At 54.2% G+C, this 43,247-nt stretch carries 30 protein-coding genes, 2 pseudogenes and 1 riboswitch; of the genes and pseudogenes, 20 read left to right on the top strand and 12 right to left on the bottom strand.

Annotated features, from left to right (window positions below; translation table 11 throughout):
- Positions 1–363 precede the first annotated feature (363 nt).
- From L2W58_RS11505 to L2W58_RS11485, 5 genes are read left to right on the top strand one after another with little or no spacing between them, the layout of a single operon-like run.
- Positions 364–636: a GDP-mannose 4,6-dehydratase gene (locus tag L2W58_RS11505; protein ID WP_274705054.1), complete on the top strand. Its 273-nt coding sequence runs from the start codon at positions 364–366 to the stop codon at positions 634–636.
- 40 nt (positions 637–676) lie between these two features.
- Positions 677–1,825, top strand: coding sequence for a glycosyltransferase (locus L2W58_RS11500; RefSeq protein ID WP_236103544.1), 1,149 nt, complete (start codon positions 677–679; stop codon positions 1,823–1,825).
- A gap of 4 nt (positions 1,826–1,829) precedes the next feature.
- On the top strand, positions 1,830–2,444 hold the full coding sequence (gene hisH, locus L2W58_RS11495) for an imidazole glycerol phosphate synthase subunit HisH (RefSeq protein WP_236103542.1): 615 nt from the start codon (positions 1,830–1,832) through the stop codon (positions 2,442–2,444).
- Entirely contained in the window at positions 2,437–3,204 is a 768-nt protein-coding gene (locus tag L2W58_RS11490; RefSeq protein WP_236103540.1) for an AglZ/HisF2 family acetamidino modification protein, read from the top strand. Before hisH ends, L2W58_RS11490 begins: the two co-directional genes overlap by 8 nt.
- Position 3,205: 1 nt before the next feature.
- On the top strand, positions 3,206–4,333 hold the full coding sequence (locus tag L2W58_RS11485; protein WP_338033089.1) for an N-acetyl sugar amidotransferase: 1,128 nt from the start codon (positions 3,206–3,208) through the stop codon (positions 4,331–4,333).
- Between the two features lie 58 nt (positions 4,334–4,391).
- On the opposite strand, the pseudogene L2W58_RS11480 reads toward L2W58_RS11485, so the two are convergent.
- Both L2W58_RS11480 and L2W58_RS11475 read right to left on the bottom strand, forming a co-directional pair.
- A pseudogene (locus L2W58_RS11480) lies at positions 4,392–5,257 on the bottom strand (IS3 family transposase).
- A gap of 207 nt (positions 5,258–5,464) precedes the next feature.
- Complete coding sequence (locus L2W58_RS11475) at positions 5,465–7,639, bottom strand: glycosyltransferase (RefSeq protein WP_236103536.1); 2,175 nt, start codon at positions 7,637–7,639, stop codon at positions 5,465–5,467.
- A 164-nt stretch (positions 7,640–7,803) separates the two neighbouring features.
- Between L2W58_RS11475 and L2W58_RS11470 the strand changes: the two genes are divergently transcribed.
- Together L2W58_RS11470 and L2W58_RS11465 are read left to right on the top strand one after the other, a co-directional pair.
- Positions 7,804–8,163: a hypothetical protein gene (locus tag L2W58_RS11470; protein WP_236103527.1), complete on the top strand. Its 360-nt coding sequence runs from the start codon at positions 7,804–7,806 to the stop codon at positions 8,161–8,163.
- 190 nt (positions 8,164–8,353) lie between these two features.
- A complete protein-coding gene (locus L2W58_RS11465; protein ID WP_236103525.1) occupies positions 8,354–12,049 on the top strand; it encodes an LAGLIDADG family homing endonuclease in 3,696 nt (1,231 codons plus the stop codon).
- A gap of 56 nt (positions 12,050–12,105) precedes the next feature.
- On the opposite strand, the gene L2W58_RS11460 is transcribed toward L2W58_RS11465, so the two are convergent.
- On the bottom strand, positions 12,106–12,582 hold the full coding sequence (locus L2W58_RS11460; protein WP_236103524.1) for a hypothetical protein: 477 nt from the start codon (positions 12,580–12,582) through the stop codon (positions 12,106–12,108).
- Between the two features lie 116 nt (positions 12,583–12,698).
- A complete protein-coding gene (locus tag L2W58_RS11455; protein WP_236103522.1) occupies positions 12,699–14,501 on the bottom strand; it encodes a trypsin-like peptidase domain-containing protein in 1,803 nt (600 codons plus the stop codon).
- A 284-nt stretch (positions 14,502–14,785) separates the two neighbouring features.
- Between L2W58_RS11455 and L2W58_RS11450 the strand changes: the two genes are divergently transcribed.
- From L2W58_RS11450 to L2W58_RS11420, 7 genes are all read left to right on the top strand, one after another.
- Positions 14,786–15,799 carry a hypothetical protein gene (locus L2W58_RS11450; protein ID WP_236103520.1) on the top strand — a complete coding sequence of 338 codons (1,014 nt, stop codon included), beginning with the start codon at positions 14,786–14,788 and terminating at the stop codon, positions 15,797–15,799.
- A gap of 51 nt (positions 15,800–15,850) precedes the next feature.
- Entirely contained in the window at positions 15,851–19,972 is a 4,122-nt protein-coding gene (locus L2W58_RS11445; RefSeq protein ID WP_236103518.1) for a CHAT domain-containing tetratricopeptide repeat protein, read from the top strand.
- Positions 19,969–21,144, top strand: coding sequence for a tetratricopeptide repeat protein (locus tag L2W58_RS11440; RefSeq protein WP_236103516.1), 1,176 nt, complete (start codon positions 19,969–19,971; stop codon positions 21,142–21,144). The genes L2W58_RS11445 and L2W58_RS11440 overlap by 4 nt, the downstream gene beginning before the upstream one ends.
- Before the next feature lie 26 nt (positions 21,145–21,170).
- Positions 21,171–22,184 carry a DUF4384 domain-containing protein gene (locus L2W58_RS11435; RefSeq protein ID WP_236103514.1) on the top strand — a complete coding sequence of 338 codons (1,014 nt, stop codon included), beginning with the start codon at positions 21,171–21,173 and terminating at the stop codon, positions 22,182–22,184.
- 17 nt (positions 22,185–22,201) lie between these two features.
- On the top strand, positions 22,202–23,371 hold the full coding sequence (locus tag L2W58_RS11430) for a tetratricopeptide repeat protein (RefSeq protein ID WP_236103513.1): 1,170 nt from the start codon (positions 22,202–22,204) through the stop codon (positions 23,369–23,371).
- Positions 23,372–23,529: 158 nt separating this feature from the next.
- Positions 23,530–23,934, top strand: a complete 405-nt coding sequence (locus L2W58_RS11425) for a YbaY family lipoprotein (protein WP_236103511.1) — start codon at positions 23,530–23,532, stop codon at positions 23,932–23,934.
- A 205-nt stretch (positions 23,935–24,139) separates the two neighbouring features.
- Positions 24,140–26,170: a methyl-accepting chemotaxis protein gene (locus tag L2W58_RS11420; protein ID WP_236103510.1), complete on the top strand. Its 2,031-nt coding sequence runs from the start codon at positions 24,140–24,142 to the stop codon at positions 26,168–26,170.
- Between the two features lie 67 nt (positions 26,171–26,237).
- Here L2W58_RS11420 and L2W58_RS11415 read toward each other — a convergent pair whose 3' ends face one another.
- Together L2W58_RS11415 and L2W58_RS11410 are read right to left on the bottom strand one after the other, a co-directional pair.
- Positions 26,238–27,014 (bottom strand): Spy/CpxP family protein refolding chaperone, encoded by a 777-nt coding sequence (locus tag L2W58_RS11415; RefSeq protein WP_236103508.1) that lies wholly within the window; start codon positions 27,012–27,014, stop codon positions 26,238–26,240.
- 225 nt (positions 27,015–27,239) lie between these two features.
- Complete coding sequence (locus tag L2W58_RS11410; RefSeq protein ID WP_236103506.1) at positions 27,240–28,757, bottom strand: succinate CoA transferase; 1,518 nt, start codon at positions 28,755–28,757, stop codon at positions 27,240–27,242.
- 130 nt (positions 28,758–28,887) lie between these two features.
- Positions 28,888–29,051: riboswitch (cobalamin riboswitch) on the bottom strand.
- A 153-nt stretch (positions 29,052–29,204) separates the two neighbouring features.
- On the opposite strand from L2W58_RS11410, the gene L2W58_RS11405 reads away from it, so the two are divergent.
- A complete protein-coding gene (locus L2W58_RS11405) occupies positions 29,205–29,888 on the top strand; it encodes a response regulator transcription factor (RefSeq protein WP_236103504.1) in 684 nt (227 codons plus the stop codon).
- Position 29,889: 1 nt separating this feature from the next.
- Positions 29,890–31,293 (top strand): ATP-binding protein, encoded by a 1,404-nt coding sequence (locus L2W58_RS11400; protein ID WP_236103502.1) that lies wholly within the window; start codon positions 29,890–29,892, stop codon positions 31,291–31,293.
- Here L2W58_RS11400 and L2W58_RS11395 read toward each other — a convergent pair.
- On the bottom strand, positions 31,290–31,880 hold the full coding sequence (locus L2W58_RS11395) for an ECF transporter S component (RefSeq protein ID WP_236103500.1): 591 nt from the start codon (positions 31,878–31,880) through the stop codon (positions 31,290–31,292). The two genes, L2W58_RS11400 and L2W58_RS11395, sit on opposite strands and share 4 nt — an antisense overlap.
- 157 nt (positions 31,881–32,037) lie before the next feature.
- On the opposite strand from L2W58_RS11395, the gene L2W58_RS11390 reads away from it, so the two are divergent.
- The 3 genes from L2W58_RS11390 to L2W58_RS11380 all read left to right on the top strand — a co-directional run bounded on the left by L2W58_RS11390 (position 32,038) and on the right by L2W58_RS11380 (position 35,378).
- Positions 32,038–33,174: a sensor histidine kinase gene (locus tag L2W58_RS11390; RefSeq protein ID WP_236103498.1), complete on the top strand. Its 1,137-nt coding sequence runs from the start codon at positions 32,038–32,040 to the stop codon at positions 33,172–33,174.
- On the top strand, positions 33,174–33,842 hold the full coding sequence (locus L2W58_RS11385; RefSeq protein WP_236103496.1) for a response regulator: 669 nt from the start codon (positions 33,174–33,176) through the stop codon (positions 33,840–33,842). Before L2W58_RS11390 ends, L2W58_RS11385 begins: the two co-directional genes overlap by 1 nt.
- 120 nt (positions 33,843–33,962) lie before the next feature.
- Positions 33,963–35,378, top strand: coding sequence for a radical SAM/SPASM domain-containing protein (locus L2W58_RS11380; protein WP_236103494.1), 1,416 nt, complete (start codon positions 33,963–33,965; stop codon positions 35,376–35,378).
- Positions 35,379–35,440: 62 nt separating this feature from the next.
- Here L2W58_RS11380 and L2W58_RS11375 read toward each other — a convergent pair whose 3' ends face one another.
- The 4 genes from L2W58_RS11375 to L2W58_RS11360 all read right to left on the bottom strand — a co-directional run bounded on the left by L2W58_RS11375 (position 35,441) and on the right by L2W58_RS11360 (position 41,352).
- Positions 35,441–37,450, bottom strand: coding sequence for an oxidoreductase (locus tag L2W58_RS11375; protein ID WP_236103493.1), 2,010 nt, complete (start codon positions 37,448–37,450; stop codon positions 35,441–35,443).
- A complete protein-coding gene (locus tag L2W58_RS11370; RefSeq protein WP_236103491.1) occupies positions 37,447–39,477 on the bottom strand; it encodes a urocanate hydratase in 2,031 nt (676 codons plus the stop codon). Before L2W58_RS11370 ends, L2W58_RS11375 begins: the two co-directional genes overlap by 4 nt.
- 116 nt (positions 39,478–39,593) lie before the next feature.
- Entirely contained in the window at positions 39,594–40,241 is a 648-nt protein-coding gene (locus L2W58_RS11365) for a response regulator (RefSeq protein WP_236103489.1), read from the bottom strand.
- A complete protein-coding gene (locus L2W58_RS11360; RefSeq protein ID WP_236103487.1) occupies positions 40,216–41,352 on the bottom strand; it encodes a PAS domain-containing sensor histidine kinase in 1,137 nt (378 codons plus the stop codon). The genes L2W58_RS11365 and L2W58_RS11360 overlap by 26 nt, the downstream gene beginning before the upstream one ends.
- 239 nt (positions 41,353–41,591) lie before the next feature.
- Between L2W58_RS11360 and L2W58_RS11355 the strand changes: the two genes are divergently transcribed.
- Positions 41,592–42,974, top strand: a complete 1,383-nt coding sequence (locus L2W58_RS11355) for a sodium-dependent transporter (RefSeq protein WP_236103485.1) — start codon at positions 41,592–41,594, stop codon at positions 42,972–42,974.
- 86 nt (positions 42,975–43,060) lie between these two features.
- Here the strand turns inward: L2W58_RS11355 and L2W58_RS11350 are convergent.
- Positions 43,061–43,247 (bottom strand): annotated as a pseudogene (locus L2W58_RS11350) (histidine ammonia-lyase); the annotation flags it as partial.

Raw genomic sequence — 43,247 nt, 5'->3', positions numbered from 1 at the left:
GACACCGCAGGAGATCTACTTCGGAAAGGAAGACCTATAGCAGTCTGACCTAAACTAATCTAGGCTAAAAAATGGTCTTGACAATGGGGTCCACCATACAGGGGCTGGGTAATTTAAATCTTGCCCTTTCTTTAGGTGCAAAAGTTTTTGTTAGGTCAGATACGACAACCTACAAGGACTACTCCTCTATGGGCTTTAAAGTATACGACACAAAAAAAATACTACGAGAGTGTCTACCTTCGGATTTTATTTTTTCAGCAAAAACGGCTGTCTCTAATAGAGACTGTGTTTTTAAGAATTTTTCCACCCAAAAAGCTCGAGAACTATGGGAGAAGATCTACTACGAGTGCATGAGGTGATCTGATGAACTACCTAATCACAGGCGGAGCCGGATTTATAGGAAGTAACCTGGTCCACCTGCTGGTGGAACAGGGGCATAACGTAACGGTGCTGGATTTTCTGACCTACGCAGGAAACCTGTATTCTCTGGCGAACCTTGAGGGCAAGGATAACTACTCCTTCATAAGAGGCGATATCGCCGATGGAAATCTGGTATCCCATATCCTCATCGACAGAGGAATCCATGGCATATTTAACCTGGCGGCGGAAAACCATGTGGACCGTTCTATCGGATGAAAGTATGTGATTTACGTTGCAGAACAAGAAGGTATTAGTCATGTCTCTTACGGATCCCTCGAGAGATCCCCGTCCAAGGAGGATCGTTGAACTGTGTGTCTCCATGGGGTTAGCCGTCGATGTCTTGGGCTTGCCCTTTAAGGGTAAAGAGTGCGCATTTCCCAAAATCCAGAGACACCTCAAGCTGTCTCCATTAGGAACAGGTGTACAGAATAAATTATTAAGACGAATTTGGGCTTTATGTGCAGCTGTCTCCCCTGTCGAAACTCTGAGATGTGTTTTTGACTCGTGGAGATTCAACTTTAAGGGCTGGAGTAAAAAGCTTTCGGACGAGAGCTTTGATCTAATTGTCATAGAGGACTTACAGCTTTTACCGTTGGCGTTCCAGATAAAAAACGGTGCGAAACTTATATTTGATGCTAGAGAATATTATCCTAAACAAAATGAGGAGAGTCCGTGGTTTAACTTCGCAGAGAAGCCCAGGCGTATTCAACTTTGTCGAAAATATATGGTTAGGTGCGACACTGTAGTAACTGTTTCAGAAGGTTTGAGAGAGGCATTCAAGAAGGAGTTTGGTATATCTTCTGTTCTTTATAGAAGCACTCCTTCTTACGTGGATATGCCGGTCAGGCTTACGGATAAAGATCACATAAAGATGGTTTACCATGGGGCGGCCAACAGAAATCGTCAGCTTGAAAAGCTGATCGAGATTTTGGTTTTGCTGGACGATCGCTTCTCATTGGATTTTTTCTTGGTGGGAAGCCCTGGATATCAGTCGGAGCTAAAAGAGCTGGCATCCAAAGATTCTAGAATTAGATTTATGAAGCCCGTGGCTTTAGATGAGATAATCCCCATAATAAGTAAATATGACATAGGTTTTTTTTACTACGAGCCTTCTACCTTTAATTTAAAACATTGTCTTCCCAACAAGTTCTTTGAGTATATCCAAGCTAGGATTATGGTGGCTATTGGTCCATCTCCTGATATGGCCGAGCTGGTAAAGAAATACGGTTGTGGAGTAGTTTCGGAGTCTTTTTCGGTTGAATCTATGGCAGAGGCTCTTAACGGTCTTTCCTGTGAGGATATAGATAGGGCTAAGCGATGCTGTGATGTTGCAGCGAAGGAACTTTGTTTTGAAGAAGAGAGCAAGATCATGCGAGGTATAATCCAAAATTTGATTGGCGAGTGATGCTATGCTTTTGATAGTCGATTACGGAGTTGGCAACGTAAACTCCGTGGCAAATATGGTCCGGCACGTCGGGGGAGAATGTGAGATTTCCTCCGATCCAGAAAGTATACTCGACGCCCATAAGCTCATATTGCCTGGTGTTGGGGCCTTCGATGCCGGTATGGGAGCTTTGGAGGAACGGGGGCTAATGAACGTCCTCTCCAAGGCGGTTTTAGATAGAGGGATTCCGGTTCTCGGGATATGTCTTGGGATGCAGCTCATGACCAGGTCCAGCCAGGAGGGATCACTTCCCGGCTTGGGCTGGATCGATGGAGACGTTTGCAAATTTTCCTTTGACGATCCCAAGCTCAAGATTCCTCATATGGGGTGGAACACGGTGAATATCCCGATGGAAAATCCTCTGATAGTGCCGGAGGAGAGACAAAGATTTTACTTTGTCCATTCCTACTACGTAAGCTGCGACAACGATTCCGACGTTATCGCAAGGTGTCGCTATGGACACGACTTTGTGGCCGCCTTCGCCAGAGGCAACATCTTCGGCGTTCAGTTTCATCCGGAAAAAAGCCACCGTTTCGGCATGGCCCTAGTGAGACGGTTTATGGAGTTTCCCAATGCTTAAAACCAGAATAATACCCAGCCTCCTGCTTTCCGACGGCGGGCTGGTAAAGACCTGTCGTTTTTCCGATCCCAAATACGTGGGCGATCCCATCAACGCCATCCGAATCTTCAACGAAAAAGAGGTGGATGAGCTGATGGTCCTGGATATCTCCGCTTCCCCTAAGGGAAAGGGGCCTGATTACGATCTGATAGAGAGGTTTGCCGGTGAGTGCTTTATGCCCCTTTGTTACGGTGGTGGTATCTCCAGTCTTGAACAGGCCCGAAGGCTTTTTTCCTTGGGGGTTGAAAAGGTTTGCTTGCAGACCGCTGTTTTAGGCGATCCCTCTTTGATTGAGGATATAGCCTCTTGTTATGGAAGCCAGAGCGTGGTGGTCTCCGTGGACGTTAAGAAAAATTGGCTTGGAAGAAAGCGCCTCTACTCTGCCTCAACGAAAAAAACGCTGAAAAAGCCCTTCATGGATTATATCTCCTCCGCAGTGGAGGCTGGGGCCGGAGAGGTCCTGCTAAACTCTGTAGACAGGGATGGTACTATGTCCGGTATGGACCTGGAGCTTATAACCCAGGTTTCAAGCTCTCTCTCCGTTCCGTTGATCGCCTCGGGTGGAGTTGGCAGCATAAAAGACATGAGAGACGCCATTGATGCCGGAGCCAGTGCAGTTGCTGCGGGGGCTTTTTTCGTATTCCACGGTCCTCATAGAGCTGTTTTGATAACGTATCCAAAATACGAAGAGCTGGAAAAAGAGTTAGGAGCGATGGATTGAGATGGATAAAAACTACAGAATGTGCTCTAGGTGCGTCATGGACACCACCGCTAGGGATATATCTTTTGACGAGAACGGTGTGTGTAACTACTGCACCGATTTTTTGAGTCGTTCGTCGAAGGTTCTTTTCAAAGATCCTGAGGCTAGGAAAAAAGAGCTTGATGCTTTTGTAGCTAAAGTAAAAAAAGACGGAAAGGGCAAACCGTACGACTGCATTATCGGTGTCTCCGGTGGGGTGGATAGCTCGTGGGTTTTGGTGAAGGCTATAGAGTTAGGGCTAAGACCTCTGGCGGTCCACATGGATAACGGCTGGAACTCTGAGCTGGCCCAGAATAACATATCGAACCTCGTCCAAAAACTTGGGGTGGATTTATACACCCACGTCATAAACTGGGAAGAGTACAAAAGTCTTATGCAGGCTTTTTTCGACGCCGATGTTATCGATGTAGAGTTATTGTACGACAACGCAATGTTGGCCGTTAACTATAGGATGGCCGGTAAATACGGGATAAAGCATATATTGTCCGGCTCAAACCAGGCCACGGAGGGCATGAGGATACCTTACAGTTGGACGTGGTTGAAGTGGGATAAAAAAAACATAAAGGCTATAGCTAAAAAATTTCAGGGTATTTCTTTGAAGACATTTCCCTCTATAGGCACAGTGGAGTTTATCTTGAAGGGCATGGTTGGTGGCATAAAGTGGGAGTCTTTTTTGGACTATACCGAATATAATAAGTTTGCTGCTCTGGAGGTCTTGCAGCGTGATTTTAGCTATAAGCCCTACCCCTACAAGCACTACGAGTCGATATTCACCAGGTTTTATCAGGGGTATATCCTTCCCGAAAAGTTTGGTGTAGACAAAAGGAAGGTCCATTTGGCTACCCTCGTTGTCAGCGGACAGATGTCCAGGGAAGATGCCTTAAAGGGACTGGCGGGCATCGCCTATCCTTCAGAGAGAGAGCTTGAGGAGGATATTGCCTATTTCCTCAAGAAAATGGGATGGTCGAGAGATGAGCTTGATAGCTATCTAGCCAGGCCTGAAAAGCCCCATTCCGCCTATCCATCTGAGAAGGCATTTTACAAATTTTGTGGCAAAGCATATAAGGCAATGCTGAATTCAATGTTCTAGTATGGTGGACCCCATTGTCAAGACCATTTTTTAGCCTAGATTAGTTTAGGTCAGACTGCTATAGGTCTTCCTTTCCGAAGTAGATCTCCTGCGGTGTCCGGTATCCCAGTGAGGAGTGAAGCCTCTCACTGTTATAGAATGTCAGGTATTTCTGTAAGTCTCGAGATAGATCGGCGACCCGCTCATATTCATTCAGGTACAACCACTCGTATTTGAGCGTCCGCCAGAACCGTTCGACGAAAATATTGTCCAGAGCTCGACCACGACCATCCATGCTTATGTTGATGGACCGTTCCTTCAGAGGCTTCAGAAAGGCCTTGCTGGTGAACTGACAGCCTTGGTCGGTATTGAAGATCTCTGGCTTGCCTATCTCCAGAGCTTTCTTCAAAGCCACGATGCAGAATTCAGCGTCAAGAGTATTGGATAGCTCCCAGGAGAGGATATAGCGGCTGTACCAGTCGATGACAGCTACGAGATACATGAACCCACAGGTGAGTCTACAGTACGTGATATCCGTGCTCCAGACCTGATTGGGCTTCCCCTCCTTGAATCCAGACGGTCATTCGCCTGCTCCCGTAGGTTGGGATGTCAGTGTACTGTTTATCTATACATTCCATGATCTCCAGGTTCTCTAAACTCTCTCTCCCAAACGTCGGGGGAGAGTAAAAGCTGGAACGGTTCAAACAGAGAAGATCACATTGTTTGCGAACACTGATCTGAGGATGATTCGGTTCCACACAGGCTCGTTTTTCCTCAAGAGTCAACACCTGATTTTTTTTAAGCCAGTCTAGCTCCATTTTGAGTCGCTGTGGAGACTCCAAAATCACTGGAGAGCTGCACTAGGGTCTTATCGCCCTTCAGCGCTGCCAGGGCTACTTTAGTCTTGAATTCCGGTGAACGTCGTTGTCGTTTGGCTGCCATTATGTCCCCTCTCTTTCTGAGACCTATGATACAGCAGCCTGTTCTTCACCTTAACCTAGCAACTTACTCGGTGGTCCATTTTTCCGGGTCCACTATACTAGAGGGGGTCGTAGGGGTTAGATTTTGGGCGATAAAAAAATTGAAAAAACATATCAGATGAGGAAAGTCCCGCTCAACCGGATTGACGGTAAAGCGGGACTTTTAGCTCTTTTATGTGAAAAGTATTTCTCGAATCGCCTGCTTCAGTTGTCTGGTTTTTTCCTCGTAGCTTATTATAGACGAGGATTTTGCCCTTATCTCCGCTGGCTTTTGCCTGTTATTGGTTGACCAATAGCATATACGGTGTATGTCTATCTGAGGCCTGGAAGGAAGACGAAGTACCCACGGTATGTTTCTGAAGTCCGGGTCGTCGTAGTTTATCACGAAGGGTATCCCCCTCGCGGCGTACTCTCTGGTCTTGAGGGTGCAGGCTTGGCGGAGTCCCTTTCGGTCCAGCGCTAAGGATCCTATCGCTGCGTCGCACCAGTCGAAGAGGTCCGATATCTCGCCCTTGTCCAGGTAGCCGTAGAACGTAACCGAATGAATCGGAGGCAGTTTTTCGGCCATGGAGCGCAATCTGTCCATTTCCTCTCCCTCCCCGGCTATATGAAGCCTAACGGGGCATTCGTGAAACTTCGCCATTGCCGATATCAGCCGGTCCAGGCCGTGCCAGGAGGCCAGAGCGCCGGAAAAAAGGAGGTCGACCCCTTCCTTGTCGGATGGCTTTTCGTAATGCCTGACGGGGTAGTCCTCCACGTCTATGCCGTTGGTTATACACACGGCGCTACTGTGGGGAGCCCTGTTTTTCTCGAAGTCCCTTATCTCGGGTGTTACTCCGATTATGAGGGATACGTTTCGGAGGGTAAGTCTGCCGAAAAGCCAATCCGATACCATGAAGTGGTATTTCTTCAACAGACGAAGCTCGTAGGGTTCCTTGGATTGGTGTTCGGTTATGATTTTTACTCCCATTCGGGATACCATGTAGGTGAAAAGAGCGGAGAAGGGGCACCCCAGCGGGTATCTCAGGTAGAGATAGTCCGGTCTGTGTCTGGCTATCCAGTCGTAGGCGGTTCTGAGGCCATCGACTCTGTAGGAAAGTATGTTCGATCTGGGGATGTCTTTCAGCACGATGTCCTTTCGGTCGGCTATCGTATGGGCCAGGGACATGTCGTGGTTCCCTACGAACAGGCAGGAGAGGTCGAAGTATTGGGACATGTGTTTCACCTGTCCCTTTACTTTTTTTGCCACCCCCATCATGTTGGGCTTTATGTCCTGAAACACGCAGTAGACCATGGAGGCCTTTTTGCGCCCTCTTGTCCCGATGGCTTTCTCCATGGTTTTTTTCATCTCGGCTATCCCTCCCACCGGCACGATCCATCCTCCGTTGTCTTTCAGCAGGTCCCTGGTTCCCCTGGCGTTTGCCCCTATCACCGGCACTCCCAGGGCTATGCTCTCCATTACGCTTCTCGGAAGGCCCTCCCTCTCCGAGGGAAGCACCGTGGCCCTGGATGCCAGTATGTAGGGCCTCACGTCCGAAACGTGCCCCAGAAAGTGGACCCTTTCGGCTATGCCGAGGCTTCTACATAGCTCTTTGCTTTTCTCCATGAGCTTTCCCTTTCCTAAAAAGGCCAGATGGGCTTTGGGGTCCTTTACCATGGCGAAGGCATTTATGAGGTCGGAATGTCTCTTGCCTCTGTTGAACTCGGCTATCATGGTGAAGAGTACGTCCCCGTCGGTCAGGCCCATGTCGTGCCTCGCCTGCCGGATCGCTTCCTTCGGCACGGCATCGGGGTTGTAGTGGGCCCTGTCCAGTCCGACTCCGTCTTTCAGAAAACGCACTCTTTCCCTGGGCAGAAGGTGGGTTATGGCGGCTTGGTAGTCCTCGCCGTTTATCACCTCGAGCTCGTCGGTCCAGCGTGCCGCCAGTTTTTCCAGTCCCAGAAACAGGGCGTTTTTGACCGGGTTTCCTCCCCTGTAGAAGTGGAATCCGTGGGCGGTGTAGACGACCTTGGTCTTTGTGCGTTTTTTAAGGTCTCTAAGGGCGAATCTGGTGACGAAGGAGGCTACGGGGGTGTGGACGTGGACTACGTCGTACCCCTTCCTTGCGACCAGCTTTTTTATCCGGGCGGGATATTCGGTAAAGTTTTTAAGGTCCAGAGGGGTGCGTCCCCAGCCTATGTCGTGGCAGTGGTCGAAGGCGAGGCGGCATTTTTCGCTCTTCGACGCCCCGTTGGCCAGGCAGTCCACCTGCCAGCCGTCCTCTTTTAGCCTCTCGGCGTGGGGCAGCAGGAAGGCCTCCAGGGTTACCGCTACGGTGGTCACTATGAGGATTTTTCTATCTTTCATGACAGGTTCTCCCTTTTTTTGCTTTAGACGTGTCGGTCTTCGTCGGTTTCATATTGTACCAGCCTATCCCCCGGGGAACCACTCCGGGGCCGGATGGTGATATACTGTTTTACAGGCGATCAACCTGCCGACATCGTTGCGGTCGAGGAGGTTTTCTTTCTGTGATGAATTCATATGCTTTTCGAGCTTTCAAGGCTCTGGCTTTTTCCCTGCTCTGCGCGTTTTTTATTCTTTCGACTTCTTTCGTATCCGACGCGGCCGAGGTGTCTCGGTTGGTGATCCAGGTCGACGGGGTGGAGGTCACTCTGTCCGGTGATATAGAGACGGCTTGGAAAGATTTCTTGAAGTCCTGCGACAACCAGTCGAACGACATCGCCTTTCCCAAGGGAGAGGTTTTCGTAGTAGGGGGGACTACTCCCGAGGGCGGTATGGATCCTTCCTCCGGTGGGGGATGTTCCGTCGGAGTTACCCCCGTGAGCGCTCTGTTGCTGTTGCTGGGGGTTTTGCCTTTGATCCGGAGGTAGCTGGTCGTGGTGGTCGGTTTTTAAGATTTGCGATTATTTTGCGGGAGGCCCGGTTTTTACATCGGGCCTCTCGCCTTTTTTGAAGGATGAAGTATAATGAGGATGCTAAGTCGTCTATGCCCCTATATGTAGGGGTATTTTTCGTTTTCGCACTCTAATTATGATGTGTTAAGGATATGGAGGATATGTCATGACCAAAGAGGATAGGCGCTACAGGGACCGTTTCGATCCGTCCGTCGACGTTAATATGTTGGAGAATCCCCTTATTCCGAGGCAGTCGGAGAACGCAGCCTGGCTGCTGGATCAGAGGTATCTCCTGAGCCGCTACGACCGGGCGGAGGGGAAGGTCCGAAAGGAGGCGTCCTTCGAGGAGTTCGCCCGAAGGGTGTCTCGTGTCATAGCCTCGGTGGAGACTCTATACGTAAACGAGGAAGGTCTGAACTGGATCAGGGTTCTAGAGAAGAATCTTTTCTCCGATATATTGAACCGCCGTTTTCTGTTCAACTCCCCCTGCCTTTTCGGTGCCGCCGCCGGTATGACCGTGGATCCGGCCATGTCGGAGCTGATCTACCGGTCGCCCGACGATATGTCCTATTCGGATTACGTGGCGGTGAGAGACGGCAAGACGGAGAGCCAGCAGCTTTTCGCCTGTTTCGTCATCTCCGTGGAGGACAGCATCGAGGGAATTTTCGATTCGGTAAAGGACGCCGCCGTCATAAGCAAGTACGGCGGAGGGGTCGGCGGCAATTTCGGCAATCTGAGGGAGTTCGGCTCGGATATAAAGGGAGGCACCGGCGGCAAGGCCAGCGGTCCGGTTTCCTTCATGGAGACCTGGAACACCATGGGGTCCGTGGTGGTCCAGGGAGGACGGCGCAGGGCCGCTTTGATGGGGATGCTTTACGACGATCATCCCGACGTGGAGCGTTTCATGGACGCCAAGGTGGAGGACGGCAAGCTGCCCTATTTCAACATTTCCGTTTCCGTCTCGGACGAGCTTCTGACCAAGGCAGCCCAGGGAGGGGATTTTAACCTCCGTTCCAGGGCGGACGGTTCCGTCGCCAAGACGGTGAAGGCCGCCGATCTGTGGGATAAGCTGTGTCGAAACGCCTGGCGCAGAGGGGATCCCGGCGTGTTCTTCGGCGACAGGGCCAACGTGGACAACATACTGAAGAAAGACCCCCAATGGCGCATAGAGTCCACCAATCCGTGTGTTACCGGAGATACCTGGGTTATGACCGACGAGGGACCCCAGCAGGCGGTGAATCTGGTCGGAAGGCCGACGACTCTGCTGGTGGACGGCAAGGGGCACGAAACGGAGGGTTTTTTCTCCACAGGCGTAAAGCCCGTTTTCGAGCTGAAGACCAAGGAAGGACATTCCCTAAAACTAACCGTCGATCATAAGGTTAGACGCGTAATCTATAAATCGAGAGATCGCATGGATTTTGAGTGGATTCCGGCATCGGATCTTTCCGAAAGCGATCTTTTGGTTTTAAACAACCATAGAGATTTTATAGGCTGGAATGGCAGATATACAGAGTCGGAAGGATACCTTATGGGGTTGCTTCTTGGAGATGGCACTATAAAAAACGGTAAGGCGGTTCTTTCCGTTTGGATGCCTGAGAAAGCCAGCAACGATGATTCTGTAGGTCAAGATGCCGTGATGAATAAGGCTTTATCTTGTGCTTTGAAATTGAAACATAGAAGTGATTTTGCTGGCTGGACTTCCGTTTCTGGACGTGACGAGTTCCGACTTTCCACTTCTGCAATAAAACAGCTTGCCACGGATTTGGGGATGTCTGTAGGAAATAAAATGATATCTCCTACCCTTGAAGGAGAAACTTCCAGCTCGTTTTATTCTGGTTTTCTTCGTGGTCTTTTTGATTCCGATGGTTCCGTTCAGGGTTCTCAGGAAAAAGGCCTTAGCGTTCGTCTAGCTCAAAGTAACTTACATACATTGCAGTCCGTACAGCGTATGTTGGCTCGTTTAGGTATAGTCAGTAAGATATATAAATACAGAAGGAAGGCCAACTTAAGGTCCATGCCGGATGGCAAGGGAGGAAGTCGTCTCTATCAAATCCAAGATCAACATGAATTAGTGATAAGTAACGATAATCTCAGTCGGTTCCAGGCTCGTGTGGGTTTTGAGGACTCAGATAAAAGTCTAAAACTGGAAAACGCTATAAATAGCTATGATCGAAGACAAAATAGGGAGCGTTTTATCGCTCGGTTCGATTCCCTGGTTGCTTGCGGGGAGGAGGCGGTTTTCGACGTTCAGGTGCCGGGGGTAAACGCCTTCGACGCCAACGGGCTTTACGTCCACAACTGCGGTGAGCAGCCGTTGCCTAATTACACCAGCTGCAACCTGGGATCGGTTAACCTGGAGGCTTTCGTGTCGAGCGAATCCAGCGGAGAGGCGGTCTTCGACATGGATTCCTTCGTGGATCAGGTGTTTCGGTCGGTCTACTATCTCGATCTGGTTATAGACGCCACGTCCTATCCGCTGGAGCGGATCGCCGATCGCACCAAGATGATACGTCCCGTAGGGCTCGGCCTGATGGGGCTTGCCGACGCTGCCATAATGCTGGGGATCTCCTACGGTTCGGAGAGTTTCAACCGGTTCTGCCGCTCTCTGGGAGGGACCATGGCCTCGGCGGCCCTGGCCGCCACGGTCAGGATAGTGTCTGAGGAGGGAAAGGATCCCTTCCCGGAGCATCGGCTGGTGTCGGATCTCATGGAGAGCTTCCGCTGCGAGGCCGGGTTGCCCGATGCTGTGGATCGTTGGCTGGAGCGTATGGACGAGGGCGGTTTCAGGGAGCTGCTGGAGCGTATGAGGCGGACCGACACGGTTCCCTATACTCTGGTTAACACCCTGGAGGTCCTTTTGAGCGCCGCCTCGGTTCACAAAGGCGACGGGATGGGGCTGGTCCGAGAGGTGCTGGAGGCCCTTTTCTCCGGCAGGATGAGAAACAGCCGTCGTCTCAGCGTGGCTCCGACCGGGTCCATATCGATGTTGCTGGACGCCAGCCCCGGCATAGAGCCCAATTTCGCCTGGAGTTGGAGCAGAAAGGTGATGTCCGCCACCGGGGACGGAGGCTACGAGACGAGGGAGTATTTCCACCGTCTGATGACGGCGGAGCATAAAGACGAGTTCCGCCGCACCGGCGGGATCTCCGACCCCCGTTTCGTCACCGCCTACGACATAGGCACCGATTCCCACGTGGAGGTTACCGGGATCTTCGCCGCCGTGGTGGACAGCGGCATCAGCAAGACGGTGAACCTGCCTTCGGAGGCGACGGTGGACGACGTCAGGCAGGTCTACGAGGACTGTTACCGCATGGGATGCAAGGGTATCACCATATATCGCGACGGTTCCCGGTCGGATCAGCCCATAGAGGCCAAGAAGTCCGACGAGCCGGAAAAGCGTCCCCTCAGCTCCAAGGTGAAGGAGCGTCCGGGCAGTATCGTTTTCGGCAAGACGATAAAGGACGTGACCCCCTGGGGCAGCATGTACGTGACCATAAACTACGATAGCGACGATCCCTTCGAGGTTTTCGCGTCTCTGGGCAAGAGCGGTTCGGAGATGAAGAGCATGACCGAGGCCCTGTCCCGGGTGATCTCCATAGGTCTTCGCAGCGGCGGCAGGCTGGAGGATTTCATCTCCACTTTGAGGGGCATTTCCGGCAAAGAGTACTGGCTTTTCGAGTGCGACGACGACAGGGTCGTCCGTTCGATCCCGGACGGTATAGCCATCCTCATGGAGAAGCTTTCCGGACTGGGCGGCGAGACGTTGAAGGATGTTCCCAAGTGTCCCGAGTGCGGCTCTCCCATGGAGATGGTAGGCGGCTGCGAGTACTGCTTCAGCTGCGGCTACTCGCCCTGTAAATAGAGAACGGAAAGAGGAAAATCAGAGGCCCCGGCTTTGCCGGGGCCTCTGTCTCTTCGTTAAGCGGTACAGGTAGACTGTTGTTTTCTGTAGGCGTCGCTGTTCTTGAACGCTATCTCCGCCTCTACTTGAGCGAGTTGTTTTTCTATGCTTTTGCGCTGGTTCTCGTCTCCTTGTGCGTTTTGAAGCTGTTTTTGAAGCTGGGCCCTCTGTTGCTTTAGTTTCTTTATCTCCGCGTCGACGCTGTCCGTGTTCGTAGTGGAGGACGATGATTTTTCGGAGGAGGGGGCGTCTACGGTAACCTTTGAGTTGCCGTTTTCGTCTTTTTCCATCCTATAGACGCCGGAAGCCCGTTCCTGATCGCCATCGCTTGGGATATATTCATCTTGGTTTTCGGCCGATGCGACGCTTTCCTCCGGTTCCGTTTTCGCCGTGCCGTCGACCGTCCCCTCTGCCTCTTCGTTTCGAGCCTTTTTTACTTGCTCCGAGTATGGGTTTTGCTGCTCGACGGTGCTTCCTATCGATCCTATCGACATATAAAGCCTCCTCGCTTATCGATTATAAAATCCATTTTACGCCTTTTTCAGCTTAGATCCAAGGTCGAGAACATGGGGAAATACGGTGGATACGGTACGTTGGATTACGATATTCGCTAGGGATCGGTACGTAAGATCCCCCATTCCTCGAACCAGCGATTCTGGATTTCTCCGCCTCTCTTCAGGTCTTTGGAGGACATCCTTTGGGTCAGTTCCTCCAGGGCTTCTTCCGCGTCGGAGACGTATCTGTCGTTGGCCAGGTCCATGTAGGCCCAGGCCATGGCGAGGTCCTTCTCGACGGCGGCTCCCTCCATGTACAGCGATCCGAGGACGAACCAGCCGAACTCGTTGCCCTGGTCCGACGCCCTCCTTGCCCAGCCCTCGGCGGCGGCGTGATCCTCCTCGACCCCGTAGCCGTAGAAATACATGTAGGCCAGCAGGCCCTGAGCGGACGGTTCGTCGTCCTCGGCTGCGTCGGTGGCCAGAGCCAGGGCCGTCTCTAGGTCCTCCTCGACTGCGACTCCGTCGTAGTACATCCAGGCCATGATAGCCTTCCCCAGGGAGTTCCCGTCTTTTACCGCCTTTTCGGCCAGTTGAAGGGCCTTCGCGTCGTTTTCGTCGACTCCCTCGCCGAAATAGTAGAGCATGGCCAGCATGGCGGTTCCGTCCGAGTCGCCTTTGTCCGAGGCTTTTTGGGCCCATTTGAAGGCTTCGTCTTCGTCTCTCGGAACCCCGAAAACCTCCCCGTCGTAGAGGATTCTGGAGAGCATGGAGAAGATCTCCCCGTCCGAGTCGGAGCCGGAGGATTCCCTAAGCAGCGATATCCCTCTGGCCGGGTCTCTGTAGCTCTCCTCGAATATCAGTATCACCCCGAGAAGAGCCTTTGCGTCCGGGCTTCCTCCTCGGACGGCTTTCTCCAGCCATTCGACAGCCTGCCCCGTGTCCTGGGGGACGTCTTCTCCGTCGTAGTAGATGGCTCCCAGGGCGGCCTGGGCGTCGGAATCGCCCGATCGGGCCAGTTCCCTGAGGCTGGACAGCTCCGACTGGGAGAATCGGTCGCTATCCGAAGGGTTTATCCGGGGCGACGATACCTGAGGCAGCGATATCTGGGGCAGCGACGCCCGAGGCATGGCGGGAGAGTTTCGAGAGAACCTCGGGCTTATTCCGCTTTTCTGGAGAAAGGGAACGATCCTCTCTGTGGGGATGGAGGCGTTGACGAAGGCTCCTTCGTCCTCCTCGGTGTATCCCCAGGTGTTTATGCCCACGACCTCTCCTCTGACGTTGACCAGAGGACCGCCGCTGTTTCCTCCCGCTATGGCGGCGGAGTGGATGACCGTTCTCTCTCCGTTTTTCTCTACCAGGGCGCTGACCGTTCCCTCGGTGTAGACCATGGGAGGGGCTTTTTTAAGAGATCCCTCCAGTATGTCGTCGAAGCTCTGATCGAACTGGGTCACCAGAACGGGAAAACCCCAGGCGCTGACTCTGTCCATGCGGTTTATCCTGTTGGTGAAGGTCACCGGTGTCAGTTTAGGCGAGGGGGCGAACTTGAGCAGTGCGAAGTCGTTTCCTCCTGTGTCGCCTCTGTATTCCCTTTTGAAAAGCCTGGCCTCGACAGGTCTCTGGAAGGAGCTCATTACCAGGATGTCGCCGGCGGATTCCACGACGTGGGCGTTGGTCAGGGCGACTCCGTCGGCCACCACGAAGGCCGTGCCCATGCTGTAGGAGTCGTCGTCTTCCACCAAAACGTAGAGGATGCTGGATTCCAGCATGTCCGATACGGCCCTCTGCCTTTCCTCCATCAGGGCCAGGATGTCGATCTCGGCGGCGTGAAGGGGCCCTCCGAGGACCGTAAAACAGCATAGCAGACATAAAGTGAAACGAAAGTAACTCTTAGACAGGAGCTTCTCGACCCGAACCATAGTATCCCGGCCTTCCCTTCGATATTTCTCAAATACTAACACACTAAACCGCCGATTTTTACGAAGTAATATGTTTATGGGACTCTTATGTCAGGGGTCACGGGAAGGCGGTTAAAGGAGAAAACCGTGTAGGGTATATGCCCTATTTAACGATGAGTTTTTTAGGTGTATTATTTAGAAGCCTTTTTGAACTTACAACAATACATCGAATGGAGCTTATGTATATACAAAAACTATCTTACAATGCGAAATATTAGTAGATCAAAATATAGTGGAGGTGCGATATGAGCAGGTTTCTAAGAGTTGTGTTGATTGTGGTTACGGTGCTGATATGCGGTATCCTCATAGCCGATATGGCTATGGACGTCATGGTTCAGAACGAGACGTCCCTTGCGGCGGAAAGCCAGGAGCTTCAGGGGATCCAGGGCGCGGACGAGACCAACATGGTCGTTCAGAAGACCAAGATGAAGAAGTCCGGAGCTGCCGGGAAGAAGGCCGCTAGAAGCATGGATAAGATCCACAAGGATAAACTTGCTCAATACACCGTTATAAACGGGGCTCTCCAGACCCAGAAGGATCTCTACGGGGCTCACAGGGAGGGGCTGGACTCTCAGGTCGCCTCTCTATCGGCCAAGCTCAAAAAGGAGATTCCCCAGGCTAAAGGAGCTCTGAAGAAGTTGAGGGCCCTTACCGACGAGGAGGTCGCTCTCATAAAAAGCACCACAAAGGACGCTCAGGCCATAAAGGGTTCGGAGGCCTGTTACGCATCCTGGAGGAGTGCCGTGGACTCCCTTAAGGATCAGCCTCTTACGGCCAACGAGTTGAAGGCCAGAAACGAGGGGATCCGCAAGAATTCCGATGTCGCCATAGAAAACGCTCATTCTCAGGCCAAGTCAATAAAGTCCGAGGATCTGGCGAAGGAGGACAAGGCGTTGCTTAAAAAGAACGTCGTCGGTGGAGCTAAAAACGTATTTTCCGGAATGGAATCCATCATGGGCAACATGCAGTCGGTCATGCAGGGGCTGATCGGCCAGATGCAAAAGGGCGGAATGCCCAATATGGATGCCAGTTCCCTCCAGGGTCTCCAGGGGATTTTCGAGGGTATCGGTAAACAGATGCAGGGATTCATGAAGGGCTTCGGACCCTTTGCTCAGACGGTCGGCGGTCTGGTTGGAGAGAAGGTTTCCGTTCCCTCTCTGTCCATTCCCGATTTCGGAGGCATGATCGGCGGAATGAGCGGCGGTGGCGGCGGCATTACCCTTCCCATAGGTGGAATCAAGATAAAGTCTCCGTTTTAGGGTAGAGTCATGGGACGGAATTATCTCGCTTTAAGCTGGATTAACCGGCTCATGTCGATGGTCTTGGTGGCCGGTCTCCTTATGGGGACCGCCGCCATGGCCTCCTCCGGGGGCGACCTGAAGAAAAAGGGAATCTCCCTCTATCAGAAACAGGAATTCGCCAAGGCGGCCCAGATCTTCGGCTCGGCGTCCAAAGCCTACGAAAAGGGCAAGGACATGGCCAACGCCGCCGATTGCTCATATAACCGTGGGCTCTGTCTCGGAAAGGTAGATGGCGTGGATCTTCTGGATCAGGCCAAGGCTTACGAGAGGGCCGGAGTCCTCTACGGGAAGGCAGGACGGGGCGATAAGCAGCTTAACGCCTTTATAGCGGGGGCACAGGTCTATCTGAGGAAGGGAGATCTGGCGAAGGCCGAGGCAATCTACGCCGATGCCGAGCCTCTGGCTGAAAAGCTTAAAAAAACTTTGTTCCAGGGGTTGGCCCTGGAGGGGTTGGGTAAGGTCGCCATGACCAGGGGCCAGATCGGCCGGGCAACGGAGCTTTTTCAAAAGGCCGTTCCTCTGGTTAAGGGCAGCGTTTCCGCCTCGGTAAGGGTGGGGCTCCAGATCGCCGCCTGTATCCAGAAAAACGGCGATTTCAAGGGTGCTATGGCGATATGCGATGAGGCCATAGTCAAAGCTGCGCCGTTGAAAAAAGACAAGAAAACCGAGGCTCTCGGAAGGATTCTGCTTTTCAGCTCTTATTCCCAGAGGGCAAACGCCCTGAACCAGCTGGGGTGTTATGAGGAGAGCCAGAAAACCTACTCCCGGGCTCTCGAGGAGGTCGAGAAACTGTCCAGCTTCGACGACAGACAGAGGCTAATGGTCGATGCCAACGTCGTAGTGGCTCAGGGAGAGTTGGGTAACGTTCGTTTTGCCGCCGAGACGCTGAAATCGGTGGAGCAGAGGGCCGTGGAGAACGGCTGGGCGACCCTGGAGTTTATGGCTCTTCAGGCTAGAGGCCGGTTGCTTCGAGTCGACGGAGATTACCGTGGTGCCTACGATTGTTACTTTAGAAGCAGAAACCTGGCGAAGGAGAAGGGCCTAAAAAACGGCTATCTCCAGGCCGTTACGAACATAGCCGATCTCTACTACGCCATGGGTATGTGGGACGAAAGCAAGGATTCCTACAGAGAGGCGATCATAGGTTCCCTGGAGCAAGGGGACATGGAGATCTTCCTCATAGCGTCCCTGGGGTTCAACAGGGTCGCCAGAGGCGAGGACCTGGGGCTTTCCGGGAAGGTGGATTATAGATCTCTGGTCGGGGTTCCCTGGCAGGGGCTTACCATGCCGGAAGGGCGGTTGAAAAAGGATCGTTTCTTTTCCCCCTATTGGAAGGCACTGGATAAAAATTCGGAGCTTTGGTTCAGGCCTTCGTCGATACTGAGATCGGACAGGACGGTGGAGGCTGTCTCTCGAATGCTGGGTTGGAACCGTACCGGTGGAATTGCCCGCTTTGCCGTGGCCGATGGGGTGTTCCGTCTTGCCGAGAGTCGGCTGTCCGTTTTGGAGAAGCTTGAACAAGGCATCAGGGGCCTCAAGGGCGAAGGCTGCAAGGTCCCGGTCCAGTTTTGGATCGCTCTCAGAAGAGGGGCTGGCGAGAGGCTTCTCTCGGGAGCGGTCGGTCCTATGGTTATCCGGACCGAGGGGCTGATGCTTGAGGGCGACGAGCCTGAATCCAAGTATGAAAACGAGAGCTCAAAAGAGCTGGCGGGATCTTTGGAGGTGGTCGCCCATATACCGTCCTATCTCGGAATGGACAAAAAGGCCGAGGCATCTTTGGTCAAGGATCTGTCCGAAGGGCGTTCGATGCCTTCCTCTGTGAGGTCGGGGCTGGCGTCGTATCACGGAGCCAGGGCCAAAAAGCAGTCGGAAAAGCCCGAGGTAAAAAAAGGGATGGACGAGGCCGTTCTCGATCTGGTCCGATCTATAACGGGAAAGAAGATCAGCTCTTCCGATCTGGGAACCGATACGGGGAGTCTGTCTTCATTTATGATCTGCCAGATAAAGGGAGCGGAGTTGATGGTGGATCAGGTGGCCCGATGGAACGATATCGCGACGAGGGCCGCCCTTCTCAAAGAGCTTGGAGTCCGGATCGGGCCTGTGTCGTCGATGGAGGAGTTTCTTGAAAAGTTTCCTCCTGCTCTAGATAAGGGAAGGAAACGCCTCGACTCTCTGAAGGACGATTTGGAAAAGCTGGCCTCCCTGGGAAGTTTTCTGGCCCGGATGGAGATCCGTAGAGAGAGGAAGCTATGCCGGGAGACACTGAAAGCGCATGGTGGCCTGTCTTTCGATAACCGTCAGGCTATGGATCTGCTCATCCGTAAAATGGGTCTCTCCCTGGGAGATCCATCGGGGGCCGCGACGGCTTTGGACAACCTGAAGGAAGAATATGGCTTTGTAGCGAGGACCGCCACAGGGACGATTCCCAACCCCGATCTGGCCTGGCGTTCGACGGTCCTCTCCGCCAAGGCCCGGTTCGAAAAGGGCGACAGAGCCGGTGGTCTGTCTCTTTTGAGGGATGCCATTTCGGTTATAGAGAGCATCTCCCCTGCGGAGGGGACCGAGTCCAGAGCTACCGCCGACAGGCTCGAGGCTTATACCTTGACGATAGATAGTTCCTATCGGCGATGGCAGGAGACTAAGAGCGATGAGGATATGGAGGAGGTCTGGAGGGCCCTCGAATCCATGAAGAGCCGTCAGTGGAGGGAGCTTCTTTCCACCACGGGAATGGGCTTCCTGAACAGGCTGTCTCCCGAGGAGAGGGACGTATATAGAGATCTCAAGGGAGAGGTGACTACCCTCGAGGGAGGCATCAAGCTGGCCTATTCGAAGGGCGATCTTGGCACCATGGTCGATTATGCCTCCGCACTTCAGTCGAAACGTAAGGAGCTCGACGAGTTCATGTCCGGCCATACGGTCGTGGGGTCCGTGGAGGTGCCAACGACGGGGCAGATCCAGGATCTGGTGCCTTCGGATTGGGCTGTGGCCGACTACTATATCTCGCCGGAGATATCCTTTGCCTTCGTGATCCGCAAGGGGCGGCCCGTGGCGTTGGTCCCCCTGGAGTTGGACTATAGTCTGTTCTTTGCCTACGTGACTACGATGAGAAGGGATAAGGCCGAGGAGTTCAGCCTGATGCGAACCAACGACTCTCAGAGAATTTTCGGCCTCAACGGCAGGGATCTCGAGAGATGGCTGTTAGCTCCCCTGAGGGCTCATCTGGGCAAGGTCAAGAATATTTTGGTTATCCCTCACGACGTGCTTTTCCTCTATCCCTACGAGACCATGGTGGCGAAGGATGGATCGGAAAATAGATATCTGCTGGATCTGGGCTGGAATTTTGCCGAGATTCCCAGCGCGTCTCTGATAGTTCATGGAAGCTACGGAGAGAGGTCTTGTTCCGATTCAGCCGCGGTGGTGGCCAATCCAAAATATCTCTACTTCGGAGGGGCGAGGAAAGAGGAAAAGATAAAGCTTAAAGAGGTCCTTTCAGATGCCGAGAGTCCTATAGATGCGGCTGTAAGGCTGAGGGCCGGTCCCTGTATGACTCCCCTGGATGGAACCCAAGAAGAGGCTAACCATTTAAGTTCGATCTGGAAGGAGGCCGGTCGCGATGTGGCTTGCCTGGTGGGCGAGAACGCCTCGGAGTTCGCCATGGCCTCTGCCGATATAGGTTCTTACGGCTACGTCCACTTTGCCTGTCACGGATACGACAGACACAGCATTCCCTTCCTTCAGCCCGGTCTCGCCCTGTCCCCTGCGTCTGACAGGGAAAACGACTCCTTCGCCCAGATGGGCGAGCTGGCCGCTATTAACTGGAGGTCGCGGCTGGTGGTGCTATCCGCCTGCGATACGGGGTTGGGAGATCTTTACGTCGGCGACGGCATGATAGGGCTGAACAGCGTGTTTCTGTCCGGTGGAGTACAGGGCGTCGTGGTGTCTCGGTGGCTCGTTCCCGATGCTGTCGCCCCAGTCATCATGAGAGGCATGTATTCTGCCATATCGAAGGGAGTCTCCCCGGCGGAGGCCCTGAATGGATCCAAGCGCCAGGTTCTCGAAGGAGGGGAGCAGCCCACCGGGTGGGCGGTCCTCAAATACGTGGGGATTCCCTGGGAGATAGAGTCGAAATGAGGGGGCTCGTCAAACGCTCCCTGACCATGGCGGTTCTCATCTCCCTCTGTCTGGGGAGCCGTTCTTTCGGAGAGGTAGACCATCTGAGAGAGAGGGCTCTGAACCTTTACAGAGTTATGGACTACAGAGGAGCTCTGACCCTTTTTTTGAGGGTGGCCGAAGCGAATCCCGAAGAGGGGGCTGTGTGGGATTATGCCGGTTGGTGTCATAGGTACCAGGGAGATTGGGAAAAGGCCCTGGCCTGTTTCGATCGGGCCCTTCCTCTGCTTCCGGGAGAGGCCGGCGCCTGGGTGGCGGTTGGAATGGGGGAGACCTATCTCGGGGCGGCGGATTACGATAAAGCCCGTAGTTCCTTCTCCGAGGCCATAAACAGGGCTCCCGAAGACGAGGAGCTTTTACTCCGTTCTCTTCGAGGAATCGTGTGGTCCTGTGCCTTTTCCGGAGACGATCGAGGGTTCGAAAAGGCTCTTAACGCCATCTCTGAGCTGAACGGCGATATGGCTCGGGCCGTAAGGAACGATCTTTCTACGGTTCTGGAACGGGTAAAAAAGGAGAAAAAGACGGTGCGGGAGCAGGAATCCAAGCCTAAGCCCGTCAAGAAGGCTCCGCCGAAGAAAGCTTCGGTTGAAAGCGCTCCCGATCCGGCGGATCGGGCCAAGTCGTCCTTTCCGGATCGGCTGGCGTGCGATTTTTCCCCCGGCAGTCCGATAGCCAAGGAGTTGGCGGAGCTCTCCAAAAGAGGGGGAAGATCCAAGCGGTCCGACGGCTTCGACGCGAAAGGTCTTATCTATTACGGGATAACCCCTCCCGACGATTGGTCCGGCGATGGATGGATTCCTAGAAAACCTGCCGTTTCGGTCGTCGTGGACGAGTTCGAGGACAAGGTGCTGAGGGTCTCCGTGACGGGGATCTACGGCGTTCGGGAAGATCCCGTATCCACTGGTATGACCTTGTTCGACGAGGCGATGGAAGGGATAAAGCCTTTTTACGGCGATCCCGCTTATATAAAAAAAGAGGGAGTTTCGATGGAGGCCCTCTGGCACGTCTCCCATGGCAGAATGGGTCGACTGGGAGTCGAGGTCATGTTGGACGGAAGCGTGAAGGTTCAGTTGGCGGTAACCGATAGGGTCATTTTCGGTCGTTTTCTTATACATAGCCAAAAAAACAATTAATAAAACTGTTGCGGAGGTGTATGAGTATGAGTAAGTCTAGGTTCTTGGTTATTTTAGGGTTGATATGTGCTCTGTGTGTGGTCTCCTTCGGGGTGGCCTCTGCGGACGTTCGCTCCAAAGAGTCGGGAGCTACGAGAGATATAGTCCTGGTAGAGGAGGATTCGGAGGAGGGAGAGGACGCCGAGGCTAAGCTCCAGATGGAGGAGATGGCGTCGGAAGGAGATCCTCTTGGCCTGAAGCTCTGGTCCGATCGGTCGGAGAAGGGCGATGTCTACGATATCGGCGACAAGATGACGGTCTTTTTCAAGGCGGAGAAGGACTGCTATCTGACCGTGTTGGATTTCACCCCCAGCGGAAGCATCTACAAGCTGTTCCCAAATAAGTGGATGACCGACGGTTTTGTCAAGGCGGGGCAGGAGATAGCGATACCGGCCAAGGGGCAGAAGTTTTCCCTCAAGGTGGGAGGTCCCGCCGGTACGGACGTCATCAAGGCCATAGCCACCAACCAGGAGACCAAGGTCATAGACGAGGAGAACGAGGAGATCATGGGACCCTTTTCCTCCATCAAGGATGCCAAGGCGGCCACCAGAGATATCCTTCTGGTAGAGGAGGAGGAAGAGGTCAATAGCGATAAACCCCTGGAATGGGATGCCGTCGCTTTGTCCATTCACACCAGAGGCGAGTCCGATGAAAAGGGAGGCTTCGGCGTCGCAGAGAAGGACGGATGGGTAGCCAAGATGTGGCTCGACAGGGATAATTTCCTCACGGGTGAGCCTATGTTCCTCAAGTTTTCTAGCAATATGCCCTGCACGGTGGTCAAGGTGGTCAACGATGGGGTTAGCGGCAAGCACAACGATCTGCTTCCCGAGGGAACGACTCTCAATGTAAATCCCGGAAGTATCGTCATTCTGCCGGGCAAGGAGCATAAGTTTAAACTGGTTCCCTCCACTCCCGTAGGGCTCGATACTATCACGGCCTACCTGGCAGGCGAAGACGGAACCGAGATGGACCTGTCCCTCAAGGTTCTGATAGAAGAGTAGACCTCGAACCTATGGGTGTGAAATCTCTTAAAAAAGGGCTGAAACTGTGGCTCTGCGGCATTTTGATCTTAAGCGCGACTCCTCTTTGGGCCGGCGTCGATGAACTCAGGGAGAGGGCCCAGAATCTCTACAGGGTTCAGGATTACCGGGGGGCCCTGACCCTTTTCGACAGGGTGTTGTCGGAAAAACCGGAGGACGGAACGTCTTTGGATTTTTCGGCCTGGTGTCTCAGATATCTGGGAGACTGGAAAAGCGCCGAGGCCAGATTCGATAGGGCGCTGGCCGTCTTGCCCGGCGAGGAGGGCAGTTGGGCCACGGTGGGGCTCGGCGAGACCTTGCTGGGCTCGGAGGCTTACGCTAGGGCTATAGAGACCTTTAACGGAGCCATCGATCTGTCTCCGCAGGACGACGAGCTGGTTCTTCGTTGTCTTAAGGGAATCGCCTGGGCTCAGGCGTTTCTGGGAGATAGACAGGGTTTCGATGCTACTGTGGCCAGGATAAGGTCTATGGATGGATCGGAGGCGGACTCTCTGGTAGAGGACACGGCTCAGGTCCTCTCGGATGTCGAGGTCGCTTCGGCTCAGACCAAGGAGGATCCGGCGGTTGAGGAGGAGTCCAAGGACGTCATAGATCGTCAGGCCGAGCTGGCTCAGGAGGCTGAGCCAAAGGAAAAGGCCTCTAAAAAGGCCGCCATCTGGGGGATAACCCTGGGAGTCTCCGCCGAGGAGGAGATAGCCAAGCTGGAGTCCGACGGTATAGTCTGCTATAGAGGAGACGGGGCCAACCAGTACGGTGTGGAGTTCTCCGTTTTCGAGTTCCCCGACAACCCTCTTCCTGGTTTCCTCATGAAAAACGGAGAGGCTGTCTTTGCCGTCGAGGAATATAAGGGGCTGGTCTACCGGGTGTCGGGATTGGTGACCTACGAAGATACCAGAGCTCCTCTTACCTGGATATACAGTCAGTTCGCCGGGATGGTGGATGCTCTGTCGGGAAAATACGGAGCCCCCGATATGGTCAGGAGGTATGGTATTTCCCTAGAGGCCGCCTGGCTGGTGGACGGATACACTGTATGGATGTTCGCCAGCGTGGGGCTGGACGGTTCCGGCAGTCTTCAGTTGAGCTATATAGACGGAGATGTACAGGCGGAGTTGTTGAAGGACATACAGGAGCAAGGCGAGAATCTGTGATTTCTAGCTCCTAGTTCTAAAGGCTTTTCCATGGTGTCTTTCTTTCGGCGGGGAGCTGTTCTCCGCCGATTTTTTTACCCCGTTCTCGATCCGAAGTTTTTATCCTGAGGTTACCTCGTGATAATATATGGAGATAAACGAGAGAGGAGCGAGAGCGCTTGAACTTGAAGAAAACCTTGGCGATGGTCGTCGGTTTAACGTTGCTGGTCGTGGCGGTCTTTTTCGCCGCGGAGCTTTACGATCACCGATCCGTCTTGGGGACGGCGTCTTACAGGGAGAGGATAGCCCTTCCCGATGGATGTCGTCTTATAGTGGTTCTATCGGAGGAAAAGGACGGATCCAGGATTCCCGTGGCGTCGGTGTCTCGAATTTTGGAGGGAGAACAGGTCCCTCTTCCCTTCGAGCTGCTTTACAGGGAAAAGACGATATCGGAGGGGTTGATCTATTCCCTATCCGCCAGAATAGAGAACGGCACGGGAGAGCTGTTGTTCGTCACGAAGGACCCGGTTCCCATGCCGAAAGACGACGGTCCTGTCGAGATAAAATTGAGATCGGTGAGATGAAAAAAGCCCGCCCTGCGATTCCGCGCAGGGCGGGCTTTTTTAGGGAGGTTCTTCTTAACTGGGCTTAAATGCTCCCTCGACCGATATAAAAGTCACTGTCAGATCGATTCGATATCCCTTCTCGAATAGTCCGGCTATTTTCGTCGTCTCCTGTACAATGTAATCTATTAAGTAATACCAAATTGGTAGAAGGAGATGGCTTTTTTTGAAGGGGTTTCGTTTGTCTGTAGGGAAAAAAATAGGCCTCACCATGGTGCCTATTCTGCTGATCGTGGTTATCGCCGTGGCTGTCCCGGCCTGGAGGCTTTTCTCGAACGCCTTCGTTGAGCAGGCGGAGGAGCAGGCGGTGGCCGGGGCCATGGGGCTTCTGAACTCCATGGAGGCCGCCGGAAAGAGGGCTATGGACGGGGCTCTCGCTCTGTCGTACAGACCGGATCTGGCCGAGGCCATAGACGGCGGGAAGACGGAGGATATCGTTCGGGTGGTCTCGCCTATCCTCGCGGAGCTGAATCTGGACTTCGCCACGGTGACCGATGCGAAGGGCGTAGTCTTGGCTAGGACCCATTCGCCCGACCGCCTCGGCGATTCGGTGTCGAACCAGTCCAACGTGGCCTCAGCTCTTGGTGGAAAGGCTTCCTGGGCGCTTGAGAGAGGTTCCGCGATTCCCTTCTCCGCCAGGGCGGGGGCTCCTGTTTTCAGCGGAGGAAAGGTCGTAGGCGTTGTGTCCGCCGGAATAAGGATGGACGATATGGCTTTCGTGGACGAGGCTAAGAGGTTGTTCAAGGTGGACGTCACCATATTTCTGGGAGACAAGAGATTCATGACCACCATAGTGAAGGACGGCAAAAGGGTGATCGGGACCTCTCTGGATCCGAAGATCGCCGATATCCTGCTTAAGGAGGAACGCTCCTTTACCGGTCCCGCCTCCATACTGGGCATACCTTACGTTACGGCCTACGAGCCCATAAAAGGCGGCGACGGCCGGGTCGTAGGGATATCCTTCGCCGGTCTCTCCGTAGCGGCCTTGAACGGCGTTAGAAATCATATTCTTGCCGTTACCGCCGGAATAGGCATCGCCGCACTGCTTCTCGCCATGATTGCGGTGGCCTTGGTGGTCAAGAGGATACTTCGTCCTCTCGGGCCCATGACGAATCTGGCTCGAGCGATGGCCCAGGGCGATCTGACCTTTCGTTCCGACGTATCCCAGAGCGACGAGTTCGGCGATCTGGCCTCCGATATGGACCATATGGTGGACGAGCTGAACGGCCTGCTGTCGATAATAGACCGTTCCGTCGGCGATCTCACTTCATCGGCGGCTGCCCTGAGCGAGTACTCCGGCGAGGCCGGGGCCGCCATGGACGAGGCCAAGGGGCTGGTAGAGGACACGTCCCGATCGGCGGACGAGAACTCCGATTCCCTCGGGCAGATCAACGGGGGTATCGAGGAGGTGGCTGCCAGCGCTACCTCGGTGGCTTCCGCCGCCACCGAGGGCGCCGAGGCCGCCACCACCATGGGGTCCACCGCCGAGGAGGCAGTGGCGGAGGTAGAGAGGGTTATCGAGGAGATAAAGACCGTTACGTCCGCTTCCAAGGAGGCCATGGATACCATGAAGAGTCTGGGCCGTTCGGTGGAGGATATGGCCGGTTTCGTCGCCACAATAACGGCTATAGCCGACCAGACGAACCTTCTGGCTCTCAACGCCGCCATAGAGGCCGCCAGAGCGGGAGATGCCGGTCGAGGCTTCGCGGTAGTGGCGGAGGAGGTCCGAAAGCTGGCGGAGGAGAGCAACCAGGCGGCGCAGCAGGTCGGCGGTCTTATAGAGGATCTGAAGGAAAAATCCCGAGAGTCCATGGAGGATAGTCGCCGTTCCGCCGAATCTCTGGAGTCCACGTCCGAGAGGGCCTCGGTGGCCCAGTCTCGTCTGGATCGAACCCTCCAGGCGGTGGGAATGGTAAACCAGGCCATGCAGAACGTGGCGGCCGGAGCGGAGGAGCAGGCCGCGTCCGCCCAGGAGATGGAGCACTCGGTGGAGAAGGTCTCTCAGGGAACCAGGGGTGTGGCCGAGCGGATGGAGCGCATCCTCTCTACGGTGGAGGAGACCTTCAGGGCTTCCGACGGGGTCTCCAAGGAGTCGGAACGATTGGCCTACGACGCCAAGAGTTTGGAGGAGATGTTGAGTCGTTTCAAGCTGAGGAAGGGTGAAACGGGGCTTGTCCCGTCGGAGAAGGACAGCTAGATAAAGATAAGGATAAAAGCAGCGGGCGCCCGATTTTAGGCGCCCGCTGCTTTTTGTTATCTACTCTCTAGCCGTTGCGTTTCCTCGAGTCGAATCCGGCGCCGCCTTTTCCGGGGCCGAAGCCGTCCCGGTCTCCGGGGGTGAAGTCCTTCCTCATCTGGAACCTCTCCTTGCCCATGTTCTCGATCATCTGAAGTCGGATCTCAACCTTTTTCTCCGCCAGGGCTGCCAGGTCGTCCGCCGGTGCGTTGCCTGTCATTGCCGAGTGGATCTCGTCCCTGAGGGCGTCCATTGCCTTCCAGTTGTCGGCTCTGGCCCTTTCGACGGCTTCGTTCCTGCCGGATCTGCCGGGCCTTTTCCCTCTGTCGTCGTCGCCTCTACGGAAGGGGCCTTCCTGGTGCCTTTTGTCCGCCAGCTTTTTCTGATCCCCGTCGAGAAGGCCGTAGAGGTCGCGATGAAGCTCCATCCTCTTGGTCTCCAGGGCCACCATGTCCTTCTTCATCTCGGCGACCTTGCCCTCGTCTATATTTCTCCCCGCCGACAGGTCGTAGCGATAGTCCCTCAGGGCCCAGGCTGTTTTCCTGGCGAGTTCCGAGTTGTCGTCGAACCACTTGCGCTCTATCTCTCCCATCTCGAGTTTCTGCTTCGCCGACAGGCTCAGATCGTCGCCCCAGCGGTTCATTCCCTGGCCGAAACCTCTCATCGTCTGTCCGTCGTGGTGCGTCCTATGTCCTCGGTCCCGTCCGCCGCATCCGTTCCAAGCCTCGGCGCTCGCCGACATCGAACCGATCGTAACCGCCGCTACCGCCGCCAAAATAGCCAGTGTTCTCTTTCCGTTTTTCATCTCTGAATTCCTCCTCTTGTCGATATAAGCTTCCCGCTCGGGGGCTCTCTCTTTCGCTGTGACCCCATTCTAGCCCGGGGCAGGTCAAGGTGCCTTATAGGAACGGTAAAGGAATGTAAGGGAGGTTCCCCCGTCGGTAAAAAAAGGGGACCCCCTGCCATTTGGGGGTGGCAGGGGGGATGGGGAAAGAGTTTGCATCCCTATGGGGATGTCTCAGGAAGGGTCTTATTGATCGGGGACCATGGTCCCCTTTTCGATGTAGTTCAGGTGCCAGCCCAGGGCGGAGGCCAGATCGTGAGGTTCGTGTCCTCCCCTGGCCTCGCCGAGTCTCAGGTATTCCCTGAGAGGTGCCCGATAATCGGGATGGGCGCATTTTTCTATCATGAGACGGCTTCTCTCTCTGGGGACGAGCCCACGGAGGTCCGCTACGCCGTATTCGGTTATTACCACGTCCACGTCGTGCTCGGTGTGGTCCACGTGTGAACAGAAGGGAACTATCCTGGAAATTTTTCCTCCGTTCGCCGTCGAGGGGCACAGGAATACGCTCAAAAAGGCGTTTCTGGCGAAATCGCCCGATCCTCCTATGCCGTTTATCATCTTGCTGCCCATGGCTACGGTGGAGTTCACGTGACCGTAGATGTCCACCTCCAGAGCCGTGTTTATCGCTATCAATCCTAGCCTGCGTATTATCTCCGGATGGTTGCTTATTTCCTGGGGCCTCAATACCGCTTTTTTCCTTATTTCCTCTAGTCGGCGGAGCAGTTTCTTGGCTCCTTCCGGCGAGTTGGTGAAGGCCGTTCCGGACATCTGCTGGACTTTGCCCGTCTCCAGCAGGGTCAACATGGAATCCTGGATTACCTCGGAGTATATTCTTAGGTCGTCGGTGGGCCAGTCGACCAACTCCCCTATTACGGCGTTGGCGACGTTGCCGACTCCGGCCTGTATCGGCAGAAGTCCCGGCGGGAGTCTCCCGGAGGAGACCTCGACCGACAGAAGGTCCATGAGGTTTCTGGCCATAGCCCGGGAGACGGGATCCGGCTCTTTCATCGGGGTGAGGTGGTCCGGTACGTTCGATGGAACGATCGCCACTATCTTCTCCATAGGACAGGTTATATAGGGAGTGCCTATTCTGTCGTTAACCTTCAATACGTGAAACGGTTTTCTATAAGGCGGCTCCTCCGGGATGAATATGTCGTGGATGCCCTCCAGCCCCTCCGGCTGGGAGGTGTTCACCTCTACTATCACCCGTTCCGCCGATTCGACGAAACTGGGAGAGTTTCCCACCGACGTCGTAGGCACCAGGTTGCCTTCCTCCGTTATGGCGCAGACCTCTATTATCGCCACGTCCATCGGTCCGTAGAAGCCGTAGCGAAGGTTCTGAGGGGTCATGGAAAGATGCATGTCCTGAAAACCGACCTCGCCGCCGTTTATGGCGTCTCTGATCGCCTTGCCCGTCTGGTAGGGAAACCGATAGGATATGGCTCCCGCCTCGGCCAATCTGCCGTCCAGCTCGGGGGCTACCGATGCTCCCGTCCATAAGGTGAAGTTTTTCGGACCTCCGTTCAGGGCTCTGTCGGCCATCGCCGACGGTATCACCTTGGGATATCCCGCCGGGGTGAAGCCGCTGCATCCTACCGTGGCTCCGTCCTGGACGTATATAGAGGCCTCCTCCGGCGTCATCAGTCTCGATCGTAGGGCGGTGTTTCTGATTCTGTCCTTTGCATGGCCGAAAAGATCGGTCATATTTGGTTCTCCTCTCACGAAAAAAAAAGAGACGCCCCCTGAAGGACGTCTCTGAATCGCAACGAAATAAAACCGATCGGCCGGTGAGCCGACGGGTTTCTCGCCGATTACCCCGAGTCCTCGCAGGGTGGATGGGTCGCGTGTTCAGGCCGGTATCCTGGCTTCCCTCATCCGTCGCCGAGCCTTCCCGGAGAAATCTCTCCAGTGGCGTTTTCGACGACGTCGGGTATACAGTGGCGGGTCCGCGCCGGATTCTCACCGGTCTTCCCTGTCACCTGAACTCGATCGATTACGAAGGTCATTATATACCTTTTTTCGACGAGGTCAACCCCCGGCGAGAAAATCGTAAAGAATGGTAAGGGGGTTCCCTTCTTCGTGTTTCAGCACGATATAATGAATTATCGGAGAGCGTCGTGAAAAGCTGTGATTCGAGGGAGGTTTTTCCGTATGGATAAAATTTTAGTCGTAGACGACGACAGGGAGTTGGGCGAGCTCCTGACGGAGTATCTCGGAGGAGAGGGCTTTCAGGTAAGCCTCAGCTACGACGGTAAAAACGGAGCCCTGGAGGCCGCCGCGGGAAAGCACGATCTGGTCGTGTTGGACGTCATGCTGCCGGGTCAGAGCGGTTTCGAGGCCCTGAAGGAGATCAGGAGGACGTCGTCCATTCCGGTGATCATGTTGACCGCCAAGGGAGACGAGGTGGACCGGGTCCTGGGGCTGGAGATGGGAGCCGACGACTATCTTCCCAAGCCGTTCAGCCCCAGAGAGCTTTTGGCCAGGGTTCGGGCGGTCATGAGGAGGCGAAACGGTCCGTCCGATCCGGAGCGCCTGACGGTGGACGATCTGGAGATGTTCGTCCGTTCCAGGCAGGTTATGTTGGATGGCATCACAGTGGATCTGACCTCCATGGAGTTTCGGCTGTTGGAGGTGTTGCTCCGCTCGGCCGGTCAGGTTGTGTCCAGAGACGATCTGTTTCGTAAGGTACTAGAGAGATCGGCGGCCCCTTTCGACCGCAGCCTGGATATGCACGTCAGCAATCTCAGAAAGAAACTCGGTCCCCACGAGGACGGAACGGACCGAATAAGGACCGTCCGGGGCGAGGGCTATCTCTATACCCTTCCGGTGAGCTGAGATGTCCTGGCTGAGGTCCGCCACCCTGTTCAGAAAGATCTTTTTAGGTTTTTTGCTGGCGATCGCAGCGGCGTCGGTGCTCCACGTCGCTGTTACGGGGCTTGTCGTCCGGTTGGGGCTTCTGGATCTGTCCCTGGAGGCCAAGCTCAGAAAGGAGCTGAATAGGGAGGCTCCGTCTCTCGTGGCCCTTTACGAAGAGAGAGGGGCCGATGCCCTGAAGGACGAGCTCGGCCGTCTGAGGGAGGAGAGGCGGCTGCTGTTCGTCATTCTGGACGATAGGGGAGCTCCTCTGGCGGGGATGGTCCCCTCTCGGGGAGAGAGGATGATGCCAGACGTCAGGCGTCATCACGGTCTCTCTGGTCCTCCTCGCTCCTCCTGGATGAAGGATCTTCCCGCCGCCACCGAACCGGTGGTCTCGCCCGGCGGCGCGACATACGTGGTCACCCTGTTCGCCCTTCCCGGAGCCCTTCCTCCCAAGGACGGCCTCTACCTGTCTCTGGTCCTGTATTTCGCCGTCCTGATGGCGGTCGGAGGGGCGGTGAGCTACTTTCTCGCCCGACATATATGCTATCCGGTCGAGGCGTTGAGCAGGGCCTCTCTGGCTCTGGCCTCGGGGGACCTGTCCGTAAGGGCCGAGAGGGAGGGCCCCTTCGGCGACGACGAGATAGGCCAGCTGGCCAGAAATTTCGATTCCATGGCCGATCACGTCGAGAGAAACATCACGGGCCAGAGCAGGCTTCTCGGGGACATCTCCCACGAGCTCAGGTCCCCTCTTACGAGGCTCAACCTGTCGCTGGAGCTGCTTAGAAACAGGCTTCCCGATGACCTGGACGGCCTTATGGACAGGATAGAGCGGGAGTCGGAGAGGATGAACCGCATGATCGGCGATCTTCTCGGGCTCGCCAGGGAGGAATCCCGCTTCGGAGGGGAGAGGAGGGAGTCGGTTTCCCTGAGGGAACTTCTGGCCTCCGTGGCGAAGGACGGCCGTTTCGAGGCGCTCGCCTCCGGAAAGGACGTCGTCTCAGGGGATGTCCCGGACGTTGCCGTATCGGTCGACAGAGGGGCCATGGAAAGCGCCCTGGAGAACATCGTGAGAAACGGCGTCAGGTACACCGCCCCCGGCACGGTGGTGGAGCTGAGGGCCGAGTACGAGCCTGAAGAGGAGCTTCCCCTCTCGATAATAGCGGAGGACCGCGGGCCCGGCGTTGCGGAGGAAAATCTGGAGGCCATATTCAGGCCCTTCTTCCGAGAAGGCGAGGCCAGGGACAGGGACTCCGGAGGAGTCGGGCTCGGCTTGGCCATAGCCCGCAGGGCTGTGGAGAGGCACGGAGGCATCGTGGAGGCGGCCAACAGGGATGGAGGGGGTCTGTCGGTCAGGATCAGACTTCCCCTGGGGTTCGGCTAGTTTCCCAGAAGAGGGCTTATCCTCTTGTAGAGCCAGAACGTAGATATCGACACGACGGTCCCCTTCAGAAGGTTGAAGGGGACTATTCCGTATATCACCAGAGTCGGAACGTCCTCTATCCCGGGGATCGCGGCACCGGCCATGGATACGATAGTGTCGATCGGGACGAATTTGGAGTACAGGGGAATCAACACGGTGCCGTTTAGGATGGCCGCAGTGGCTGTCATGGCGGCAACCCCTACCGCCATACCTAGCAGGGCCCCGGTTTTCGTCTTGTTCGCCCGATAGATCAGTCCCGCCGGGAGGACCAGAGCCGAACCCATGACGAAGTTGGCCATCTCCCCGACTCCTGCCGATGAGGACGCCGCGCAGTGCAGCAGGTTCTTCACCGCCTCTATGGCGACGCCGTTGCCCGGGCCCCAGGCGAAGGCCCCTATCAGTGCCGGAACGTCGGACAGGTCCATCTTCAGAAACGACGGAAAAAGAGGTACCACCGTGTCCACGTACATGAGCACGGTGGCCAGCCCGGAGAGCAGGGCACCCCACACCATCCTGCGGACGTTCTCGTTTCCCCTCGCTCGTTCCATTTCCGATCATTCCCTTCCTTTATCTCGAATGTCAGGCCGTCGTCCTACGGCCGGGTAACCACGTATGATATCCTATTTTCCTTTCGGTCGCCACGAAATTTGGGCGATATGGGTGCATACGCTATAATTAGGAACGAATCCTGGAGGAGGTTTGACCATGGCTCGTGATTCGTCCGACACACTGCATCATGTTATGGAGAAGATACGAAAGGACCTTGCGGACAGCATGGTCACGGTGTCGGACTTTCGAAAGGACGAAGACGACCGGTTGAGCGTCATAAGATCCGAGTTGACTAAGACCCGTTCCGAGCTGGAACAGGTGATATCCGAGATGGACGAGATGACGTCCCTCTACTTCTCCGCCAGGGGCGTTCTGTCCCAGTCTGTCAGAGGCGGCACAGAGATGGAGCAGAGAAGGGCCTACGAGAAGGCGGAGGAGTTCCTGTTTCGTAAGGCCGCTCTGGCCGAGAGGGAAAAGGGGCTTAGACAGCTTAGAGACTACCTAGAGAGGGACGAACGAAGGGTGGCCTCCAGGGTGGAGAAAAGCGACTCCGCCGTAGGAAGACTCCGGGTCGCCCTCAACGTCGTCAGCGACAGGATCGAGACCATAGAGGTAAACGAGGAGAAGGGCGGGGCCAGGCGGTTGGCTCAGGCCTATTCTCTTGTGGAGAGAGAGAGCATGAGCCTGGCCCGGGAGCTTCACGACGGTCCGGCCCAGAAGTTCTCCGGTGCTCTGATGTCCATGGACTTCGTGCGACGCCTTCTTCGAAAGGACCAGGTGGATAAGGCCTCCGAGGAACTGGACAAGGTCAGGGAGCAGATGGTGGAGACTATGGACGAGATAAGGTCGTTCCTGCATCTTCTCTATCCCAGGGACCTGGAGGACGGTCTGATGGTCGCCTTGGATAGATGGGTCGAGGCCACGTCCAGCCGCTACGGTGTGTCGGTCAAGCTCAAGACTATGGGTCCGGTGGAGGATATCCCCGGGGGAATGGCACCCCATCTCTACAAGATCGTTCGTCAGGCGGTGGCCAACGCCGTTACCAAGGGGGAGCCTAAGAGGGTGACGGTGTTGTTCTCCGTGAGGGACGATATTTTGTTCGTCAAGATAATGGACGACGGCTTCGGCTTCGATGTCGAGACCGCCAGGGAAGAGGCCAAGGAGAGGGGCTCTTACGGGATGGTCTCCATGGAGGAGAGGTCCAGAATTCTCGGAGGGGAGTTCAACGTCGACAGCGTACCCGGTCAGGGGACGATAGTCTCTTTAAAGGTGCCTATAAGGAGTGATATCTGATGGAAAAACCCATTCGCGTCCTGGTGGTGGACGACCACGCCATATTCAGGACCGGCGTGATAAACACCCTGTCCCTGGAGGATGACATCGAGGTGACCGGAGAGGCCGGCGACGGACTGGAGGCGCTGGAGGTGATGAAGAAGGTGGACTTCGACATCGCACTGGTGGACGTGACCATGCCGGGCATGGGCGGGGTGGAGCTGGTGGGCAAAATGGAGGAGGCCGGAATGGCCCGATCGGTGATAGCCCTGACCGCCTTGGAGGACGACCGGGACATGGTGTTTCTTTCCAAAGCGGGGATAAAGGGCTTCGTCCTGAAGACCTCCGGCTTCGACGAGCTGATAGCCGCCATAAGGACGGTATCAGGAGGGGATAACTACGTCGATTCCCGGGCCGCCGGCAAGCTCCTGAACTGCTTCTCCGAGGACACCTCCCGGGAGAGGGGTATGTCCAGACTCTCCGAAAGGGAGCTGGAGGTGCTCTACTGGCTGGCTCAGGGACTGAACGGTCAGGAAATAGCGGATCGGCTGTCCCTGTCGGACAAGACGGTGAAGAACCACATAAGCCATATCCTGGCCAAGCTGGGGGTGTCCGACAGAACCCAGGCTGTGGCTTGGGCATGGCGGTCCGGCCTGGCCTCGAAGGACCCATCGTTTTTCAAAGGCTGAGACTTCGATCTTATCCGTATCTACGGGGAGCCCCTTTCGGGACTCCCCGTTTGTTTTGAAAAAACAATAAAAAAGGCTACAATGAGGCCGAACATAAGGATGATCGAGGAGGGATCGATTATGGCGGTTTCGTTGTTCCGGAAGGCGAAGGGTTTCGTGACCCGTTCAGTTTTGGATCGGGCCGTCGAGAAGGTTCGAAAGGGAGAGATGGGCGATCTGGCCGATATGCTGGAGTCCATAGGAAGATTGGCCCCGGCCCGGTATCACAGGGAGGCCCTGTGCAGGATGGCGAAGATGGTTCGTTCCGAGGATCCGTCTGTGGCCTTTCTGGTCCGGGCGGTCCGGGAGCTGTCGCCGCTGGCCCTGGAGAATATGATCCGAAACCTGATAGTCAACTTCATGGTGCTGGGCCGAGGAGTTAGGGAGGAGAAGGAGGCCGAACTGGGGGTCCATCTGCCCAATTTCATGGTGATAAGTCCTACCATGAAATGCAACCTTCACTGCACCGGATGCTATGCCGGAGAGTACGACAGAGGGGGAGAGCTCACCTTCGAGGAGCTGGACGACCTTCTGATTCAGGGGAAGGAGCTCGGGATGTATTTCTATACCCTCTCCGGAGGGGAGGTCCTGCTTTATCCCCGTATATTCGATCTGTGGAAAAAGCACGACGACTGCTACTTCCAGTTCTACACCAACGGCACCCTGCTGGACGACGGTACGGTGGATCGTATGGCCGCCCTGGGGAACGTCGCTCCCATGGTGTCGGTGGAGGGGACGGAGGATCAGACCGACGCCAGGCGGGGCAGGGGCACCTACCGCAAGGTTCTGGAGGCCTTCTCCAGGATGAGGGAGCAGGGGATGCTCTTCGGCTTCAGCGCCACCTGCACGTCCCTGAACTCGGACTATCTGGCGAGCGACGAGTTCATAGGCTCCATGGTGGAGCGGGGCTGCATGGTGGGGTGGTTCTTTCAGTACGTTCCCATAGGGGTGAGCCCCGACCTTACCTACATGGCCAGTCCCGAACAGAGGGCCGCCCTTCACGATAGCGTCTCTCGCTGGCGTTCCAGCGGGGAGTATCCCATATTCACCGGCGATTTCTGGAACGACGGCCCCTACGTGGACGGGTGCATGGCGGGAGGCAGTCGCTACTGGCACGTCATCTCCGACGGCAGGGTCGAGCCCTGCGTTTTCGTCCCCTTTGCGGCGGACAGCATAAGGGAGAAGAGCCTGGTGGATATCGCCAGGAGCCCGTTCTTCTCGGCCATAAGGTCTGCCCAGCCCTACGATGGCGACGACGATCTCCTGTGTCCCTGCATGATACTGGACCATCCCCGCGTTTTGAGGGTACTGATAGATCGTTTCGACGCCAAGCCCTGTCATCCCGGGCTGGAGAGGATGTTGTCCGGCTCGGTGGCGGAGGGATTGGACGATTACGGAAAGGCGATAAGATCCTTATACCGCCCCCTATGGGAGGGGTGCGAGAGGGAGAGATATCTTAAAAGAAATTCTGAGGGAGATTCTCTTGTGATAAAGTAATGGAGGCATTAATTAAAGAAAGAGAAAGGTCACATGGACCTTTCTCTTTCTTTTTTTGCTTCTTAGATTTCTCTGGCAATTTCGTAAGCATTCCAGATGGCATTCTTTATATTTATGGGGCATACCGCATCGCCTATAATGTAAACTTCCGGGTGAAGTGTTCGAAGTTTATGGTATAGGTGATTATCAGGGCGATAGCCTGTAGCTAGAATAATAGAGTCACAGAGGATTGTCTCCGTTGTGTCGGATTCAATCGTGAGGCTGTTTTCCTGTACGGAAACAACCTTGGTATCGGTTTTTTGGTCCACCTTAAGTTTGTTCAGTAAATCCAAGAGCATAGTTTTGTTGGGACGAGGAACGTCTCCTACAGAGATAAGTTCCGGTAATTGTTCTATCAACGTCACCGAATGCTTTTGGTCTTGAGCTATCCACATTGCTATTTCACAACCAACTAAGCCTCCTCCTATTATCGCAACTCGCTTACCTATCTTCTTGAGCCCCATGAGTGCCTCTTTAGTTGAAAGAACGTGAGGAGAAGACGGGTTCAGTCCTGGGATGGGAGGTATCACCGCAGTGGACCCAGTAGCGACGACGATGGCTTCTGCATTTTTGTCCAGGGCTTGATCTACGGAAAGACGTTGACCGAGGTGAACGACGACTCCTGCATCCTCGATTTGCTGTCTGTACCACGCCAGAAGTTTTTTATCGTCATCCTTGAAGGACGGTACCGATCCTTCAACAATATGACCGCCTAGGACTTCGGTGGCTTCATATAGGGTTACTTGATGACCTCGCGATGCGGCGACCCTGGCGGCCTCCATACCGGCTAATCCACCGCCTATGACTAGAATTTTTCGAGGATCTAGGGTTGGTTTTAGATCGTATTCTCGTTCTCGTCCCACCTGAGGATTGACGGCGCAGCATAGAGGGTTGCATAGGGCGATTCGCTTGAGACATCCCTCGTGACATCCTACGCATGGCCTGATCCTGGAAATGTCGTTTTTTCTGACCTTGTCGGCCCAAAAGGGATCGGTCAATAGGGGTCGTCCTAGAGAGACTCCGTCAGTTCTGCCCTCTGAGATAGCTCGTTCTGCTACGTCGGGATCTCCAAGTTTTCCTGCTGAAATTACCGGAACGGAGAGGACCTCTTTTAGCGGTTTGGTGAGATGAAGATAGCTTCCATCCTGTAGATACATGGGGGGATGGGCCCAATACCACGAATCGTAACTTCCGCCGTCGGCATTGAAGGCGTCATATCCGGCTTGTTCCAATATTCGAGCTACCTGGAGTCCCTCTTCGATGTCTCGTCCCATTTCGATGGCATCTTCTCCCGGTAGGATCCCCTTATGGAGTCCTTTCATATAGGTTTTAACACCGTATCGAAGCATGACGGGATAGTCAGAACCGGCTAATTCCTTGGTTCGCTTCAGTAGTTCTATAGGTAGAGTCAGTCGGCCATTCAAGTCTCCGCCGAAACGGTCGGAGCGTTGATTGAAGGCTTTAAGGGTAAACTGATCCAACAGGTACCCCTCGTGAACGGCGTGTACCTCTATTCCGTCAAAACCACTTACTCGAGCGATTACTGCAGCTTCGGCGAAGGATTCGATGAGTTGCTCGACCTCTTCGGTCGTAAGCGCCCTACAGGAGATACTCGGATCCCAGAAGTTGGGAACCGGCGATGGCGCGATTGGCTGAGATGTGGCGGTATGAGGATGGACCACCCTGCCGAATCCCAAGGTCATTTGAAGGAATATTCTGCAACCGTAGGCGTGAACTCGCTCGGTCAGTTCCATGGCAGTCTGTCTGAAGTGAGCGGGATTGAACGTTGGATTGGGTTGAGACGGCATGACGAATGGTTCGATTTCGTTCTCCACCTTGGCGCATCCTGTTATGAGAAGACCAACCCCTCCTCTTGCTCGTTCTACGAAGTACTCCATTCCCCGCTTGGTGAATCCTCCTTCGGAGGTCACCAAGCCGCTCATCCCCATGGGAGCCATAGAGATTCTGTTTTTCAGCTCTACTCCACCGATAGACATAGGTGTGAACAGGTGAGGGTAAGGCATGGAATTCATCGGCTTTCCCCCAAGACCTGGTCTACCGTTCGCTGGATTAGGTCTTCGTCTGCCAGCCAAGGCAAGGTTATGGTGTCTTCGCTGCTTTCGTTGTGTTGTGCAGCGACTTCCATGGAGTGATCGTTTCTGGCCCAACTTCTCCTGGCGACGCCGCCCATGACGTCCCAACAAACTCCTAGACGAATAATCTGGTCGACTCGGTCGCTGCCGTCCAGCAGAAGGGCAAATCCGGAATGTATACTTCGTCCGATACCGACGCCTCCTCCGTTATGGAGAGAAATGAAGGTCATCCCTCTGGCGGCATTGCCAGCGTAGCAGTGAACGGCCATGTCTGCCGTCACGTTACTGCCGTCTTTGATGTTGGCCGTCTCCCTGGTGGGACAGTCGGCTCCTCCGGTGTCGTGATGGTCCCGTCCCATCATTATAGGGCCGACCTCTCCGTTGCGAACCATATGGTTGAATCGAAGCGCGATGCGAGTCCGTCCTTCCATATCTTGATAGAGCATTCTGGCTTGTGTGCCGATGACCAAGTCTTGAGATCCAGCATGGCGAATCCAATTGTAGTTGTCTCGGTCTTGAGGACGTCGATCGGGATCGATACAGTCCATTGCGGCGCGATCAGTTTTTTCCAAATCGGATGGGTTGCCGCTGAGGCAGACCCAGCGAAACGGTCCATATCCGTAGTCGAATAGATCCGGACCTGTAATGGCTTCTATAAAATCGGGGAAGATAAAGCCATCCTTGGAGTCCTTTCCGTTTTTTGCCAACTCGGTGACGCCAGCTTCCACCATGGCTGCCATGATAGAGTTGCCGTATTCCAGGAACCAGGCTCCCCGGTCCGTCAAGGTTTTGATGTGTTTCCAATGGACTCTAAGGCTTTGGTCGACCAGACGCCTCAATTGTTTTCTGTCTTTGACTAGAAGTTCTCGTCCTTGGTCATAGCTTATCCCCTGAGGCGTATATCCGCCGTCGTAGGGGATGTGGCACGATGTTTGGTCCGATAGAATGTCCGGGGTTACGTTACGTTCAGTCAGACGTTCCAAAAGGTCTACAACGTTGCCTCGATAGGCTAGAACCACCCCTTCCCTTCGGTTTTTACAGGCTACGGCACGATCGATGAGAGTATCAAGGTCGGTCGAAGCGTCGTCCAACCAGCCTTTTTTGAGTCGGCTGTCTATGAAGTCGTTGTTTACCTCTGCGATGATAGCGGCGCAACCGGAGATCTGGGCAGCCTTGGGCTGTGCGCTACTGATGCTTCCGATTCCTGCGGAAACGTATAGAACGCCCTTGAGGTCTTCGCCTGTTCCGATTCCTGCCTTCCTGGCGGCGCCAAGAAGCATCGAATAACAGCCATGGATGATACCTTGGGGGCCGATGAAGAACCAGCCCCCGGCCGTCATCTGTCCGTAATTTGTTACGCCCATCTGAGCTGCTACGTCCCAATCTGCCTGGTTATCGTAAGCTCCTACCATGATGCCGTTTGAGTTGATAACCCGAGGAGCATCGACCGAAGAGCGGAATATCCCCAGAGGATGGCCGGATTGGATGACCAAGGTCTGGTCCGACTCTAGGTTTTGGAGATACGCCATGACCAACCTGTACTGAAGCCAGTTTTGAAATACTTGTCCCGACTCGCCGTATGTTACAAGTTCGTAAGGGTAAAGAGCGACGTCGAAGTCCAGGTTGTTATCGATCATGGCCTGGAGAGCTTTCCCTTCAAGGCATTTCCCCTGATAGTGGTCGATGGAACGCCCCCAGATCCGTCCTTCGGGGCGATATCGGTAGGCGTAGATACGTCCCCTGGAATAGAGTTCTTCCATAAATTCCGGAGCCAATTTAGCGTGGAGGGATTCAGGTACATACCGTAGGGCGTTTTTCAAGGCCGTTGCGGCCTGAGTTTTTGTGAGCTTAAACCCTCGATTCGGAGCCCGGCGAATGCCGGGAGCGAATTCGGGGGGGGGTGGCAGTTCGTTTCCGAGATCGATTTTTCTGGCCGTGAGAAGCCGATGATTATTCATATGATCCATGGAGCTTTTCCCCCTTTACTTTGGTTGATTTTAGAGTACGGGAATGCGTTCATGGATTCTATCCTCTGACCATAGGAATTAGCTGCCTGGGCTTTAGTGGAAATCTATGAAAGACGTCAGAAACCTACGTAGCCTTTTCGTATAGCGTATTTGGTTAGATCGACGGTGTTCTTTAGATTTAGTTTTTTCATTATGTTTTGACGATGGCAGGCAACGGTGTTGACGCTTAGATGAAGCTTCTCTGCGGCCTCTTTGTTGGTTAAGCCATCCCCCAATAGCCTAAGTACCTCGATCTCTCTTGTGGATAGCTCGTAGGTTTCGTCTTGGGGGATGTCTCCAACCATGGATTCCAAGTAGATATCGGAAAGCATTTCCCGGACACGCGGGCCGATATAGGTCTTCCCTTGAGCGACGGTTTTTACCGCTTCCGCCAACTCGTCGAAGGCGCAGTCTTTCATTAGAAAACCGGTGGCTCCGGCTTTGAACATCTCGGAGACGAAATTCGCATTGGCGTACATGGAAAGAGCCACGATTCGTGAGCAGATGCCTCTAAGTCGTACGGTTCGAGCTGCGTCGATTCCGTTCATCTCGGGCATCATAACGTCCATTACGATCACGTCCGGTTGCATCGATTCGGCCAGCCGAACAGCGTCCAGACCGTTGGAGGCCTCAGCAATGACGGTCATTTCTTGTTGGCGTCCCAGGAGGGAGCGTAGTCCCTCTCGTAAAATCGTGTGGTCATCGGCCAACAGAATAGTTGTCATGATTGGATCTCCTTTCTTGCGCTGTGGTTGTCGAGGGGATATTAAGCGAGATGGTTGTTCCCTTACCGGGATATGACTCAATTTTTGCAGAGCCTCCCATAGCTCGAATCACGGTCTGAAGACTGAATAGTCCGTAGGATTTGCGGGTGAAGTCGGATTTTTCCAATATTTCCAGATCGAAGCCTGCACCTTCATCGGCAACTCTGACGATAATACTATCGTTTTCCGTTGTGGTGTTGATCTTTGCTTGGTTGGTTTGCCCGTGTTTGATTACGTTCATGAGTAATTCCTGTATGGAACGAAATACGAATGCCTTGACGTCGTCGTTATCAGGCTCTCTAAATCCGCTTGCGTCGTAGTCGATGACCAAACCGTACTTTTTTTCTAACTCTTGACAGAGCCATTCGATGGCGGCCTTCAGTCCTACCTGGTAAAGGAGAGGGACACCTAGGTCAAAGGTTAGAGTGCGGGTGTCGTTTAGAACGGTATCTAAAGTGGCGACCACCTCGGTTAATTCCTGTTTCAACGAGGAGCTGTTTACGAGTTCCAACCCCATCTGGAGCTTGAGTTTTGCCGATGCCAGATTTTGGCCGACGGTATCGTGAAGTTCTTTGGCGATGAGGCAGCGTTCCTGCTCTTTTGCTACCGAAAGGGCGGAAGCCAGGGCCTGAAGGCGATGCCGATAGTGACGTTCCCGTGTCTCCGCTATCTTGCGTTTAGATATATCGACGAAGGTTCCTATCACGCCCAGAATTATGCCGTTATCATCCTTGATGAGGGCCTTGGAGAACGACACGGTGTGAATTGTTCCATCGCTGTAGATCAGTTCTCGTTCCTCTTGCTGAGGTGGTCCGCCTTGGGCGATTAATAACTGATCTCTTTCGAAATATAGTTTGGCTTGGGAGGGCGATGTGACGTCGAAAACCCTTTTTCCGATGATCTCTTCTTCCAAAAGTCCCAAGAAGTCAGCGAAGGCTCTGTTGCAGCCAAGATAAACTCCGTGAACGTCTTCGTAAAAAACTGGTACGGGCACCAGCGAAAGGAGTTTCTGAAAGATTTCTTTTTCTTGCTCTAGTTGGTCGACACGGCGCTTAAGTTCCTTGTATCGCATTGTACATTCTCCTTCCTACGGCAAATATCTTAATTCGTTCCATGCCGAAAGCAAGTGAGCGTGGTCCTCTCTATTTTTATCAGCTAGCTCTCTTGCATTGAATAGTCTATTGTGACTAATCTCAAGTACTCACGTTCCTTTCTCAATGGGATGGCTTTAAGGTCCGATTTTCGGGTACGGTTAGCTTAAGGTCCGCTTCCTGTGGTGGCGGGGAAAAGACGTAAGAGGAGGTTTATGCGATGAAGGAAAATACTGGTGTTGCCCGAGAGCGATTCGGCTCGTCCCTTGGGGCTATCTTTACCGCTGCCGGAGCAGCTGTAGGTCTAGGAAATATCTGGGGATTTCCTTATGTGGCTGGCAAGAACGGCGGTGGAGTTTTCGTTATCATGTATTTGGTCGCGGTGCTGCTGATTGGCATTCCTTTGATGATTTCGGAGTTTGTCATTGGTCGTGAAGGCCGAAAAAATATGATTGGATCTTTGAAAAAGTTGGCTCCGGGAACCTCTTGGCACTTGGGCGGTTGGCTCTGCGTAGTGTCGTGTTTTTTGATTCTCGGTTTTTATGGTGTGGTTGCGGGTTGGAGCATGGCTCACGTTGTAAAGGCTCTGGGGGGAGTTTTCGTCGGTCTCGGAGCAGAAGAGATAGGGAAAAATTTCGGTGCGTTTATCAACGATCCATACTGGCCGGTGGTATGGCACGGTATCTTTATGGGAGCCACCGCTTTTGTCGTTATGGGGGGGCTTCGAAACGGCATAGAACGTTTCGCCAAGGTGGTTATGCCGCTGCTCTTTGTCATTCTCGTTGTCCTTATGGTGAGGAGCTTGACGTTGGATGGAGCCCAGGCTGGACTGGATTTTCTCTTCCGTCCTGATTTTTCCGTAGTCCGATGGAAAACCGTTGCCATTGCAATAGGTGCTGCCTTTTTCTCCATAGGCGTCGGAAACGGTGTTATGGTGACCTTGGGATCCTACATGGACGACAAGGATAATCTGGCAAAGGATGCTTTCATGGTGTCTATGACCGATACTGCCGTGGCGGTCATATCAGGTCTGGCCATATTCCCTGCCGTTCTGGCCCTTGGATTTGAGCCTGCTAAGAGTTCCGGTTTGGCTTTTGTGACCGTCCCCGCCGTCTTGCAGCAGCTTCCTGGTGGGCTTATGGTCCATTATGTTTTTACCGTTCTTTTCTTTTTGCTACTTTCGATTGCTGCATTGAGTTCCTCTGTTACCACTTTAGAGGTGGTGGTAGCCTATTTCTGTGAGGATATGAATGTTCGTCGCCCAGTTGCCGTCGCAGGAGTGGCGGGAGCTATGTTTGCAATAGGAATCCCTTGTGCTTTGTCGGTAGGAGCCGTAAATATCAAGGTTATGGGAGTTCCCTTGGTTTGGTTTCTGGTCGATTTTATCGAAGCTTTCCTGCTTCCTCTCGGAGGTATTATCTGTGTTCTCTTCGTTGGCTGGCACCTCCCCAGAAAGCAGGTAGAGGGGGCCCTGAGCCGGGATGAGACAATTCCATGGTATTTCGAGGTTTTTTATACCCTTATACGGTATATCATCCCCGTCGTTATTTTCGTGGTCTTGGCCTTCACTGCCAATGAGTATTTCTTTCACATAGGAGGATGACCTATCTTTGTAGCGAATAGAAAAGATCTGAGGGAGATCCCTACTGGGATCTCCCTCAGATCTTTTCTGTGTCTAGATCTTTTTCTTTAATCCAGTTCTCCAACTGCCGTCTCGACCGCTTCCACCAGGGTTCCGGATTTAACGATGGAGATAGCCTGGTCGATAAGGGGATATAGGAAGACGTCCTTTTCTATGTAGGGAACTTCCTCACGGAATCTATCGTAGGCCGCCTTGGTTCCCTTCCCAGGGTTCAAAGGCTTGGAGAAGTCTATT

The sequence above is a fragment of the Dethiosulfovibrio faecalis genome (assembly GCF_021568795.1).
Lineage (GTDB): Bacteria > Synergistota > Synergistia > Synergistales > Dethiosulfovibrionaceae > Dethiosulfovibrio > Dethiosulfovibrio faecalis.
This window is presented reverse-complemented; position numbering and strand designations above follow the sequence as displayed.

Coding starts and splice junctions, on each gene's coding strand:
- hisH (WP_236103542.1), top strand. CDS start 1,830: ATGCTTTTGATAGTCGATTACGGAGTTGGCAACGTAAACTCCGTGGCA.
- L2W58_RS11460 (WP_236103524.1), bottom strand. CDS start 12,582: ATGTCGATAGGATCGATAGGAAGCACCGTCGAGCAGCAAAACCCATAC.
- L2W58_RS11370 (WP_236103491.1), bottom strand. CDS start 39,477: ATGGATCATATGAATAATCATCGGCTTCTCACGGCCAGAAAAATCGAT.
- L2W58_RS11405 (WP_236103504.1), top strand. CDS start 29,205: ATGGATAAAATTTTAGTCGTAGACGACGACAGGGAGTTGGGCGAGCTC.
- L2W58_RS11475 (WP_236103536.1), bottom strand. CDS start 7,639: ATGAAAGATAGAAAAATCCTCATAGTGACCACCGTAGCGGTAACCCTG.
- L2W58_RS11435 (WP_236103514.1), top strand. CDS start 21,171: ATGAGTAAGTCTAGGTTCTTGGTTATTTTAGGGTTGATATGTGCTCTG.
- L2W58_RS11400 (WP_236103502.1), top strand. CDS start 29,890: ATGTCCTGGCTGAGGTCCGCCACCCTGTTCAGAAAGATCTTTTTAGGT.
- L2W58_RS11375 (WP_236103493.1), bottom strand. CDS start 37,450: ATGAATTCCATGCCTTACCCTCACCTGTTCACACCTATGTCTATCGGT.
- L2W58_RS11415 (WP_236103508.1), bottom strand. CDS start 27,014: ATGAAAAACGGAAAGAGAACACTGGCTATTTTGGCGGCGGTAGCGGCG.
- L2W58_RS11445 (WP_236103518.1), top strand. CDS start 15,851: ATGTCGATGGTCTTGGTGGCCGGTCTCCTTATGGGGACCGCCGCCATG.
- L2W58_RS11455 (WP_236103522.1), bottom strand. CDS start 14,501: ATGGTTCGGGTCGAGAAGCTCCTGTCTAAGAGTTACTTTCGTTTCACT.
- L2W58_RS11440 (WP_236103516.1), top strand. CDS start 19,969: ATGAGGGGGCTCGTCAAACGCTCCCTGACCATGGCGGTTCTCATCTCC.
- L2W58_RS11395 (WP_236103500.1), bottom strand. CDS start 31,880: ATGGAACGAGCGAGGGGAAACGAGAACGTCCGCAGGATGGTGTGGGGT.
- L2W58_RS11465 (WP_236103525.1), top strand. CDS start 8,354: ATGACCAAAGAGGATAGGCGCTACAGGGACCGTTTCGATCCGTCCGTC.
- L2W58_RS11380 (WP_236103494.1), top strand. CDS start 33,963: ATGGCGGTTTCGTTGTTCCGGAAGGCGAAGGGTTTCGTGACCCGTTCA.
- L2W58_RS11490 (WP_236103540.1), top strand. CDS start 2,437: ATGCTTAAAACCAGAATAATACCCAGCCTCCTGCTTTCCGACGGCGGG.
- L2W58_RS11485 (WP_338033089.1), top strand. CDS start 3,206: ATGGATAAAAACTACAGAATGTGCTCTAGGTGCGTCATGGACACCACC.
- L2W58_RS11355 (WP_236103485.1), top strand. CDS start 41,592: ATGAAGGAAAATACTGGTGTTGCCCGAGAGCGATTCGGCTCGTCCCTT.
- L2W58_RS11390 (WP_236103498.1), top strand. CDS start 32,038: ATGGCTCGTGATTCGTCCGACACACTGCATCATGTTATGGAGAAGATA.
- L2W58_RS11500 (WP_236103544.1), top strand. CDS start 677: ATGTCTCTTACGGATCCCTCGAGAGATCCCCGTCCAAGGAGGATCGTT.
- L2W58_RS11505 (WP_274705054.1), top strand. CDS start 364: ATGAACTACCTAATCACAGGCGGAGCCGGATTTATAGGAAGTAACCTG.
- L2W58_RS11450 (WP_236103520.1), top strand. CDS start 14,786: ATGAGCAGGTTTCTAAGAGTTGTGTTGATTGTGGTTACGGTGCTGATA.
- L2W58_RS11365 (WP_236103489.1), bottom strand. CDS start 40,241: ATGACAACTATTCTGTTGGCCGATGACCACACGATTTTACGAGAGGGA.
- L2W58_RS11360 (WP_236103487.1), bottom strand. CDS start 41,352: ATGCGATACAAGGAACTTAAGCGCCGTGTCGACCAACTAGAGCAAGAA.
- L2W58_RS11410 (WP_236103506.1), bottom strand. CDS start 28,757: ATGACCGATCTTTTCGGCCATGCAAAGGACAGAATCAGAAACACCGCC.
- L2W58_RS11385 (WP_236103496.1), top strand. CDS start 33,174: ATGGAAAAACCCATTCGCGTCCTGGTGGTGGACGACCACGCCATATTC.
- L2W58_RS11470 (WP_236103527.1), top strand. CDS start 7,804: ATGAATTCATATGCTTTTCGAGCTTTCAAGGCTCTGGCTTTTTCCCTG.